The 57,228-nt window shown below is 68.1% G+C and carries 47 protein-coding genes and 1 riboswitch; of the genes, 17 read left to right on the top strand and 30 right to left on the bottom strand.

All coding sequences use genetic code 11. The features are described from left to right. Positions 1 to 56 precede the first annotated feature (56 nt). On the top strand, positions 57 to 1,142 hold the full coding sequence (gene queG / locus ACTJJX_RS00695) for a tRNA epoxyqueuosine(34) reductase QueG (protein ID WP_003110324.1): 1,086 nt from the start codon (positions 57 to 59) through the stop codon (positions 1,140 to 1,142). 33 nt (positions 1,143 to 1,175) lie between these two features. Here the strand turns inward: queG and orn are convergent, their stop codons facing one another. Further along, complete coding sequence (orn, locus tag ACTJJX_RS00690) at positions 1,176 to 1,718, bottom strand: oligoribonuclease (protein WP_003095671.1); 543 nt, start codon at positions 1,716 to 1,718, stop codon at positions 1,176 to 1,178. A gap of 111 nt (positions 1,719 to 1,829) precedes the next feature. On the opposite strand from orn, the gene rsgA reads away from it, so the two are divergent. Beyond that, the gene (rsgA, locus tag ACTJJX_RS00685; protein WP_003113927.1) at positions 1,830 to 2,849 is read left to right on the top strand and encodes a small ribosomal subunit biogenesis GTPase RsgA; all 1,020 of its coding nucleotides are present in this window, start codon (positions 1,830 to 1,832) and stop codon (positions 2,847 to 2,849) included. A 3-nt stretch (positions 2,850 to 2,852) separates the two neighbouring features. Here rsgA and motB read toward each other — a convergent pair whose 3' ends face one another. After that, positions 2,853 to 3,896: a flagellar motor protein MotB gene (gene motB / locus ACTJJX_RS00680; protein ID WP_003095673.1), complete on the bottom strand. Its 1,044-nt coding sequence runs from the start codon at positions 3,894 to 3,896 to the stop codon at positions 2,853 to 2,855. 19 nt (positions 3,897 to 3,915) lie between these two features. Further along, positions 3,916 to 4,767: a flagellar motor stator protein MotA gene (motA, locus tag ACTJJX_RS00675; protein ID WP_003102044.1), complete on the bottom strand. Its 852-nt coding sequence runs from the start codon at positions 4,765 to 4,767 to the stop codon at positions 3,916 to 3,918. Between the two features lie 140 nt (positions 4,768 to 4,907). Between motA and ACTJJX_RS00670 the strand changes: the two genes are divergently transcribed. The 5 genes from ACTJJX_RS00670 (at position 4,908) to fimX (ending at position 12,462) form a co-directional block, all read left to right on the top strand. Further along, the gene (locus ACTJJX_RS00670; RefSeq protein ID WP_016852201.1) at positions 4,908 to 6,419 is read left to right on the top strand and encodes an HDOD domain-containing protein; all 1,512 of its coding nucleotides are present in this window, start codon (positions 4,908 to 4,910) and stop codon (positions 6,417 to 6,419) included. Between the two features lie 74 nt (positions 6,420 to 6,493). Next, positions 6,494 to 7,309: a thiosulfate sulfurtransferase gene (gene rhdA, locus ACTJJX_RS00665; RefSeq protein ID WP_003113925.1), complete on the top strand. Its 816-nt coding sequence runs from the start codon at positions 6,494 to 6,496 to the stop codon at positions 7,307 to 7,309. A 3-nt stretch (positions 7,310 to 7,312) separates the two neighbouring features. Continuing rightward, positions 7,313 to 8,182, top strand: coding sequence for an archaetidylserine decarboxylase (asd, locus tag ACTJJX_RS00660; protein WP_003095677.1), 870 nt, complete (start codon positions 7,313 to 7,315; stop codon positions 8,180 to 8,182). Positions 8,183 to 8,498: 316 nt separating this feature from the next. Further along, positions 8,499 to 10,322: a cyclic-di-GMP receptor FimW gene (gene fimW, locus ACTJJX_RS00655; RefSeq protein WP_003113922.1), complete on the top strand. Its 1,824-nt coding sequence runs from the start codon at positions 8,499 to 8,501 to the stop codon at positions 10,320 to 10,322. A 64-nt stretch (positions 10,323 to 10,386) separates the two neighbouring features. Then, on the top strand, positions 10,387 to 12,462 hold the full coding sequence (gene fimX, locus ACTJJX_RS00650; protein ID WP_003123576.1) for a cyclic di-GMP-binding protein FimX: 2,076 nt from the start codon (positions 10,387 to 10,389) through the stop codon (positions 12,460 to 12,462). An 86-nt stretch (positions 12,463 to 12,548) separates the two neighbouring features. Here the strand turns inward: fimX and serB are convergent, their stop codons facing one another. Next, positions 12,549 to 13,763 carry a phosphoserine phosphatase SerB gene (serB, locus tag ACTJJX_RS00645; protein ID WP_003095681.1) on the bottom strand — a complete coding sequence of 405 codons (1,215 nt, stop codon included), beginning with the start codon at positions 13,761 to 13,763 and terminating at the stop codon, positions 12,549 to 12,551. A gap of 220 nt (positions 13,764 to 13,983) precedes the next feature. Between serB and ACTJJX_RS00640 the strand changes: the two genes are divergently transcribed. Both ACTJJX_RS00640 and ACTJJX_RS00635 read left to right on the top strand, forming a co-directional pair. Further along, positions 13,984 to 15,510, top strand: a complete 1,527-nt coding sequence (locus tag ACTJJX_RS00640; protein ID WP_014603359.1) for a YtjB family periplasmic protein — start codon at positions 13,984 to 13,986, stop codon at positions 15,508 to 15,510. Further along, entirely contained in the window at positions 15,507 to 16,043 is a 537-nt protein-coding gene (locus tag ACTJJX_RS00635; protein WP_003095684.1) for a metal-dependent hydrolase, read from the top strand. Before ACTJJX_RS00640 ends, ACTJJX_RS00635 begins: the two co-directional genes overlap by 4 nt. Before the next feature lie 57 nt (positions 16,044 to 16,100). Here ACTJJX_RS00635 and ACTJJX_RS00630 read toward each other — a convergent pair whose 3' ends face one another. The 9 genes from ACTJJX_RS00630 to ACTJJX_RS00590 form a co-directional block, all read right to left on the bottom strand. Continuing rightward, on the bottom strand, positions 16,101 to 16,811 hold the full coding sequence (locus ACTJJX_RS00630) for a PqiC family protein (protein ID WP_003102054.1): 711 nt from the start codon (positions 16,809 to 16,811) through the stop codon (positions 16,101 to 16,103). 292 nt (positions 16,812 to 17,103) lie between these two features. Further along, positions 17,104 to 19,368: a DNA topoisomerase IV subunit A gene (gene parC, locus ACTJJX_RS00625; protein WP_003095687.1), complete on the bottom strand. Its 2,265-nt coding sequence runs from the start codon at positions 19,366 to 19,368 to the stop codon at positions 17,104 to 17,106. Between the two features lie 7 nt (positions 19,369 to 19,375). Further along, positions 19,376 to 19,900, bottom strand: coding sequence for a retropepsin-like aspartic protease family protein (locus ACTJJX_RS00620; RefSeq protein WP_016852203.1), 525 nt, complete (start codon positions 19,898 to 19,900; stop codon positions 19,376 to 19,378). Beyond that, positions 19,897 to 20,910 (bottom strand): esterase-like activity of phytase family protein, encoded by a 1,014-nt coding sequence (locus ACTJJX_RS00615; RefSeq protein WP_003102060.1) that lies wholly within the window; start codon positions 20,908 to 20,910, stop codon positions 19,897 to 19,899. The genes ACTJJX_RS00620 and ACTJJX_RS00615 overlap by 4 nt, the downstream gene beginning before the upstream one ends. Next, complete coding sequence (parE, locus tag ACTJJX_RS00610; RefSeq protein WP_003102062.1) at positions 20,910 to 22,799, bottom strand: DNA topoisomerase IV subunit B; 1,890 nt, start codon at positions 22,797 to 22,799, stop codon at positions 20,910 to 20,912. The genes ACTJJX_RS00615 and parE overlap by 1 nt, the downstream gene beginning before the upstream one ends. Before the next feature lie 11 nt (positions 22,800 to 22,810). Then, positions 22,811 to 23,431, bottom strand: a complete 621-nt coding sequence (locus tag ACTJJX_RS00605; RefSeq protein WP_003102064.1) for a YqiA/YcfP family alpha/beta fold hydrolase — start codon at positions 23,429 to 23,431, stop codon at positions 22,811 to 22,813. 131 nt (positions 23,432 to 23,562) lie between these two features. Continuing rightward, complete coding sequence (gene cpdA / locus ACTJJX_RS00600; RefSeq protein WP_014603361.1) at positions 23,563 to 24,381, bottom strand: 3',5'-cyclic-AMP phosphodiesterase; 819 nt, start codon at positions 24,379 to 24,381, stop codon at positions 23,563 to 23,565. A 153-nt stretch (positions 24,382 to 24,534) separates the two neighbouring features. Next, the gene (locus ACTJJX_RS00595) at positions 24,535 to 24,993 is read right to left on the bottom strand and encodes a DUF1249 domain-containing protein (protein ID WP_003102067.1); all 459 of its coding nucleotides are present in this window, start codon (positions 24,991 to 24,993) and stop codon (positions 24,535 to 24,537) included. Then, positions 24,984 to 25,601, bottom strand: coding sequence for an NUDIX domain-containing protein (locus tag ACTJJX_RS00590; RefSeq protein WP_003095694.1), 618 nt, complete (start codon positions 25,599 to 25,601; stop codon positions 24,984 to 24,986). Before ACTJJX_RS00590 ends, ACTJJX_RS00595 begins: the two co-directional genes overlap by 10 nt. A 242-nt stretch (positions 25,602 to 25,843) precedes the next feature. On the opposite strand from ACTJJX_RS00590, the gene ACTJJX_RS00585 reads away from it, so the two are divergent. Continuing rightward, positions 25,844 to 26,590, top strand: a complete 747-nt coding sequence (locus ACTJJX_RS00585; RefSeq protein ID WP_003102069.1) for an RsiV family protein — start codon at positions 25,844 to 25,846, stop codon at positions 26,588 to 26,590. A 53-nt stretch (positions 26,591 to 26,643) separates the two neighbouring features. Here ACTJJX_RS00585 and thiC read toward each other — a convergent pair whose 3' ends face one another. After that, positions 26,644 to 28,527 carry a phosphomethylpyrimidine synthase ThiC gene (gene thiC / locus ACTJJX_RS00580; protein WP_003161275.1) on the bottom strand — a complete coding sequence of 628 codons (1,884 nt, stop codon included), beginning with the start codon at positions 28,525 to 28,527 and terminating at the stop codon, positions 26,644 to 26,646. Positions 28,528 to 28,616: 89 nt separating this feature from the next. Then, positions 28,617 to 28,753, bottom strand: a riboswitch (TPP riboswitch). Between the two features lie 229 nt (positions 28,754 to 28,982). Between thiC and opmH the strand changes: the two genes are divergently transcribed. Continuing rightward, on the top strand, positions 28,983 to 30,431 hold the full coding sequence (opmH, locus tag ACTJJX_RS00575) for an efflux transporter outer membrane subunit OpmH (RefSeq protein ID WP_003123581.1): 1,449 nt from the start codon (positions 28,983 to 28,985) through the stop codon (positions 30,429 to 30,431). A gap of 65 nt (positions 30,432 to 30,496) precedes the next feature. Here the strand turns inward: opmH and ACTJJX_RS00570 are convergent, their stop codons facing one another. The 12 genes from ACTJJX_RS00570 to ACTJJX_RS00515 form a co-directional block, all read right to left on the bottom strand. Continuing rightward, positions 30,497 to 31,201: an NAD(P)H-dependent oxidoreductase gene (locus ACTJJX_RS00570; RefSeq protein ID WP_003102071.1), complete on the bottom strand. Its 705-nt coding sequence runs from the start codon at positions 31,199 to 31,201 to the stop codon at positions 30,497 to 30,499. A gap of 50 nt (positions 31,202 to 31,251) precedes the next feature. Beyond that, a complete protein-coding gene (gene aruH, locus ACTJJX_RS00565; RefSeq protein ID WP_003146311.1) occupies positions 31,252 to 32,433 on the bottom strand; it encodes an arginine--pyruvate transaminase AruH in 1,182 nt (393 codons plus the stop codon). A 22-nt stretch (positions 32,434 to 32,455) separates the two neighbouring features. Then, positions 32,456 to 34,135: a 5-guanidino-2-oxopentanoate decarboxylase gene (locus ACTJJX_RS00560; RefSeq protein WP_320535454.1), complete on the bottom strand. Its 1,680-nt coding sequence runs from the start codon at positions 34,133 to 34,135 to the stop codon at positions 32,456 to 32,458. A 41-nt stretch (positions 34,136 to 34,176) separates the two neighbouring features. Next, positions 34,177 to 36,267 carry an acetate--CoA ligase family protein gene (locus ACTJJX_RS00555; protein WP_003114528.1) on the bottom strand — a complete coding sequence of 697 codons (2,091 nt, stop codon included), beginning with the start codon at positions 36,265 to 36,267 and terminating at the stop codon, positions 34,177 to 34,179. 66 nt (positions 36,268 to 36,333) lie between these two features. Then, a complete protein-coding gene (locus tag ACTJJX_RS00550; RefSeq protein WP_003095708.1) occupies positions 36,334 to 37,494 on the bottom strand; it encodes an acyl-CoA dehydrogenase family protein in 1,161 nt (386 codons plus the stop codon). A 20-nt stretch (positions 37,495 to 37,514) separates the two neighbouring features. After that, positions 37,515 to 38,306, bottom strand: coding sequence for an enoyl-CoA hydratase/isomerase family protein (locus tag ACTJJX_RS00545; RefSeq protein ID WP_003116159.1), 792 nt, complete (start codon positions 38,304 to 38,306; stop codon positions 37,515 to 37,517). A 258-nt stretch (positions 38,307 to 38,564) separates the two neighbouring features. Beyond that, complete coding sequence (locus ACTJJX_RS00540) at positions 38,565 to 39,977, bottom strand: amino acid permease (RefSeq protein WP_003116157.1); 1,413 nt, start codon at positions 39,975 to 39,977, stop codon at positions 38,565 to 38,567. A 183-nt stretch (positions 39,978 to 40,160) separates the two neighbouring features. Continuing rightward, on the bottom strand, positions 40,161 to 42,413 hold the full coding sequence (locus tag ACTJJX_RS00535) for an ATP-binding protein (protein WP_016253973.1): 2,253 nt from the start codon (positions 42,411 to 42,413) through the stop codon (positions 40,161 to 40,163). Next, entirely contained in the window at positions 42,410 to 43,186 is a 777-nt protein-coding gene (locus tag ACTJJX_RS00530; RefSeq protein WP_003114534.1) for a substrate-binding periplasmic protein, read from the bottom strand. The genes ACTJJX_RS00535 and ACTJJX_RS00530 overlap by 4 nt, the downstream gene beginning before the upstream one ends. Positions 43,187 to 43,189: 3 nt before the next feature. Continuing rightward, positions 43,190 to 43,924: a two-component system response regulator AruR gene (gene aruR / locus ACTJJX_RS00525; RefSeq protein WP_003095718.1), complete on the bottom strand. Its 735-nt coding sequence runs from the start codon at positions 43,922 to 43,924 to the stop codon at positions 43,190 to 43,192. Positions 43,925 to 44,041: 117 nt separating this feature from the next. Further along, positions 44,042 to 44,689: a TetR family transcriptional regulator C-terminal domain-containing protein gene (locus ACTJJX_RS00520; RefSeq protein ID WP_003114535.1), complete on the bottom strand. Its 648-nt coding sequence runs from the start codon at positions 44,687 to 44,689 to the stop codon at positions 44,042 to 44,044. Positions 44,690 to 44,765: 76 nt separating this feature from the next. Beyond that, the gene (locus tag ACTJJX_RS00515; protein WP_003095722.1) at positions 44,766 to 45,857 is read right to left on the bottom strand and encodes an ABC transporter substrate-binding protein; all 1,092 of its coding nucleotides are present in this window, start codon (positions 45,855 to 45,857) and stop codon (positions 44,766 to 44,768) included. Between the two features lie 173 nt (positions 45,858 to 46,030). Here ACTJJX_RS00515 and ACTJJX_RS00510 point away from each other — a divergent pair, with 173 nt between their 5' ends. Next, a complete protein-coding gene (locus tag ACTJJX_RS00510; protein WP_003146337.1) occupies positions 46,031 to 47,977 on the top strand; it encodes an oxidoreductase in 1,947 nt (648 codons plus the stop codon). Between the two features lie 77 nt (positions 47,978 to 48,054). Continuing rightward, positions 48,055 to 48,654 carry a helix-turn-helix domain-containing protein gene (locus ACTJJX_RS00505; protein ID WP_003095727.1) on the top strand — a complete coding sequence of 200 codons (600 nt, stop codon included), beginning with the start codon at positions 48,055 to 48,057 and terminating at the stop codon, positions 48,652 to 48,654. A gap of 48 nt (positions 48,655 to 48,702) precedes the next feature. On the opposite strand, the gene waaA is transcribed toward ACTJJX_RS00505, so the two are convergent. Beyond that, positions 48,703 to 49,980, bottom strand: a complete 1,278-nt coding sequence (gene waaA, locus ACTJJX_RS00500; protein ID WP_016852205.1) for a lipid IV(A) 3-deoxy-D-manno-octulosonic acid transferase — start codon at positions 49,978 to 49,980, stop codon at positions 48,703 to 48,705. Between the two features lie 35 nt (positions 49,981 to 50,015). Next, entirely contained in the window at positions 50,016 to 50,900 is an 885-nt protein-coding gene (locus ACTJJX_RS00495; RefSeq protein WP_003109888.1) for a LysR family transcriptional regulator, read from the bottom strand. 84 nt (positions 50,901 to 50,984) lie between these two features. On the opposite strand from ACTJJX_RS00495, the gene ACTJJX_RS00490 reads away from it, so the two are divergent. The 4 genes from ACTJJX_RS00490 (at position 50,985) to ACTJJX_RS00475 (ending at position 54,451) form a co-directional block, all read left to right on the top strand. Beyond that, a complete protein-coding gene (locus ACTJJX_RS00490) occupies positions 50,985 to 51,317 on the top strand; it encodes a DMT family transporter (protein ID WP_003095735.1) in 333 nt (110 codons plus the stop codon). A 60-nt stretch (positions 51,318 to 51,377) separates the two neighbouring features. After that, complete coding sequence (locus ACTJJX_RS00485; protein WP_003109889.1) at positions 51,378 to 52,553, top strand: NAD(P)/FAD-dependent oxidoreductase; 1,176 nt, start codon at positions 51,378 to 51,380, stop codon at positions 52,551 to 52,553. After that, on the top strand, positions 52,550 to 53,362 hold the full coding sequence (locus tag ACTJJX_RS00480; RefSeq protein WP_003457491.1) for an aldo/keto reductase: 813 nt from the start codon (positions 52,550 to 52,552) through the stop codon (positions 53,360 to 53,362). The genes ACTJJX_RS00485 and ACTJJX_RS00480 overlap by 4 nt, the downstream gene beginning before the upstream one ends. A 168-nt stretch (positions 53,363 to 53,530) precedes the next feature. Beyond that, positions 53,531 to 54,451, top strand: a complete 921-nt coding sequence (locus tag ACTJJX_RS00475; protein ID WP_003114542.1) for a hypothetical protein — start codon at positions 53,531 to 53,533, stop codon at positions 54,449 to 54,451. 24 nt (positions 54,452 to 54,475) lie between these two features. On the opposite strand, the gene ACTJJX_RS00470 is transcribed toward ACTJJX_RS00475, so the two are convergent. Together ACTJJX_RS00470 and ACTJJX_RS00465 are read right to left on the bottom strand one after the other, a co-directional pair. Beyond that, positions 54,476 to 55,684, bottom strand: a complete 1,209-nt coding sequence (locus tag ACTJJX_RS00470; RefSeq protein WP_003095742.1) for an acyl-CoA dehydrogenase family protein — start codon at positions 55,682 to 55,684, stop codon at positions 54,476 to 54,478. A 48-nt stretch (positions 55,685 to 55,732) separates the two neighbouring features. Then, positions 55,733 to 57,022 (bottom strand): acyl-CoA dehydrogenase family protein, encoded by a 1,290-nt coding sequence (locus tag ACTJJX_RS00465; protein ID WP_016852206.1) that lies wholly within the window; start codon positions 57,020 to 57,022, stop codon positions 55,733 to 55,735. Positions 57,023 to 57,228 lie beyond the last annotated feature (206 nt).

Raw genomic sequence — 57,228 nt, 5'->3', positions numbered from 1 at the left:
AGTCTGGCAGAATTATACCTATCCCATTTCGCTTTCCCTCGTCTTCGTTGCCTCCCATGACTCCCCAGCCTCTGGCCGACAACCTTTCCCCGCCGGACCCCGCCCGCCTCGCCCAGTCCATCAAGGACTGGGGCCGCGAGCTGGGGTTCCAGCAGGTCGGTATCAGCGACGTCGAGCTGGGCGAGCACGAAGCGCACCTGCAGCGCTGGCTGGAGGCCGGCTACCACGGCGAGATGGACTACATGGCGGCGCACGGCAGCAAGCGCTCGCGACCTGCCGAGCTGGTTCCCGGCACGCTGCGGGTGATCTCCCTGCGCATGGATTACCTGCCCGGCGACACGCGCATGGCGCAGGTCCTCGCGACGCCGGAAAAAGCCTACGTCTCGCGCTACGCCCTCGGCCGCGACTACCACAAGCTGATCCGCAAGCGTCTGCAACAACTGGCCGAGCGCATCCAGGCCGAAGTCGGCCCGTTCGGTTTCCGCGCCTTCGTCGACAGCGCGCCGGTGCTGGAAAAGGCCATCGCCGAACAGGCCGGCCTCGGCTGGATCGGCAAGAACACGCTGGTGCTCAACCGCAAGGCCGGCAGTTACTTCTTCCTCGGCGAGCTGTTCGTCGACATGCCGCTACCCGTCGACCCGGCGATGGACAGCGAGCATTGCGGACGCTGCTCGGCCTGCCTGGACATCTGCCCGACCGCGGCCTTCGTCGGCCCCTACCGGCTGGACGCGCGACGCTGCATCTCCTACCTGACCATCGAGTACAAGGGCGCGATTCCGCTGGAGCTGCGACCACTGATCGGCAACCGGGTATTCGGCTGCGACGACTGCCAGATCGTCTGCCCATGGAATCGCTTCGCCCGCCCCACCGGGCAGGGCGACTTCCAGCCGCGCCACAGCCTGGACAACGCCGAACTCGCCGAACTGTTCCTCTGGAGCGAGGAGGAGTTCCTCGGCCGCACCGAGGGTTCGCCGCTGCGCCGCGCCGGCTACGAGCGCTGGTTGCGCAACCTGGCGGTGGGGCTGGGCAACGCGCCCTCGACCATCCCGGTGCTGGAGGCGCTGAAGGCGCGCCGCGGGTTCCCTTCGGAGCTGGTCCGCGAGCACGTGGAATGGGCCCTGCGGCGCCACGGGGAAACCTAGCCCGGCCGGCGCCTGCCGCCCGGTCCGGACGGATCAGAGCTTGATGAAGTGGTCGCGGTAGTGGCGCAGCTCGGCGATCGACTCGCGGATATCGTCCAGCGCCAGGTGGGTGTTGCCCTTCTTGAAGCTCTCGCGGACCTGCGGCGCCCAGCGCGCGGCCAGCTCCTTGAGGGTGGAGACGTCGAGGTTGCGGTAGTGGAAGTAGCCTTCCAGCCTGGGCATGTGCCTATAGAGGAAGCGGCGGTCCTGGCAGATGCTGTTGCCGCAGATCGGCGAGCTGCGCTTGGGCACCCACTGCTCGAGGAAGGCCAGGGTCTGCGCCTCGGCCTCGGCCATGCTCACGGTACTTTCCCGAACCCTCTGGGTCAGGCCGGACTGGCCGTGCTGGCGGGTATTCCACTCGTCCATGCCGGCGAGGATTTCCTCTGGCTGGTGGATGGCGATCACCGGTCCTTCGGCCAGGGTGTTGAGGTCACTGTCGGTGACGATGGTGGCCATCTCGATGATGACGTCCCGGTCCGGATCGAGGCCGGTCATCTCCAGGTCGATCCAGATAAGGTTCTGCGGGTTCTGCATGGGGAGTCGCTCCAGTCGCTATGCCGTGCATTCTAGCGTGGAACGCCGCCGCGCGAATGATGGCGGCGCGCCCATGTTAAACTCGCCGCCGATTTTTCATGCGGACGCATCATGGCCAAACGCCACTTGACCCGCCGGCAGAGCTGGCGCATCGAAAAGATCCAGGAAGAACGCGCGGCCCGGGCGGCCCGTCGCGAGTCGCGTGCCGTGGAAGAGCTGGAGGGCGGCGACCTGGGACCGGAGCAGACCGGCCAGGTGATCGCTCATTTCGGGGTTCAGGTAGAGGTCGAGTCCGCCGACGGCCAGGTTTCCCGCTGTCACCTGCGCGCCAACCTGCCGGCACTGGTGACTGGCGACCAGGTGGTCTGGCGCGCCGGCAACCAGGGCATCGGCGTGATCGTCGCGCAATTGCCGCGCCGCTCCGAGCTGTGCCGCCCGGACATGCGCGGGCTGCTCAAGCCGGTGGCGGCCAACGTCGACCGCATCGTCATCGTCTTCGCCCCGCGTCCCGAACCGCACGCCAACCTGATCGACCGCTACCTGATCGCCGCCGAACATGCCGGCATCCAGCCGCTGCTGCTGCTGAACAAGGCCGATCTGGTCGACGAGAGCAATGCCGAAGGCATCGATGCGCTGCTGAATGTCTACCGCACCCTGGGTTACCCGCTGATCGAGGTGTCGGCCTTCAATGGCCTGGCGATGGACGAACTGCGCGGCGCGCTGGACGGTCACGTGAGCGTCTTCGTCGGGCAGTCCGGGGTGGGCAAGTCGTCGCTGGTGAATGCCTTGTTGCCAGGTGTCGACACACGTGTCGGCGACCTCTCCACGGTGACCGGCAAGGGCACCCATACCACCACCACCGCGCGACTGTTCCATTTTCCCGGCGGCGGCGACCTGATCGACTCGCCCGGCATCCGTGAGTTCGGCCTGGGGCACGTGTCGCGAGACGATGTCGAGGCCGGTTTCATCGAGTTCCGCGACCTGCTCGGGCATTGCCGCTTCCGCGACTGCAAGCACGACCGTGAACCAGGTTGCGCCCTGCTCCAGGCCCTGGAGGACGGGCGCATCATGCCGCAACGCATGGCCAGCTACCGGCACATTCTGGCAAGCATGCCGGAAACGGACTACTGAACCTCAGTCGCCCTTGATCTGCTCCAGCTTCAGGCTGCCGCCGTCGTCGAACAGGTTGAGCTTCTTCTGCACCTCGTCCGCCGGTAGCGAAGGTTGCGCGCCCGCCGCCGGTGCCTCGGCAGCCGGCTTCGGCTGCTCGCCCGGGGCAGCCGCAGGGGCGCTGGCTTCGGGAGCGCCGGTCTCGCCTTCGATGGCCTTCTGCGCCTTGCGGGTCAGGACCACGATGTCGATCCGCCGGTTCACCGGGTTCAGCGGGTCCTTGTCGTCGAACAGGCGTGCCGAGGCATAGCCGACAACCTGGGCGATCTGCCCTTCCGGATAGCCGCCGGCGACCAGCGCACGGCGCGCGGCGTTGGCGCGATTGGCCGATAGCTCCCAGTTGCCGAAGTCGCCGTTGCCGGCATAGGGCTTGGCGTCGGTGTGGCCGCTGATGCTGATCTTGTTCGGCACCTGGCGGATGGTCTCGGCCATGGCCAGCAGGATGTCCTCGAAATACGGCTGCAGGCGCGCGCTGCCGAGGTCGAACATCGGCCGGTTGGCGGCGTCGACGATCTGGATGCGCAGGCCGTCGCGGGTGATCTCGAAGTGGATCTGGTCCTTGAAGTCCTTGAGCATCGGATTTTCGTCGACCTTGTTCTGCAACTCCTGCAGCAGCAGCGCCAGACGCTCTCGCTCAACCTGCTCGGCGAGGTTCTCGGCCTGATCGGCGTTGACCTGGTGGTCCTGCTCGGGGCTGATCCGGCTTTCGTTGGAGTCCGGCTGGGCCTGGACCTGCGGATTGAGGGTCTTGTCCGGCGCCGGCGTCGGCGTGCCGCCGAGGTCGATGACGTAGGGGCTGGCGCTTTCGCTGAAACCGATGGGGTCCTGGAAGTATCCGGAAATCGCCTTCTTCTGCTCCGGGGTGGCCGAAGACAGCAGCCAGAGCACCAGGAAGAACGCCATCATCGCCGTGGCGAAGTCGGCGAAGGCGATCTTCCACGAGCCGCCGTGGTGGCCGGCGGCATAGCGCTTGACGCGCTTGACGATGATCGGCTGGTTATTGTCCATCTATCGACAGTGCCTCCACTCAGCGGCCGCGCACGGCCTGCTCGAGCTCGGCGAAGGTCGGCCGATGGGCGGGCAGCAGCACCTTGCGGCCGAACTCGACGGCCAGCGAAGGCGGCATGCCGGAAGCGGAAGCGACCAGGCAGGCCTTGATCGCCTCGAACAGGTTCAACTCTTCCTTGGCATCGTGCTCCAGGGCGCCCGCCAGCGGGCCGACGAAGCCGTAGGCGGCGAGAATCCCGAGGAAGGTGCCCACCAGGGCGGCGGCGACGTGGTGGCCGATCTCCGCCTGGCTGCCTTCGCCAAGCAACGCCATGGTGATGACGATGCCGAGTACCGCGGCGACGATACCGAAGCCCGGCAGGGCGTCGGCGACTTTGGTCACCGCGTGGGACGGATGCTCCAGGTCCTCCTTGAGACTGGACAGCTCCATGTCGAACAGGCCTTCCAGCTCGTGCGGCGCCATGTTGCCGGAGGACATGATGCGCAGGTAGTCGCAGACATAGGCGGTCATCCGCTCATCCTTCAGCACACCGGGGTACTTGCTGAAGATGGGGCTGGCCGCGGGGTCCTCGATGTCCGCCTCGATCGCCATCATCCCTTCGCGCCGGCTCTTGTTGAGGATCTCGTAGAGCATGCCCAGCACCTCGAGGTAGTAGGTCTGGGTGAAGCGGTTGCTGAACATCTTCGGCGCTTTCTTCAGCACCACCATGAACGTGCTGCCCGGGTTGGACTGGAGGAACGCCCCCAGTGCCGCGCCACCGATGATCAGGACCTCGAAGGGCTGGATGATGGCGCCGATCTTGCCGCCGGAGAGCAGGAAGCCCCCGAGGACACTGGCGAAAACGACGATGATGCCGATGATTTTTGACATGAGGACCGGACGTGCGAAATGAACAGGATAAGGAGGGGGACTGCTAGGCTCCCTCTTGTTATCGGTTGCTAGCCGCAAGACTATAGTCCGAATACTCGAAAAGCCAGTTCGCCGCCTCGCCGACACCGAGCCCGACACCCATGACAGACCGCCTCGCCGCCTGGCTCGAAGAGCTCGACCGGCAACCCCTGCCGATCCCCGCCAGCCACTATGCCGGCCTGCACGCCGCGCTGAGCGACAGCCGTCGCTCGCTGCGCGAGATCGCCGACCAGTTGCAGGGCAGCCCGACGCTGGCGTTGTCCATCCTGCGCGAGGCCAATCGCGCCGAGAGCGCCCGCGACAACCCCGCGGAAAGCCTGGAGGTGGCCCTCAGCCGCCTCGGCCTGGCGCGCGCGAGCCAACTTCTGAAGACCCTGCCGAGCATCCAGGATGCGGAGATGCCCAGGGTCCTCGGGCAGATGCTGCTGATCAGCCAGCACGCCATGCAGCAGGCCAGCGGCCTGTTCGGCGCGCGCCTGGCCAGGCTCTGGCAGGAAATCCACTGGGGCAGCCTGCTGACCATGGCTCCGGTCTGGGCGCTGGCCAACGCCCGCCCGCAGTTGCTGGAGCAATGGCAGCAACGCGTGCTGGTACAGGGCGAACCGACCCTGCGAGTGGAGCGCGAACTGCTCGGCATGCGCCTGCTGCCGATCTGCCTGGCGCTGGCCGAACGCTGGCGGCTACCGCAGTGGGTCATCCAGGGCTATCGCCTGCTCGCCTGCGACCGTCGCCTGCTGGTTCGAGCCCTGCGTATCGCCCGCGACCATCAGTCGCCCCTGCTCCAGCAACAGCAACTCGATGCCCAGCCCGATCTCGCCCGCTGGCTGACCCAGCCGGCCAACTGCACTCTCCTCGCCAATGGCCTGGCCATCGCCGCGCACCAGAGCTGGGACGGGCCGCACATGCTGCGCTGGCAGCGCCTGACCGGCCTGTACCTGGGCCAGCCGCTGACCGAAGTCCAGCAGCAGGTGCACATGCTCGCCGCGCAAAGCGCGCGCCTGCACGCCCGACCGCCGCTGTGGCATCCGGCGGTGGCCTTGATCTGGCCCTGGCAGGCCAGCCGCTGGCGTGCCGAAGCGGCGCCCCCGCCGCCGCCCTCGGCGGAAGCCCTGGCCGAGTGGCGGCAGCATTGCGCCGAGTTGCTCCGCGAGCCCAGCCCGTTCAGCAACGTGGTGCAGCTCACCGCCTGTGCCCGCGATGCGCTGCGCGCCTGCGGCCTGCAAAGGATGCTGCTGCTGGTGGCCGATCGCACCCAGGTACACGTGCTGGCGCAGCAGAGCGCCGGACTCGAACCGGGCCAGGAGAAATTGCAACTGGAGATTGCCAGCAGCCCGCTGCTGAAGAAACTGTTCCAGCAACCCGCCCTGCTGCGCATCGGCCCGAACAACCAGGACCAGTTGCTGCCGGCCCTCGGCGAACCCTTGCGCCAACTGTTCCCCGGGCCTCACCTGCTGCTGCGCTCGCTGGGCAACGGCTCGCGGGTGGTGATGCTGGTCCTGGCCGACCTCGGCGGCCAGCCGTTCAGCGACCTGCATGCCCAGGCCTTCGCCAAGACCGCCCAGTGCACCGAGCGCGCGATCCAGCAGTTCGGCAGCCAGCGCCACACGGAATGAGGGACATGCCCGGCACACTGGTCGGGCGCGCTTTCCGTTAAACTGCTGCCCTTCTTCAACCCGGGGGTACTCGCATGTCCGTTTTCTCCGACCTGCCATTGGTGATCGAGCCCAGCGACCTCGCGCCGCGCCTGGGCGCGCCCGAGCTGATCCTGGTCGACCTGACCAGTGCCGCCCGCTACGCCGAAGGGCATATCCCCGGCGCGCGTTTCGTCGACCCCAAACGCACCCAGTGGGGACAACCCCCGGCACCCGGCCTGCTACCGGCGAAGGCCGACCTGGAAGCCCTGTTCGGCGAGCTGGGCCACCGCCCGGAGGCGACCTACGTGGTCTACGACGACGAAGGCGGCGGCTGGGCGGGCCGCTTCATCTGGCTGCTGGACGTGATCGGCCACCACCACTACCACTATCTCAACGGCGGCCTGCCGGCCTGGATCGCCGACGCCCAGGCGCTCGACCGCGAGGTCCCGGCGCCTGTCGGCGGCCCGCTGCCGCTGACGTTGCACGACGAGCCCAGCGCGACCCGCGAATACCTGCAAAGCCGCCTCGGCGCCGCCGACCTGGCGGTATGGGATGCGCGCAACCCCAGCGAATACGCCGGTACCAAGGTGCTCGCCGCGAAGGCCGGGCATGTGCCCGGCGCGATCAATTTCGAATGGACCGCCGGCATGGACCCGGCTCGCGCCCTGCGCATCCGCGCGGATATCGCCGAAGTCCTGGAGGACCTCGGCATCACGCCGGACAAGGAAGTGATCACCCACTGCCAGACCCACCATCGCTCCGGCTTCACCTACCTGGTGGCCAAGGCGCTGGGCTACCCGCGGGTCAAAGGCTACGCCGGCTCCTGGTCGGAATGGGGCAACCACCCCGATACCCCTGTAGAGGTTTGAGGAATGTCGTTCAAAGATCGTCTGTTCATCTGCAGCCAGTACCTGCTGCCGCACCACCTGCTGTCCCGGCTGATCGGCTTCGCCGCCGACTGCCGGGCGACCTGGTTCAAGGACCGCCTGATCGCCTGGTTCGCCCGGCGCTACCAGGTCGATATGCGCGAAGCGCAGGTCGAGGACCTGCAGGCCTATGAACATTTCAATGCCTTCTTCACCCGCGCCCTGAAGGATGGCGCCCGCCCGCTGGCCCAGGAGCCCGGCGCGGTGCTCTGCCCGGCCGATGGCGCGATCAGCCAGCTCGGCCCGATCGAGCACGGGCGGATCTTCCAGGCCAAAGGCCACAGCTACAGCCTGGCCGAACTGCTCGGCGGCGACGCCGAACTGGCCGCGCCCTTCATGGGCGGCGACTTCGCCACCGTCTACCTGTCCCCCCGGGACTACCACCGCGTGCACATGCCGCTGGCCGGCACCCTGCGCGAGATGGTCTACGTTCCCGGCCGGCTGTTCTCGGTGAACCAGACCACCGCGGAAAACGTTCCCGAGCTGTTCGCCCGCAACGAGCGGGTGGTCTGCCTGTTCGACACCGAGCGCGGTCCGATGGCCGTGGTGCTGGTAGGCGCGATGATCGTAGCCTCCATCGAAACCGTCTGGGCCGGCCTGGTTACGCCGCCGAAGCGCGAACTGAAGACCTTCCGCTACGACGAAGCCGCCCGTGCGCCGATCCGCCTGGAAAAAGGCGCCGAGCTCGGTCGCTTCAAGCTGGGCTCCACCGCCATCGTCCTGTTCGGCCCGCAGCAGGTCGCGTTCAACGACGGCCTCGGGGCAGCGAGCCCGGTGCGCATGGGCGAATGCCTGGCCCTGCCGAAACAGTCCTGACCTCGCCGGGACGGAGCGCCCCGAGCGTCTCCGTCCCATCTCTCCCCGCCGCCGGGACCTCCCGACGGGATCGTGGCGTCCGAAGGCTGCGGGTCCATTTCGATGCTGCTAGAGTTCGGAAAGGTCCTATCGAGCCTGTGCCGACCCCTCGGTCAGGAAAGCGGACTGCCGCACAGTTCCTGTCCTGGCCACGACGATGAACCCGCCTCCCGTGTTAAGAAAGAGGAGGCGCAGCCGCGGCGATCGGAAGTCCGGCACCTCTCCGGGGCTTCATCCCCCGTAGAGCCTTTTCAGTAGCGGAGCCGTCTAACCCCCCATGGAAAACCAGAGCCCCCACCTCTCGTTGCGCGTCCCCACTCCGACGCAGCAGAACCTGAGCTTCTGCGACGCCACCCCGAAGGACATCAAGTACTGGCTGGCGCACCTGCCCAAGGCCAACCTCGGGGAAACCGCGCGCCAGCTCTACCAGGGCCTGATCGAACTCAACCAGTTGGTGCTGCCCGTCGAGGCCCGCCTGCAACTGCTCGAACTGTTCCGTCCAGAGGTGCATTTCGTCTGCGCCCACCTGGAACGGCACTTCCTCAACCAGGCCATCGTCCTCGACGAACGGCCGCGCAAGATCGCCAACCTCTGCCAGGCCCTGCAGAACCACCTGGCCATCGGCTACAAGCTGATCGTGGTCCAGGAAGCGCCGCGCAACAGCCGCGACCGCGCGCAGCTGTTCGCGGTCGGCATCCAGCGGGCGATCCGCAGCCTGTGCGGGCCGCTGATCCGCGCCAGCCAGTTGTACTGCCCGGTCCCCGAGGGGCTTTGGCTGGAACTCCACCAGCTCTACCAGTTGGCCAGCCAGCGCGGCGTGCATCGTCTCGCGGTGCGCGACGAACTGGCCAAGCACACCCCCGGCCTGAGCGTCGAGCAGGCCTACCTGATTCCGCTGCTGCTCGGCTGCGCGCGCTGCAACCAGATGCGCCAGAACAACATTGCACGGCTCGCCGAGGTGCTCGAACCCTGGAGCCAGCTGCTGTCGATACAGAGCGCGACGCTGCCCGGCTCGCTGTTCATCGCCGTGCCGCAGATCGACGGCCCGCCGCGCTACCGTTCGCTGTACCCGGAGACCCAACTGGCCAGTGCCCTGGGCATCGACACCCAGCCGCTGGTCGAGCTGATCCGCGAATACCTGCTGCAGCCCGAGGCCGAACGCGCGAAAGCACGCCTGCCGCTGATCGAAGGGGTGACCCTGGACCTGCTGCAACATCTCTCCTCGGCCTGGGGTGACATCGCCGAACGTACCTTCCAGCGCACCCAGGGCCAGGGCCAGTTGACCCTGTGCATCGGCATGAGCGCCCTGCACTACTTCCTCGCCGGGCGCCGCCCGTTCAACGAGGTCCTGCAGATCCAGGAAGCGCCCGAGGCGCCTCGCTTCAAGGCCGACGTCCAGGACGCCTGGGCCGGCGCCTTCGATGCACAGAAGGTCACCGACTGGCAGCCCGGCATGCCGCTGGAGGAAATCGAGTACCGCCCGCACCAGTCGCCCCGCAGTGTGCAACCCGGGCACCCGCAGGCCCACGCACAGGCTGACGCCACCGAGGACTACCCGACCTACGCCCTGCCCATCGTCAACCACAGCCCCGGCGGCTATTGCCTGAGCTGGCCGAAGGAGGTGCCCGCCCAACTGCAGGCGGGCGAACTGGTCGGCCTGCAGGACCTTCCAGGCCAGGCGTGGAGCATCGCGGTGGTGCGCTGGATCCGCCAGGTACGCAATGGCGGCACGCAGATGGGCATCGAGATGATCGCCCCGGCGGCACAGCCCTGCGGCCTGCAACTGCTGCGCAAGACCGAGCAGAGCAGCCACTACCTGCGCGCCCTGCTGCTGCCGGCGATCGCCGCGATCTCGCGGCCGGCGACGGTGATCACCCCGCGCCTGCCGTTCCAGGAGGGCAGCCGGGTGCAGATCAACCTGCACGGCGAGGAGCGGCGCGCGGTGCTGAATCGCCGGCAGGCCTCGACCGGCAGCTTCAGCCAGTTCGAATACCGCTCGGCGGAACCGGTGAACACCCCGAGCGATAAGCCGGTCACAGCGCCAGTGGCCCGGCCGCCTGCGGGGGAGGAAGATTTTGACTCGCTCTGGAAGTCTCTGTAGATTGCCCCGACACCTCCATTCGCCGTCTTTTCGCGCCCGCCCGGACGCGGACTGAGCCCTTTCCATGGCCATCGAAAAGAAAACCATCCGCCTGCTGATTCTGGAAGACTCGCAGAACGAAGCCGAACGCCTGGTCAGTCTGTTCCGCAATGCCGGCCACGCGACCCGCGTACATCGACTGACCTCTCCCGAGGACCTCGCCGAAACCCTCCAGCAAAGCTGGGACCTGCTGATCGCCGCGCCGACCAGCGAGTGTCTCGAGCCCGGCGAGGCGCTCGCCACCTTGCGCCGCCAGTCGCGCGACATCCCGTTCATCCAGCTGGTGGCCGACAACAACTCCGACGCCATCACCGACGCCTTGATGCTCGGCGCCCAGGACGCCCTGCCGCAAGGCGAGGACGAGCGCCTGGTGCTGGTCGCCAACCGCGAGCTGGCCGGCCTCGCCGAACGCCGCGCGCGCCGCGCCGCCGAACTCGCCCTGCGCGAGGCGGAAAAACGCTGCCAGTTGCTGCTCGACAGCTCGGTCGACGCCATCACCTACGTCCACGACGGCATGCACATCTACGCCAACCGCTCCTACATGGCGCTGTTCGGCTACGAGGACGCCGAGGAACTGGAAGGCCTGCCGGTCATCGACCTGATCGCCTCCTGCGACCAGGGCGCCTTCAAGGATTTCCTCAAGGGCTACCAGAACGACCAGCGCCAGACCGAACTGGTTTGCACCGGGGTCAAGCTCGACGGCCAGGAATTCAAGGCGCGCATCAGCCTCTCCGCCGCCACGTACGACGGCGAACCCTGCATCCAGGTGGTGATCCGCGGCGAGGTCGACAACGCCGAGCTGGAAGAAAAGCTCCGCGAAGTCAGCAGCCAGGACCCGGTCACCGGTCTCTACAACCGCAGCCACTTCCTCGACCTGATGGATGCCGCCGTGCAGCAGGCGGTGACCGCCCGCAAGCCGTCGACCCTGGCCTATATCCATCTCAACGGCTACCCCTCGCTCCAGGCCGACCACGGGCTTTCCGGGATCGACCTGCTGCTCGGCCAGTTGGCCGGACTGATGCGTGAACAGTTCGGCGAGGAAGCCGACCTGGCGCGTTTCGGCGATTCGATCTTCGCCGCCCTGTTCAAGGGCAAGACTCCCGAGCAGGCGCAAGCGGCGCTGCAACGACTGCTGAAGAAAGTCGAGAACCACCTTTTCGAGCTGAACGGCCGCAGCGCCCAGGCCACCCTCAGCATCGGCGTCGCCGGTCTCGACGAGAAGACCGCCAAGGCCCAGGACGTGATGAACCGTGCGCATCGCTGCGCCGATGACGCGGCACGCAAGGGCGGGTCGCAGATCAAGCAGTACAACCCGGCGGAAGAGCTTGCCGCCGCCGCCCAGCGCGGCGACGTCATCGCGATCCTCCAGCAGGCGCTGGAGACCAACAGCTTCCGCCTGCTGTTCCAGCCAGTCATCAGCCTGCGCGGCGACAGCCACGAGAACTACGAGGTGCTCCTGCGCCTGCTCAATCCGCAGGGCCAGGAAGTGCCGCCGGCGGAGTTCCTGCATGCCGCCAAGGAAGCCGGGCTGGCGGAGAAGATCGACCGCTGGGTGATCCTCAATTCGATCAAGCTGCTCGCCGAGCATCGCGCCAAGGGGCACCAGACCAAGCTGTTCGTCCACCTGTCCAGCGCGAGCCTGCAAGACCCCGGCCTGCTGCCCTGGCTCGGGGTGGCGCTGAAGGCCGCGCGCCTGCCGCCGGAGTCGCTGGTGTTCCAGATCAGCGAAGCCGACGCCACCAGCTATCTGAAGCAGGCCAAGCAACTGACCCAGGGCCTGGCCACCCTGCATTGCCAGGCGGCGATCAGCCAGTTCGGCTGCTCGCTGAACCCGTTCAACGCGCTGAAGCACCTGACCGTGCAATTCATCAAGATCGATGGTTCCTTCGTCCAGGACCTCAACCAGGTGGAAAACCAGGAGATCCTCAAGGGCCTGATCGCCGAACTGCACGAACAGCAGAAGCTCAGCATCGTCCCCTTCGTCGAGAGCGCCAGCGTCCTCGCCACCCTGTGGCAAGCCGGCGCCACCTACATCCAGGGCTACTACCTGCAGGGGCCGAGCCAGGCGATGGACTACGACTTCTCCTCGGGAGACGAATGAAGAACGGGCGCCCTGGGCGCCCGTTGCTTTTCCGCTCTACCGACCTGGTTCGTGGCTGCCGGGCCGGCAAGAGACGCCCGCCGGCCTCAGGCTCGTCCTTCGCGGTCGCGGTAGCCGAGCAGGTAGAGGATGCCGTCCAGGCCCAGGGTCGAGATCGCCTGCTTGGCCGACTGCTTGACCAGCGGCTTGGCGCGGAACGCCACGCCCAGGCCGGCCAGGCCGAGCATCGGCAGGTCGTTGGCGCCGTCGCCGACGGCGATGGTCTGCTCCAGGCTCAGGCCTTCCTTCGCCGCCAGTTCGCGCAGCAGGTCGGCCTTGCGCTGGGCATCGACGATCGGCTCGACCGCCACCCCGGTGACCTTGCCGTCGACGATCTGCAACTCGTTGGCGAACACGTAGTCGATCCCCAGCTTCGCCTGCAATTGACGGGCGAAATAGGTGAAGCCGCCGGACAGGATGGCGGTCTTGTAACCCAGGCGCTTGAGTTCGGCGAACAGGGTTTCCGCACCCTCGGTCAGACGCAGCGAGGCGCCGATCTCCTCCAGCACGTCTTCCGACAGCCCCTGCAGCAGCGCCAGGCGCTCCTTGAAGCTGGCGCGGAAGTCCAGTTCACCGCGCATCGCCCGCTCGGTGATCGCGGCGACCTTCTCGCCGACGCCGGCGGCCTTGGCCAGTTCGTCGATGACTTCCGCCTCGATCAGCGTCGAATCCATGTCGAACACCGCCAGCCGGCGGTTGCGGCGGAACACGCTGTCCTGCTGGAAAGCGATGTCGACGTTCAATTCCTGGGCGACGCTGAGGAATTCCGCACGCAGCGCCGCCGGATCGGCCGGTTCGCCGCGTACCGAGAACTCGATGCAGCCCTTGCCCTGGTCGGCGGGCATGTCCAGCGGCATACGCCCGGAGAGACGGTCGATGTGGTCGATGTTCAGCGCGTACTTGGCGGTGATCGAGCTGACCCTCTGCAGTTGCTCGGCAGTCACCCGGCGGGTGAGCAGGGTCACGATGTGCCGCGCCTTGCCCTGGCCGTCGACCCATTGCCGGTAGTCCTCTTCCGAGACCGGGGTGAAGCGCACCTGCTGGTCCAGCTTGTAGGCGGTGAACAGCACGTCCTTGAGGACCGAGGAACCGGCCTCGGTATCCGGGATTTCCACCAGGATGCCGAACGACAGGGTGTCGTGGATCACCGCCTGGCCGATGTCGAGGATGTTCACCCCGCCCTGGGCCAGTACGCCGGTGATGGCAGCGGTGAGACCGGGGCGGTCTTCCCCGGTGATGTTGATCAGGACAATTTCGCGCAAGGCGTAAGCTCCGCCAGGTAAAAGACGCCATTCTACCCGCTTTCCCGCACACCCGAGAGACGCAGAGCCGAGCATTTGCCATCACCACCGGTCGGAACCGACCGGGAAAACCCGCGAAACCGCCGCGCGGCGGCCTGGAAAGCGCGTCAACGGCCCTTTGCCCCTCGGGGGGCGCTGGTTATACTGCGCGATACCTCTATTTCAGAAGACCGAGCCCCCTGTGACCCGGCCCACGTCCGTCAAGCCCGACAATTTCTTCCTCCTGCTGTTTCGTGCCTTGCGCCAGCGCCGCGTCCCGATCGCCCTGCGGCTCGCCAGCCATAGCCTGATCCTGGTGGCCCTGGCCCTGCTGATCTACGCCTGGGTCATGGGCATGCAGTTTCGCCAGGCCATGCAACAGCAGGCCGATGCCCTGGGCCAGAGCCTGATCACCCAGACCGCCGCGTCCGCCACCGAGCTGCTGGTGTCCAACGACATCCTCAGCCTCAACGTGCTGCTGAACAACCTGGTGAAGAACCCGCTGGTGGCCCATGCGGCGATCTACAGCGTCGACCAGCGCATCCTCGCCGAGGCCGGCAGCCGTCCGAAGCAGAGCCTGCTCGGTGCCACCGAAGGCCTGTACTCGACGCCGATCACCTTCCAGGAAGTGATCGCCGGGCACCTGCGCATCAGCCTGGACATGCAGCAGTTCCAGCAGCCGATGATGATCAGCCTGCAGAGCATGGGCCTGATCAGCCTGATCCTGCTGATCCTCGCCCTGTATTTCAGCCTGCGCCTGGGGCGGCAGATTTCCACACCCTTGTTGCAATTGCGTGTCTGGTTGCGCGATCCGGACAATCCGGCCCCCGGCGCCGAACTGCAGAACGAGCTGGGCGACCTGGCGCGCGACCTGGAAGAGCGCCTGGTGCCGGAGAAGCCGCCGGCGCCGGAGCCGGAAGAAGCACCGCTGCCGCAGAACTTCGACGACATCCTGCTGGAAGACGACGAAGCCGACCTGCGCAGCCGCAAGGTCGAGGCCTCGGCCTTCGAGGAAGACGACATTCCGCTGGGCGACGCCCTGCTGGACGAGACCAAGCCGGTGGAATTCACCTCCATCGACGAAGACCCGCTGGACCAGGACGCCTTCGACGAGAACGGAGCCGAAGCCGGGGAACAGCCCGCTGCGCGCGAACCGCAACACAGTGCGGTGCTGGCGATCCAGCTCGGCGCCCAGGAACAGTTGCGCCGGTTGCCGCGCAGCCGCCTGGTGGATCTCCTGCAACGCTATCGCGACTGCCTGGAACAGGCCGCCCGCCAGTACAAGGGCAGCCTGCACACGCTCAGCGACGGCGGCAGCCTGATTCTCTTCCACAGCCGCGACAACCGCGCCGACTACCTGACCAACGCGCTCTGCTGCGGTGAACTGATGCGTGCGCTCGGCCATGCCCTGCAGATCGAGGTCGCCGACAGCGGCATCACCTTGCAACTGCAACTGGGCCTGAGCCTCGGCGAAGACCTCAGCGAACAGACCCAGGCCGACCTGCTGCTCAACGAAACCGTGCAGAACGCCCTCGCCCTCAACCAGCACAGCCGCAACCTGCTGCTGGTCGAACGCAGCATCGCCGACGACGCGGTGGTCCGCGAGCGCGCCCGTATCCGCGCCATCGCCAGTCCGGAAGGAGCCTGCTGCGTCGAGCGTCTGCTGGAGCCGTATCCGTCGATGCTCGAGCGCCAACTGGCGCGCATGCACGACCGCGCCCGCCCGTGACCACCCTGATCACCCACCCGCTGCCGGTCCTGGCGGTGGGACTGGCCCTTGGCAGCCGGGTGATCCCGCCACGCCTGCTGCTGGCAGGCATGCTCGCCGCCTGCCTGCCGGACTTCGACGTAGTCGCCTTCAAGCTCGGCATCGCCTATCACGATGCCTTCGGCCATCGCGGCTTCAGCCATTCGCTATTGTTCGCCGCGATCCTCGGCGCGCTCGCCGCCCTCGCCTGCCGGCCGCTGCATAGCGGACCGCTGAAAGCCGGGCTGTGGGTAGCGCTGGCCACCGCCTCGCACAGCCTGCTGGACGCGATGACCAATGGCGGGCTGGGTGTCGCCTGGTTCTGGCCCTGGAGCGACGCCCGCTACTTCATGCCGTTCCATCCGATCGCCGTGTCGCCGATCGGTCTGTCGCGCTTCCTCAGCGAACGCGGATTGCTGGTGCTGCAATCGGAGGCGCGCTGGGTCTGGCTGCCCTGCCTGCTGCTGGCGCTCGCCGGCATGGCCCTGCGCTTCCTGTTGCGCCGCTCACGCTGACGCCGAAACGAAAAAGCCCCGCTTCGGCGGGGCTTTCTCCTGGTCGGCTATCGACAATCAGAACCGATAGACCTCGGCGTCGGTGCGAATCGGCACCACCAGTGGCATTTTCGGACCTTCCTCTTCCTTGACCTTCGGCTTGGCCACCGGCTTGCGCGCGGTCGCCGGCGGCGGCGCCTCGGCCGCCACGGCGATCGGCTTGACGTCCTTGGCCAACTGCGCCGCCAGGCGCTTGAGCAGGTCGCTCTGGGCACGGATCTGGTCGCCGATGCTGCCCTGATGCTGTTCTTCCTCGTGGAACACCCGGCTGTCCTTCAGGTCGCCCTTCTGGTCCAACAGGCGCCAGCGCGCCTCGATCACTGCCGGCTGCTTGGGGCCGGAGTCGAGGCGACTGATGGTCAGCATCACCTGGACCTGGGGGGTGAAACCGGGTTTTTCCGGGAACAGCGCCAGGCGGCTGCTGCCCAGCTCGCTGGACATCTGCCGCAGCAGTTGCTGGCTGACATTGGTCTCCAGGTTGCCGGCCCAGCGCGCTTCGGTGGACAGACTGAGAATACCATCGGCCTGCCGCTGCACCATCACATCGCGCTTGAGATAGTCGGCCAGTTGTACCGGCCCGAGCAGGACGGCCGCACCGCCGTCCTTTTTCGGTACCGCAGCGGCACCGACGTCCAACTGGTAGAGCTGGGCCGGCGGATGGACCGCACAACCCGTCAGCCCGAGCAGGCTGACGAGGGAAAGACATGCGAAGACGCGCCACGCGCTCATCGAGAACCACCGTATTTCGCCGAAGATCGGCACTACTGATGCAAGACTTGAATTCTACTGGCCACCCGCCATCGGAAACGGCGGCCGAAGGGGCGTATCATCCCCTAACCAGCGCCATAGCTCCAGAGGCAGAGCGTATTCCGAAACCGGTTTCGGACCACCTGCGTCAGGGGAAAACCCGGCGGAACCCGCCAGGGAGACGACATTCCCCCGGAAAGCCGGCCTCGGAAGAGGCCGCTTTCGCCATTCCCTTGCGGATATGCGAGAGATCGGAGACCGGTAACGGCTCATTTCAATCCTGTGGCGGAATATCCACCAGCAGGCTGTCGACGCGCTGGAAACCGCGCGGCAGCTTGTTGCCTCGCCGGCCCCGCTCCCCCTTGTAGTGTTCCAGGTCGTCGCCCTTGAGCGACAGGGTACGCTTTCCGGCCTGCAGGACCAACGTCGCCCCGGCTGGCAGAACAGCCAGGTCGGTGAGGTATTCCTCGCGGCTGGCCACGCGTTCGCCGGGGATGCCGATGATCTTGTTGCCCTTGCCCTTGCCGAGCTGCGGCAGGTCGGAGACCTTGAACAATAGCAGACGGCCCTCGGTCGTCACGGCCGCCAGCCAATCCTGCTCCACATCGCGCACCGGGCGCGGCGCCACCACGGCGGAGCCGTTGGGCAGGCTGAGCAGGGCCTTGCCGGCCTTGTTCTTGGCCTGCAGGTCCTCGCCCTTGACCACGAAACCATAGCCGGCGTCGGAAGCGATCACGAACAGCGCATCGTCGTCCGGCAGCAGCACGCATTCGAAGCTGGCCCCCGGCGGCGGCGTCAGCCGGCCGCTGAGCGGCTCGCCCTGGCCCCGCGCGGACGGCAGGCTGTGGGCCGGCAGCGAGTAGCTGCGCCCGGTGGAGTCGATGAATACCGCATACTGGTTCGAGCGTCCCGGCGCGGCGGCCTTGAAGCCGTCGCCGGCCTTGTAGGAGAGACCGGCAGCGTCGATGTCGTGGCCCTTGGCGCACCGCACCCAGCCTTTTTCCGAAAGCACCACGGTCACCGGTTCGGTGGGCATCAGCTCGGTTTCCGACAGCGCGCGGGCCTCGGCGCGGGCGACGATCGGCGAACGGCGGTCGTCGCCGTAGGTCTCGGCGTCCTTGATCAGCTCCTCGCGCACCAGCTTCTTCAGCTTGGCCTCGCTGCCGAGCAGGGTCTGCAGGCGCTTCTGCTCCTTCAGCAACTCTTCCTGCTCGCCGCGGATCTTCATCTCTTCCAGGCGCGCCAACTGGCGCAGGCGGGTGTCGAGGATGTAGTCGGCCTGCACCTCGCTGAGTTCGAAGCGCTCCATCAGCACCGCCTTGGGCTGGTCCTCGGTGCGGATGATGTGGATCACCTCGTCGAGGTTGAGGAAGGCGATCAGCAAGCCATCCAGCAGATGCAGGCGGCGCTCGACCTTGTCCAGGCGGAACTGCAGGCGTCGACGCACGGTGCCGATGCGGAACTGCAACCACTCCGAGAGCAACTGGCGCAGGTCCTTGACCTGCGGCTTGCCGTCGAGGCCGATGATGTTCAGGTTGACCCGGTAGCTGGTCTCCAGGTCGGTGGTGGCGAACAGATGGGTCATCAGCTCTTCGACATCGACCCGGTTCGAACGCGGGATGATGACGATGCGGGTCGGGTTCTCGTGGTCCGACTCGTCGCGCAGGTCGGCCACCATCGGCAGCTTCTTGGCCTGCATCTGCCCGGCGATCTGTTCCAGCACCTTGGAACCGGACACCTGGTGCGGCAGGGCGTGGATGACGATGTCGCCGTCCTCGACGCGGTACACCGCGCGCATGCGCACCGAACCGCGGCCGGTCTCGTAGACCTTCTGCAGGTCGGCGCGCGGGGTGATGATCTCGGCTTCGGTGGGGAAGTCCGGGCCCGGCACGTGTTCGCACAATTCGGCGACCGTCGCGCCCGGCTGGTCGAGCAGGCGCACGCAGGCCGACGCGACTTCCCGCAGGTTGTGCGGCGGCACGTCGGTGGCCATGCCCACCGCGATGCCGGTGGTGCCGTTGAGCAGCAGGTTGGGCAGGCGGGCCGGCAGCACGGCCGGCTCGTCGAGGGTGCCGTCGAAGTTCGGTACCCAGTCCACGGTACCCTGGCCCAGTTCGCTGAGCAGCACCTCGGAATAGCGCGACAGGCGCGCCTCGGTATAACGCATGGCGGCGAAGGACTTGGGATCGTCCGGCGCCCCCCAGTTGCCCTGGCCGTCCACCAGCGGATAGCGATAGGAGAACGGCTGCGCCATCAGCACCATGGCCTCGTAGCAGGCCGAGTCGCCGTGCGGGTGGAACTTGCCGAGCACGTCGCCGACGGTGCGCGCCGACTTCTTGTGCTTGGAATCGGCATCCAGCCCCAGTTCGCTCATGGCGTAGACGATGCGTCGCTGCACCGGTTTCAGGCCGTCGCCGATATGCGGCAGGGCGCGGTCCATGATCACGTACATGGAATAATTCAGATAGGCCTGCTCGGTGAACTCGGCCAACGACCGGCGTTCGACCCCTTCCAGGCTCAGATCGAGGGATTCGCTCATGCGTACCTCACGGAGAAGTGTTTTGGCGCAGCACCAGGGTGCCGTCGCGCTGGGTGAATTCGAGTTGTTTCAGGGCGCTCATGCCGAGTAGCACCTCATCGCCGTCCATGCCCGGCGCAATCAGCGCCGCGACCCCGGACAGGCGGATATCGCCGAGTTGCAGCTGGTCCAGCCGCGTGCGCCAGCCCGTGGCGCGGCCGTTGGCCGTGCTCAGGGTGATCGGCGCGCCGCGCTCCAGCGCGAGTCTTGCCGCCAGGGCTTCCGGCACCGCCACCTGGGTTGCCCCGGTATCGAGCAGGAAGGTCACGCCCTGGCCGTTGATCTGCCCGTTCAGCAGGTAATGGCCCTGCCGGCTGCTGGCCAGGCGCAACTCGACGTAGCCGTCGCCATGGATCGATTGCGGCGCCTGGTTCGGGTTGCGCTGTCGCTCTTCCCAGACGCCGAAATAGCGCGTCGCCAGCGCCAGCCCGGCGATCCAGGCCAGCACCAGCATGATCCGTCCCAGCCGCTGACCGGGCGCCCGTTGCGTCACTTGTCCCCCAACCAGCCGCCGGCGGGCGCGGCGAAGCGCAGGACGAAGGGCCGCACATCGCCATCGGCGCGCGCATGGTCGCCATTGTCGATGCCCAGCCAGGCGCCCTTGTCGTCCAGCGACAGGGCTTCCGCGACGCCATAAGGCAGCTCGTAGCGACGCTCCGGCGCCAGGACCGCCGAGGCGAACGACCAGCAGCGCTCGACCTTGGCCTGGGCCAGGTCGCGGCGGCAGATCTGATGCGCCAGGCGCTCCAGGGTGAACAGCTTGCCGCGGTAGAAGGCGAGGTCGGAGAAATCCTTCGGCAGCTTGCGCGCGCTGCCCAGTTCCGGCGGCGGCTCGATCTTGCCGCCCTCGGCGAGCAGTACGCAGCTGCCCTCGCAGCGCCAGGCACTGTTGTCGCGGTGGGCCACCAGCAGGCCGCGGCGCTCGCGCTCGGCAGCCAGCCAGAGGCGCTTGCCCTCGGGGTCGACGGCGATCCCTTCGAACAGCGCGTTGAAATTCATCAGCATGCCGCTGGCCCGCGCTTGCGGCAGCAGGCCGGGCGGCAGGCGCAGCCAGTTCGGCGTGCCGCTCACCGGCAGTTGCAGGACCGCCGCGTGCGCCTCGCTGACCAGGTAGCGATTGCCGGCGGCATCGCAGGCGATGCCTTCGAAGTCGAGGTTGCCGCCGCGCACCAGGCCACTGAGCCAGACCCGCGTGCTCATGCCCCAGGGCAACCCGCTGTCCGGCGGGGTCGGAGCGATGAAACTCTCGGCCTCGGCCTGCCAGGGCTGGTCGGAGCCTTCGGCCGAGGGTTGCAGGCGATACAGGCGGTCGTCGTCGCGGTCGGAAACCGTCCACAGCGCGCCGCCACACCAGGCCAGCCCGGAGAGGTTGCCGCCGCGCATGCCCTCCACCGCATGTTCGGAGATGAAGCTCAAGGCTGCCGGAACCGGTGGCTCTGGCGGCGCCTCGGCCGCCTGGACCAGGCCCCCGAACAAGCCGAGGATGGCCAGCAGGCGGCGCATCAGACCAGCACCTCGGCCAGGTTGCCCTTGCTCTCCAGCCAGGACTTGCGGTCACCGGCGCGCTTCTTGGCCAGCAGCATGTCCATGATCTCCAGGGTACCGGTGGCGTCCTCCAGGGTGAGCTGGACCAGCCGCCGGGTATTCGGATCCATGGTGGTCTCGCGCAGTTGCAACGGATTCATTTCGCCAAGGCCCTTGAAGCGGGTGACCTGCGGCTTGCCGCGCTTCTTCTCTGCGGCCAGGCGCTCGAGGATGCCGTCGCGCTCGGCTTCGTCGAGGGCGTAGTAGATGTCCTTGCCGAGGTCGATGCGGTACAGCGGAGGCATCGCCACGTAGACGTGGCCGGCTTCCACCAGCGGGCGGAAATGGCGGACGAACAGCGCGCAGAGCAGCGTGGCGATGTGCAGCCCGTCGGAGTCGGCATCCGCGAGGATACAGATCTTGCCGTAGCGCAGCTGAGCCAGGTCGCTGGCGCCCGGATCGACGCCGATGGCTACCGCGATGTCGTGGACCTCCTGGCTGGCGAGCACCTCGCCGCCGTCCACTTCCCAGGTGTTCAGGATCTTTCCGCGCAGCGGCATGATCGCCTGGAATTCCTTGTCCCGCGCCTGCTTCGCCGAGCCGCCGGCGGAGTCGCCCTCGACCAGGAACAGTTCCGCGCGCATCGGTTCCTGTCCGGCGCAGTCGGCCAGTTTGCCGGGCAGCGCCGGCCCCTGGGTGATCTTCTTGCGCTCGACCTTCTTGCCCGCCTTGAGGCGACGCCCGGCGTTGCTGATCGCCAGTTCCGCCAGTTGCAGGCCGATTTCGGCGTGCTCGTTGAGCCACAGGCTGAAGGCGTCCTTCACCACGCCCGAGACGAACGCCGCCGCCTCGCGGGACGACAGGCGCTCCTTGGTCTGCCCGGAGAACTGCGGTTCCTGCATCTTCATCGAGAGGACGAAGGCGATCCGTTCCCAGACGTCCTCGGGCGCCAGCTTGACGCCGCGCGGCAACAGGTTGCGGAACTCGCAGAATTCGCGCATGGCGTCGAGCAGGCCCTGGCGCAGGCCGTTCACATGGGTGCCGCCCTGGGCCGTGGGAATCAGGTTGACGTAGCTTTCCTGCACCGACTCACCGCCCTCGGGCAGCCACAGCAGGGCCCAGCTCACCGCTTCCTTGGAACCTTCGAGGTTGCCGCAGAAGGGTTCATCGGGCAGGCGCGGCAGCTCGGCGACCGCGTCGGTCAGGTAGGAGCGCAGGCCGTCCTCGAAGTGCCACTCGACGCGCTCGCCGGTGTTCTTGTCCTCGAACACCACGCTCAGGCCCGGGCACAGCACCGCCTTGGCCTTGAGCACATGCTTGAGGCGGCTGACCGAGAACTTCGCCGAATCGAAATACTTCGGATCCGGCCAGAAATGCACGCTGGTACCGGTATTGCGCTTGCCGACCGTGCCGATGACTTCCAGATCGCTGTCCTTGAAGCCGTCGGCGAAGGTCATCCGGTACTCGTTGGCGTCACGCTTGACGCGTACCTCGACCCGGGTCGAGAGCGCGTTCACCACCGAGATGCCGACCCCGTGCAAGCCGCCGGAGAACTGGTAGTTCTTGTTCGAGAACTTGCCGCCGGCATGCAGCTTGGTAAGGATCAGCTCGACGCCCGGCACGCCCTCTTCCGGGTGGATGTCCACCGGCATGCCGCGGCCATCGTCTATGACTTCCAGCGAGTTGTCCTGGTGCAGGATCACCTGCACGCTCTTCGCGTGGCCGGCCAGGGCTTCGTCGACGCTGTTGTCGATGACTTCCTGGGCCAGGTGGTTGGGGCGGGTGGTGTCGGTGTACATCCCCGGGCGCTTGCGCACCGGGTCGAGGCCGGAAAGGACTTCGATGGCGTCTGCGTTGTAAGTAGCCATGGGGTCTCTATTCAGTCAAAAGTCGAAAAGTCGGTGTCGCGCCACAGCGCCGACGGGTAGCCGGCGAACGCCAGCAGCGCCGGCAGGTGCCGGGCGAAGCCCTGGAAACCGTGGTCGCCGCCGGCCTGGATACGTAGCGCGCAGGCTCGGTAGAAGGCCTGCGCGACGCGATAATCGAGGGTTTCGTCGGCGGTCTGCAGCCATACCTGGTAGCGTTCGGGACGTTGCAGGTGCGTGACTTCCAGTTCGGCCAACGCCGCCACGTGGTCCTCGGTGAGTTCCCAGGTCTCGCCGCTGTAGTGGTTGGTCTGCGCGCCCAGGTAGCCGTCGAAGGAGCGATGCGGGGCGACCGCCGGATTGACCAGGATCGCCGCCAGGCCATGGCGCTCCGCCAAATGGGTCGCATAGTAGCCACCCAGGGAGCTGCCGACCAGCACCGGTCGCCCGAGCTCGGCGATGGCCCGCTCCAACTGGGCGATAGCCTGCCGTGGGTGATGGTGCAGGGCCGGGACGCGCAGGCCTTCGGCCAGGCCCAAGTGGCCGAAGGCCGCCTGCAGCTGACGCGCCTTGTGCGATTCGGGCGAACTGTTGAAGCCGTGGATATACAGCAGGGATGGGCTGGTCGCGGTCATCGGGAACGGGCTAATGGGCTTCAACTCGGTAGGGAAAGCCGAACGGTACCAGCTTCCAGGCTTCATCTTCCAGCCTGCGCGCCGATCGGCAACGACGCACGTGGCCGCGGTATCCCGCGACCGGGGGCATGTCAGTATCCGGCGGTGTCGTAGTCCACTTCGAAGACGACGTCGTCGACCCGCGAGATCCCCGTTTCCAGGCGCCCGTCGTCGTGCAGGCGCAACCAGCGGTAGCCCGGCGCCAGGCGGTCGAGGGTGAAGTCGCTGCTGCCGGGGGCGAACTGTACGCAGGTGGACGGCGAAGCCAGCAGGCGCAGCGGGCCGCGCTGGCGGTCGAACTCCTGGTGAATGTGCCCCCACAGCAGGCAGCGTACCTGCGGATAGGGCGCCAGCAGGTCGAACAGCGCCTGCGGGTTGCGCAGGCCGATGGGATCCATCCAGTCGCTGCCGATCGGCACCGGGTGGTGATGGAAGGAAACCAGCAGGAAGCGTTCGCCGGCGCTGTCGATGGCGCGCCGCAGCAGCTCCAGCTGATCCTCCTCGAGATAGCCCGGCACCGCGCCGGGAATGCTCGAGTCGAGCAACACCACGCGCCAGTTGCCGACGTCGACGACCTGCTCCAGCAGGTCGCTGCCCTCGGTCGCCCTTTGCATCGGCTCGCGTTCGTCGTGGTTACCGGCGAACCAGCGCAACGGCGCGTCCAGGGGGGAGCTCAACCTGCGGAAGCGTGTGTAGGAATCGAGGCTGCCGTCCTGGGAGACGTCGCCGGTGGCGAGAATCAGGTCGATCCGCGGCTGCTCCCGGGCGACCCGCTCGACCACCTTCTCCAGGCTATGGGCGGTATCCATGCCAAGCAGGCGCGCGCCATCCTCGGCGAACAGGTGGCTGTCCGAGAGCTGCACCAGCAGTACGGAGGCGTCGGTGGCGGGAGTGTTCGAATGGCGTGACAAGGGGCCGTCTCCTGAAGGCGAGGCGTCCGCGGTGAAAGGGATGATTATGGTGACCGACGAAAGTGGCGGCAAACCCGGAAAGCGGAACAGATCACAGTTGCGAGGACTACTTTTGGCTTGATGTCATTCAACTGGCCTTTTGCCTGCAACCGCTCAGCGCTGGGCCACCGGCTCCATTTCGTGGCCGCAGGCCAGGCAATGGGCGAGCCACTCGCCGAGGAACAGGTTGAGCTGGTTCTTCTCGTCGGGCTGGTGCATCGCCTGGTTCGGGTAGGGATAGATCGCCATCAGCCGCCGCGCCTGTTCGGCGCCGATCACCTCGGCCATCCGCGCATCGTGGTAGACCCGCACTTCCAGCCGCGGCGCCGGCAACCAGGGCAGGCCCAGTTCCTGGCGCACCTGAAGGGTGGTGGTGTAGGGGCAGGCCTCGGTCACTTCCAGCGCAAGTACGCCGAGCAGCCGCTCCCCTTCGCTCAGCGCGACCCGGCGCGAGGCCTGCGCCTCGCGCATGTCCGGGAGCAGGCGCATGAGTCGCGCGTAGTTCGCTTCGCAGGTCGCCTGCAGGCTGGCCAGGTCGACCCGGTAGCGCTCGCGCAGCAGGTTCAGGCCCATAGCCCACGCACCTCGGCCCGGTTCAGGGCCAGCCACTGCAGGGCGATGATGCTCGCCGCGTTGTTGATCCGCCCGTCGCGCACGGCCTGCAGCGCATCTTCCAACGGCCAGACGTGGACGCGGATGTCCTCGCCCTCCTCCGGCAAGCCATGCACGCCGCCGACGCCTTCGCTGTCGCAACGGCCGACGAACAGGTGCACCACTTCGTCGGTGCCGCCCGGCGACGGCAGGTACTGGGTTATCGGCCAGAGCGCACCAAGAGTCAGCCCGGCCTCCTCCATCGCCTCGCGATGGGCCACTTCCTCCGGTTGCTCGTCCTTGTCGATCAGGCCGGCGACCAGCTCCAGCAGCCAGGGGTTGGCGAGCTTCTGCATCGCCCCGACGCGGAATTGCTCGATGAGCACCACGCAATCGCGCTGCGGGTCGTAGGGCAGCACGCAGACCGCGTCATGGCGGACGAACAGTTCCCGACTGATTTCCCGGCCCATGCTGCCGTCGAACTGGCGATGCCGCAGGCGCAGGCGATCGAGACGATAGAAGCCGCGGAAGCATTCCTCGCGCTGCACGAGCTCGACGTCACCGGGGGCGGGTTTGAAGGTTTCGGACATCCTCGACTCACTTCACTCGGGTATGTGGGTTTCGCGCCATCCTATCGCGGCCCGGCGCAGGGCGCAGCCACTTTCAGGACAGCTCGGGAAAACTTCGTGGCGCTCGCCGCACGGGCGTGTTTCCCGGCCACGGCTAGGCCATACTTGGGGTTTGCGCGGGCCGAACTCAAGCGCGACGCCAGGGTCGAAACGGACTGGTCGACGCTTCGAGCCCGCCCATCCACCGTCGCAAAAGGAATCCCATGCGCCTTCTGAAATTCGCCGCCCTCGGCAGCCTGGTCGTTCTGCTGAGCGCCTGCCAGAGCCTCTTCAAGCCCGGCCTCGACGACCCGCTGCCCACCGAGCGCCTCGCCAGCGAGCACCTGAAGCCCGGCTGTCAGGGCGAACAGTGTCCCTTGGTAAACATCGACACCTTGAAGTTCCCCGACGAACCGCAGTTGGACCCGATCGTCGAGCGCGCCCTGCTGGAAATGACCCGGGAAAACAACGAAACACCCCTGCCGGCATCGCTGGCGGCCTACGAGCGGCAGTTCCTGGACAGCGCCGAGCCGGGCTGGAGCAGCTACCTGCAAGCCAAGGTGCGCGAACAACATGACGGTCTGGTGATCATCGAGCTTTCCAGCTACCTGTTCACCGGCGGCGCCCACGGCATGCCCGGTCGCGGCTTCATCAACTACGACCGCAGGCAGCACAAGGTGCTGAGCCTGCAGGACATGCTGGTTCCCGGCCAGGAAGAAGCCTTCTGGAAACAGGCCGAGCTGGCGCACAAGGCCTGGCTGCTGGCCAACAAGCTCGACCAGGACGCCGATTTCCAGAAGACCTGGCCGTTCCAGCGCACCCCGCACGTGGCATTGACCTTCGGCGCGGTGACGCTGAAGTACGACGCCTACTCCATCGCGCCGTATTCCTATGCCCACCCCGAACTGAAGATCCCGTATCCGCGCCTGAACGGCATCGTCAAGCCGAACCTGTTCCCCGGCCGCGGCTGACGCTTCCGACGCTCCGCAGCCCCTCGTCACGGCGAGGGGCCCCGTGGCGCGGCCTAGACCTGCCTGTAGATCACCGATCCTTCGTCCTTGAAGCGCGCCGCCTGCTCCTGGAAGCCGGCCTCGATGGCCTTGCTCTCGTCGGACAGGCCGTTCTCCTTGGCGTAGTCGCGGACTTCCTGGGTGATCTTCATCGAGCAGAACTTCGGTCCGCACATGGAGCAGAAGTGCGCGACCTTGGCCGAGTCCTTCGGCAGGGTCTCGTCATGGAACGCCCGCGCGGTGTCCGGGTCCAGGCCAAGGTTGAACTGGTCCTCCCAACGGAACTCGAAGCGCGCCTTGGATAGCGCGTTGTCGCGGATCTGCGCGCCCGGGTGGCCCTTGGCGAGGTCGGCGGCATGGGCGGCGATCTTGTAGGTGATGATCCCGGTCTTCACATCATCCTTGTTCGGCAGACCCAGGTGCTCCTTGGGCGTGACGTAGCAGAGCATGGCGCAGCCGAACCAGCCGATCATCGCCGCGCCGATGCCGGAGGTGATGTGGTCGTAGCCGGGGGCGATGTCGGTGGTCAGCGGGCCGAGGGTGTAGAACGGCGCCTCGTCACAGCACTCCAGCTGCTTGTCCATGTTTTCCTTGATCAATTGCATCGGCACGTGGCCGGGACCTTCGATCATCACCTGCACGTCGTGCTTCCAGGCGATCTTGGTCAGCTCGCCGAGGGTTTCCAGCTCGCCGAACTGGGCGGCGTCGTTGGCGTCGGCCACCGAGCCCGGACGCAGGCCATCGCCCAGCGAGAAGCTGACGTCGTAGGCCTTCATGATTTCGCAGATCTCTTCGAAATGCGTGTAGAGGAAGTTCTCCTGGTGGTGCGCCAGGCACCACTTGGCCATGATCGAGCCGCCGCGGGAAACGATGCCGGTGACCCGCTTGGCGGTCAGCGGCACATAGCGCAGCAGCACGCCGGCGTGGATGGTGAAGTAGTCGACGCCCTGCTCGGCCTGTTCGATCAGGGTGTCGCGGAAGATTTCCCAGGTCAGGTCCTCGGCGACGCCGTTGACCTTCTCCAGCGCCTGGTAGATCGGTACGGTGCCGATCGGTACCGGGCTGTTGCGCAGGATCCACTCGCGGGTTTCATGGATGTGCTTGCCGGTGGACAGGTCCATCACCGTGTCGGCGCCCCAGCGGATGCCCCAGGTGAGCTTCTCCACCTCTTCCTCGATCGACGAGCCCAGCGCGCTGTTGCCGATGTTGCCGTTGATCTTCACCAGGAAGTTGCGGCCGATGATCATCGGCTCAAGCTCGGTGTGGTTGATGTTCGCCGGAATGATCGCGCGGCCGCGGGCGACTTCCTCGCGGACGAACTCGGGGGTGATTTCCTTCGGGATGTTGGCGCCGAAGCTGTGCCCCGGGTGCTGCTGGTCGAGCAGGCCGGCGGCCCGGGCTTCCTGCAGCTTCATGTTCTCGCGGATGGCGATGTATTCCATCTCCGGGGTGATGATGCCTTTCTTCGCGTAGTGCATCTGCGAGACGTTGGCGCCCGCCTTGGCCCGGCGCGGCGTGCGCACGTGGGCGAAGCGCAGGGCGTCGAGGCTGGCGTCGGCCAGGCGGGCCTGGCCGAACTCGGAGGTCAGGCCGGGGAGGATCTCGGTGTCGCCGCGCTCGTCGATCCAGCGCGAACGCACGTCAGGCAGGCCCTTGCGCAGGTCGATGCGGACCTCAGGGTCGGTATACGGGCCGGAGGTGTCGTAGACGAACACCGGCGGGTTTTTTTCGCCGCCGAAGGCGGTGGGGGTGTCGGCGAGGGAGATTTCCCGCACCGGGACGCGGATGTCCGGGCGCGAGCCGGTCAGGTAGACCTTGCGCGAGTTCGGGAAAGGCTGCGTCGACTGGCGGTCGAGCTGCTCAAGGCGGGTGATGTTGTTCTTCTGCGTTGCGCTCATCGATGGCTCTCCTGGGTGATTGTCGGGAGAACCTGGCACGCGGGGCCACCGGGACTGGTGGCGAGAAGGACGCGCCGGCAAGGCAGGCATGGCGCGGACATCTTGTTCCCTACGCGGGTTGCTGCGGTCCGCGCGAGGCGGAACCGGACGCTAGCCCGATCAGGTTCAACGGGATCCGGAACTATCCGATCTCAGCCCCTCGTATAGGGCACCCCGACAAGAACCCCGGCAGTCTAATCAACACCGGCGGGATACGCCAACGGGAAAACGCCCCGCCCGACCGGCAGTCATGGTCCGGTCCGGCGCCCTCTCGCCAGGGAAGACGCAGATCCCCGCACGTTCGCCGGCACATCGATCCGGACTGGCTCTTCGATCAGTTGCCGCGCAGGTGCCTTGACCGCCACCGGTAGCGACCTTAGCCTTGCCCCACCTCGCATCTTTTCCAGGACGAACGAATGCTGCGCAGACTCTCCCTGGCGGCCGCCGTGGCCGCTGCTACCGGTGTCGCCTGGGCCGCCCAGCCGACCCCGCTGCCGACCAAGACCGACCTGATCAGCGTCTACAAGGAAGCCGTCGACAACAACGCCGACCTCGCCGCCGCCCAGGCCGACTACCTGGCGCGCAAGGAAGTGGTGCCCCAGGCCCGCGCCGGCCTGCTGCCGCAACTCGGCGCCGGCGGCCGTATCGGCGACTCACGGATCGCTCTCGACGAACCGGCCGCCACGGTCAAACGCAGCAGTCATGTGGTCCAGGCCAGCCTCAGCCAGCCGCTGTTCCGCGCCGACCGCTGGTTCCAGTGGCAGGCCGCCAAGGAAACCAGCGACCAGGCCAAGCTGGAATTCTCCGCGACCCAGCAGGACCTGATCCTGCGCAGCGCCGAGACCTACTTCACGGTGCTCCGCGCCCAGGACAACCTGGCCACCAGCAAGGCCGAGGAAGCCGCCTTCAAGCGTCAATTGGACCAGGCCAACGAGCGCTTCGACGTGGGCCTTTCCGACAAGACCGACGTGCTCGAGGCCCAGGCCAGCTACGACACCGCCCGCGCCAACCGGTTGATCGCCGAACAGCGCGTGGACGATGCCTTCCAGGCCCTGGTGACCCTGACCAACCGCGACTACAGCGCCATCGAGGGCATGCGCCATACCCTGCCGGTGGTGCCGCCGGCGCCGAACGACGCCAAGGCCTGGGTCGACACCGCGGTGCAGCAGAACCTGCGCCTGCTGGCCAGTAACTACGCGGTCAACGCCGCCGAGGAAACCCTCCGCCAGCGCAAGGCCGGGCACCTGCCGACCCTCGATGCCGTGGCCCAGTACCAGAAGGGCGACAACGACGCCCTCGGCTTCGCCAACAGCGCCGCCAATCCGCTGGTGCACTACGGCAAGGATGTCGAGGAACGCACGATTGGCCTGGAACTGAACATCCCGATCTACAGCGGCGGCCTGACCTCCTCCCAGGTCCGCGAGTCCTACCAGCGCCTCAACCAGAGCGAGCAATCCCGCGAAGGCCAGCGCCGCCAGGTGGTGCAGGACACCCGCAACCTGCACCGCGCGGTGAATACCGACGTCGAGCAGGTCCAGGCGCGGCGCCAGGCGATCATCTCCAACCAGAGTTCGCTGGAAGCCACCGAGATCGGCTACCAGGTCGGCACCCGCAACATCGTCGACGTGCTCAACGCCCAGCGCCAGCTGTACGCCGCCGTGCGCGACTACAACAACAGCCGCTACGACTACATCCTCGATACCCTGCGCCTGAAGCAGGCGGCCGGCACCCTCAGCCCGGCCGACCTGGAGGCGCTCAGCGCCTACCTGAAGCAGGATTACGATCCGGACAAGGACTTCCTCCCGCCGGACCTGGCCAAGGCCGCCGCCGAGCAGTTACAGAGCAAGCCGCGCCAGCAGTACTAGCACGAGCGAAGACGCCCCCGGTCGGGGGCGTCTTCGCTTGACTGGCCTGGCGCGCGTCGCCCGGGTCAGCGCGCCAGCGGCTGGAGCAGCGCGTCGAACTGCTCCAGCCGCGGGAACCGCAGGGGTACATCCTGCTCGAGATTTTCCAGCCGCGCCCGGTAGGCGCGCAGGAAGTTGCCGCGCGCTTCCTCGCTGATGTATGGCACGTGCCAGGCGACGAAGGGCTCCAGCACCTGCATGCCGACATAGGCCAGGGTGCCGCGCAGGATCGGCCGCAGCATGTCCTCCAGCGGTCCGTGGATGGCACCCTCGCCGAACATGTGCTGGCGCCCGCCCAGGGTCAGGCTGACCAGCGCCTTCTTGCCGGCCAGGCCACCCTGGTCGTAGAAGCGCTTGCCGCCATAGCAGACCCCGGACACCAGTACCCGGTCGAACCACCCCTTGAGGATCGCCGGCACCGAGAACCAGTAGATCGGAAAGTTGAGGATCAGCAGGTCGGCCCACAGCAGCTTGTCCAGCTCGGCCTGGATGTCGGCGGCCAGGCTCTGGCGCTTGACGCTCTCGCGCTGCTCCAGGGCGTACACCAGGTAGTCGGGATCGGCGCGCTCGGCGAAGTCGGCGGCACTGGCCACCGGATTCCAGTTCATCGCGTAGAGATCCGAGACCTGCACCGCGTGGCCCTGGCCTGCCAGGGTCTCGCATGCCTGGTCACAGAGCGCGCGGGTGAAGGATTGCGGTTCGTTGTGGGCGTGGACGATCAGTACGTTCATCGTGGTTTCCGAATCGTGGTGACCGGCCGCATCGCTCGCGGCCGAGGGGTTCAGGCCTGGCCGAGCAACTCGGCGGCGCACAGCGCAATGCGCCGACAGGCTTCGCGCAGCGGTTCGGCGCCCAACACCAGGCCGAGGCGGATGTGACCGGCGGCGCTCGGGCCGAAGGCTTCGCCGGCGAGCACCGATACGCCATGGCGGTCCAGCAGGCGGTCGGCGAAGGCCTGGGCGGAAAGTCCGGTGGGACGGATGTCGACCATCACGAACATGCCGCCGTCCGGGCGTAGTGGACGCAGGCCGGGGCTGTCGGCCAGGCACTCGATTACCAGGTCGCGGCGGCGGCGGTAGGCCTCGCGCATCGCCTCCAACTCCGGCAGCGGCGCTTCCAGCGCGGTGCAGGCGGCATCCTGGATGAATTCCGGCGAGCCATAGAGCATGCACAGGGCGAGGTTCTCCAGGTGCGCGCAGAGTGCTGCGGGACCGACCACCCAGCCGACCCGCCAGCCGGTCATGGCGTGGGATTTCGACAGGCTGTTGAGGGTCGCGGTACGGTCGGCCATCCCCGGCAGGCTGGCCGGGCTGACGTGCTCGCCGTCGAACAGCAGTTCGCTGTAGACCTCGTCGGAGATCATCCACAGGTCATGGGCCATGCACAGCTCGGCCAGGGCTTCCCAGGTGGCCCGCGGCAGGCTGGCGCCGGACGGGTTGTGCGGGCTGTTCAGCGCCATCGCGCGCGTGCGCGGGGTGATCAGTGCGGCGACCTCCTCGGCCTGCACGCGGAAGCCATTCTCGGAGCGCACCGGCACCGGCACCACCCGCGCGCCACAGGCGCCGAACACCGCTTCGTAGGTGACGTACATCGGCTCGGCGACTATCACCTCGTCGCCCGGATTCAGCAGGCACTGCACCACCGCGTACAGCGCGCATTGGGCACCTGCCAGCACCACCACCTGCTCCGCGTCCACCGCCTGGCCGCTGCGCCGCCGGTGGCGCTCGGCGATGCGCTGGCGCAGGGCGCGCTTGCCGCGCACGTCGGCGTAGTGGGTGTTGCCGGCCAGCAGGCTGTCGATGGCCGCCTGGACGATGGGCGCCGGGGTCTCGAAGTCGGGGTCGCCGACCGACAGCAGGAGGATTTCCTCGCCCTGCTCGACCCGCGCCAGCGCGCGATAGTGGATGTCCCAGGCAGCGGCGCCGTCGCCGGCGATACGTTGAGTGAAGTCGGAATAGCGCATGGATGCTCTCCTTGTCCGGCGGTCAGCGCGCGCAGGCGTGCCGCAGTTCGATCAGGGTCACGCCGGGCTGCCCGAAGCCGGCGCGCAGGTCGCGCTCCAGTTCGTCCAGGTCCTGCGGCTGGCGCACCGCGCAACCGTAGGCGCGGCCCAGCAGGGCGAAGTCGGGGTTGCGCGGCAGCACGCCGACCGGCTCGATGTCCAGGCCGAGCATGTCGTCGCGGATCTGGCCGAGCGCGTCGTTGTTCCACAGTAGCACCACCAGCGGACTGTCCAGTTCCTCGCTGGCGGTGGCCAGTTCCTGCGCGGTGTAGAGGAAGCCGCCATCGCCGACCAGCACCAGGCCCGGGCGCTGCGGGGCGCCGAGCTTGGCGCCGATGCCGGCCGGCAGGCCGTAGCCGAGGGTGCCGTAGCCGGTGGGATGCAGCCAGCTGCGCGGCGCTCGGCTGGCGAACGCGTAGTTGCCGGTATAGGCCAGTTGGGTCATGTCGGTGCTGACGAACGCATCGGCCGGCAGCGCGGCGGCGATCCGGTCGAGGATCGCCTGGTGCAGCGCCTGCAGCGGCGCGTGTGCCGCGCGGATCTCCGCGCGCAGGCGCGCCACCCTCGCGGCGGCCGGCGCGGCGTCGCGGGCCTCCTGCGGCAGGCGCGCCAGCAGCGCCTCAAGGGTCTGCCGGGCATCGCCCCTGAGCGCTACGGCAGAGGGATAGAAGTCGTTGAACTTGCGCGGGTCGATATCGACGCGGATCAGTTCGCCGGACAGCGGCAGGCGTTCGCGCCAGAAGTCGGTGTCGGCCATCTCGGTGCCCACCGCCAGCACCAGGTCGGCCTCGGCGATCATCTCCCAGCCCGGCGCTACGCACAGGCTGGCCCCGGCGTTGAGCGGCGCGTCCGGCGGCAGCAGGCCCTTGCCGGCGACGCTGGTGAACAGCGGCGCGGCCAGGCGCTCGCTCAGCGCGGCAAGCGCATCGCCGGCCGCCAGCGCGCCGCCGCCGGCGATGAGCATTGGTCGCCGGGCCGCAGCCAGGCGCTCCGCCGCCGCCCGCAATGCCTCGCTGCACGGCACACCACGACCAGGGCGGCGCGCCACGGCAGCGCTCCAGTCATGGGCCACCGGCGCGGCAAGCACGTCGAGCGGGATCGAGATATGCACCGGGCGCGGACGCTCGCTGTCGAACACCGCGTAGGCCCGGGCGATCAGTTCGGGCAGCTGTTCCGGGCTCAAGGCCAGGGCGGAGAAGGCAGTGATCGGCGCGGTCATGGCACGCTGGTCCTGGGGCTCGTGCAGGCAGCCCCAGCCCTTGCCCAGGCTGGCGCTGTGGTTGACGCTGGAAATCACCAGCAGCGGCACCGAGTCGGCGTAGGCCTGGCCGATGGCGGTGGCGACGTTGGTCACGCCCGGCCCGGTGATGACGAAGCACACTCCCGGCTTGCCGCTGACCCGCGCATAACCGTCGGCCATGAAGCCGGCGCCCTGCTCGTGGCGGGTCAGCACGTGGCGGATGCCGCTGCCCGGAAGTCCGCGGTACAGCTCCAGGGTATGCACGCCGGGGATGCCGAAAACGGTATCCACGCCGTAGTTGGCCAGCAAGCGGACCAGGGCCTGGCCGGCGGTGAGGGTCTTCTGTGGTTGCATGGGCAATATCCTCGTCCAGTTCGGCGACCATCGGAGTCGCCGTTCGCGCCGCAGCGCTCTTGCTCCCATTCCCACAAGCGGGAGGGGGAGCCGTCGTGTCCCCCCGGCCTTCAGCCATTGGCCAGCCGGATCAACGCATCCACCGCCAGCGCTCCCTCGGCATCCGCCAGCAACGGATTGACGTCCAGCTCCAGCAAGCGCTCGGCATGTTCGCAGGCGAATTCGGCGACCGCGCGGATCGCCGCCACCAGGGCCTCCATGCACACTGCCGGGCGACCGCGGAAGCCGCTGAGCAACGGCGCGCTGCGCAGGCTCAGCAGGGCATCGCGGATCGCCGCGTCGGTGGTTGGCAGGAGCAGGCTGCGACTGTCGCGCAGCAGCTCCACGAGTATCCCGCCGGCACCGATCACCAATGCCAGGCCGAAGCCCTCCTCGCGCTTGACCCCGACGATCAGCTCGGCCAGCGGCGCGCCAGCCATGCGCTCCAATAAAACACGCTCGAAGACCAGTTGCGGCGCGTGCCGGGCCAGGCTTTCGCGCATGTCGAACAATGCCGCCTCCAACGCCGCCTCGTTGCGCAGGCCGAGCGCCACGCCACCGGCCTCGGTCTTGTGCGGCAGTGCGGCGCTGACCGCCTTGAGCACCAGCGGGAAGCCGAGGTCGAGGGCCGCTTCGCGGGCCTGGCCGGGGGTGCTCAGCACCCCCTGGGGCAGTGGCAGGCCGAAGGGTTTCAGCGCCTGCTTGGATTGCCACTCGTCGAGCAGGTAGCCGTCGCCCGCCAGCGGCCCTGGGCAGATCGGCACCAACGCCGCCTCACCGCGCTCCAGCAGCGCCGCGCGGCGCTGGCGGTAGCGGGCGATCCGTCCCCAGGCGGCGAGACCATCCTCGACGCCCTGCAGCGCGGCGACGCCCTCGCCGTGCAACAGCTCGCGGGCCCGGGCCGGCAGCAGTTCCGGGAACGCCGAGGCGATGAAGCCGACTTTGCCGTGGCGCTTCAGCGCGGCGCAGTAGCGTTGCAGAAGCAGGTCGCACTGCGGCCGCTCGCCGGTTTCCTCGCCCGGATAGTCGAGCACCAGCAGGGCGGCGTCGGCAGGGCTGCGCAGAGCGCTGTCGAGCATTTCCTCCAGGGCCGCGGCATCGCCCCAGATGGCGGTGGTGAAGTCCAGCGGGTTGGCGATGTTGGCGTAGTCGGGCAGCACCCCGGCCAGTTCGTCGCGCTGTCCGGCGTCGAAAGACGGCAACCCCAGGCCGTTGCGCTCGGCGTAATCGGCGATCAACCCGGCGTCGCCGCCGGAACAGGCCAGCGCGACCAGGCTCGGCCCGCCAGGCAGGTGGCCGCAGGCGGCGGCCTTGAGGGTTTCGACGAAGCTCACCGGGCCGCTCACGCGGATCACCCCGAGGCGCTCGAACAGGCTGTCGTAGAGCGCGTCGGAACCGGCCAGGGAACTGGTGTGGCTGAGCGCGAGGGCCGCGCCGATCTTCGACACCCCGGTCTTCAGGGCGATCACCGGCACGCCTTTCTGCAACGCCTTGTAGGCCGCGCGGGCGAACCCCGGGACGTTCTTCAGCCCTTCCAGATGCAGGCCGATGGCAGTCACCCGCGGCTCGTCGAGCAGCACGTCCATCAGCTCGGCGATGCCCAGCTGCGCCTGGTTGCCCACCGATGCCATATAGGCCACCGGCAGCGAACGGTCGCTCATCGACAGGTTGTAGGCGAAGTTGCCACTCTGCGTCAGCACCGCGACGCCCCGCTCCACCTGCCGACCGCCATGTGCCACCGGCCATAGCGCGGCGCCGTGCAGGTAGTCGAGCAAGCCGTAGCAGTTCGGGCCGAGCAGCGCCATTTCGCCGGCGGCGGCCAGCAGCCGGCGTTGCACGGCCAGGCCCTGTTCGCCGGTTTCGGCGAAGCCGGAGGCATAGCAGATCGCCCCGCCGGCGCCTTTGGCGGCGAGCGCGGCGACCGCGTCGAGGGTCAGTTCGCGGTTGGTGGCGACGAACGCCGCGTCCGGGCCGCACGGCAGGTCGGCGACGCTGGCCACGCAGGGTACGCCTTCGAGTTCGGCGTGCTGCGGATTGACCAGCCACAACTGGCCGGCGAAACCGCCTTCGGCACAGCGTTTCAGGGCACGCGCCATGCCACGGCCGCCAATGAAGGCGAGATGCCTGGGTGCCAGCAGGCGCTTGAGGTTTTCACGATTCATGTCGGTTCTCGATTCGGAACATGGCAGCCTTCCCCTCTCCCCTGGAGGAAGAGGGGAGCCAGGACTTCAACGCAGCAACGGCCGCAGCAGTTCGCGGGAAACGATGTGCCGCTGGATTTCCGAAGTGCCCTCCCAGATCCGTTCGATCCGCGCGTTGCGCCAGATGCGCTCGACCGGTCCTTCATCCATCAGGCCCATGCCGCCGAAGATCTGCACCGCTTCGTCGGCGACCTTGCCGAGGGTCTCGCTGGCGAACAGCTTGGCCATGCCGGCCTCGCCGTCGGTCATGGTGCCCTGGTCCATCTTCCAGGCGGTGTGCAGGGTCATCAGCTCGGCGGCACGGATCTGCGTGGCCATGTCGGCGAGCTTGAAGGAAACGCCCTGGTAGCTGCCGATCGGCTGGCCGAACTGCTTGCGATCGGCCGCCCAGCGCAGCGACAGGTCGAGGGCGCGCTGGGCCTGGCCGACGCAGTTGGCGGCGACCATCACCCGTCCGGCGGTGAGCCAGGCGTTGGCCACTTCCCAGCCCTTGCCGACCTCGCCGAGCACCTTGGAGGCCGGCACCCGGCAATCGTCGAAGAAGATCTCGTAGGTGTGGTAGCCACGGTTGCTCACGCATTTCGGCCCGCGGCGCACGGTCATCCCGGGCGTGCCCTTGTCCACCAGGAAGGCGGTCACCGCGTTGCGCTTGCGGCCGTTGTGCTCGTAGCTGTCGGTGACGGCGAAGACGATGGCGAAGTCGGCGTGCCCGGCGTGGCTGATGAAGTGCTTGCTACCGTTGATCACGAAGGCGTCGCCGTCGCGCACCGCGCGGGTCTTGATCGAATTGGCGTCGGAGCCGGCGCCCGGCTCGGTGAGGGCGAAGCAATCGGTCTTTTCGCCCTGCACGCAGGGCAACAGGTAGTCGCCGAGCTGTTCTCCGGTGCAGGCCATGAGGATCTTCGAGGGCCGCGCGACGAATACGTGGAGGGCCCAGGAGACCTTCGACAGCTCGCGTTCGACCAGCGCCTGGGACAGGTAGTCGAGGCCGCCGCCACCCACTTCCTCGGGCATGTTGAAGGCATAGAAACCGGCGGCGAGGGCCTTGCCGCGAATCTGTGCGGCCAGCTCCGGCGACACCGCGTCGGCGCGGTCGACATCGTCCTCGTGGGGCAGCAGTTCCTTCTCGACGAAGCTGCGCACCGCCTCGACCAGCATGTCCTGTTCCTGGGTCAGCCTGAAATCCATGGGAATCACCTGCTCGGCGCCTAGCGCCCGCTGAATTGAGGGGAACGTTTCTCGGCCACGGCGCGCAGCGCCTCGGCGGCATCCTCGCTGCGCCCGCAGAGCAGCCCGGCGGCCTGCTCGGCACGCAACTGCTCGGCCAGCGAGCGCCCGGCGCCGTCGCGCAGCAGGCGCTTGGTCTGGGCGAAGGCGAAGGTCGGGCCGCTGGCGAGACGCGCAGCGAAGGCGCCGACCGTCTCAACCAGGCGCTCGTCGGCGACCACCTCGCCGACCAGTCCGGCGCCCAGAGCGCGCTCCGCGCTCCAGGCTTCGTCGAGGAACAGCAGGCGCTTGGCCGCCTCGCTGCCGAGCAGCCGTGGCAGATGCCAACTGGCGCCGGCGTCCGGGCAGTAGGCCATGCCGGTGTAGCCGGCCTTGAAGCGCGCCGAGGCGGCGGCGATGCGGAAATCGCAGCACAGCGCCAGGTCCATGCCAGCGCCCACGGCGCTGCCGTTGACGGCGGCGACTGTGGGTTTGTCGAGGGCGTGCAGGCGCCCCATCAGGGCGTGGGCGGCCTCGGTCCATCCATAGCTTTCCAGCTCGCCACGGGCTTCAGCCGCCGCCCATTCGGCGAGATCGGCCCCGGCGCAGAAGCTGCGTCCGCTGCCGCCGAGGACCACGGCGCGCACTGCCGGGTCGCGCTCGCAGGCATCGAGTCGGACGTGCAGGGCCTCCAGGGTGGGGATATCCAGTGCATTGCGCTGTTGCGGACGATTCAGGACGAGCCAGGCGATCCCGGCTTCGACCCGCGTCTGCAATGGGGAAAGGTCAGTCATGCGGCCCTCGTTCTTATTGTTGGTTGATGGCGATCGCGGCTTTCAGGCAATACTAAACACTCGTTCAACAAGACCACAATCCACCCATTCGGGTGTATGTAACGGCCCTGCGGCAGGCGCAAAGCCACACGCCATGCGATCCGCCGAAAAGCGGCGAAGGCCCGCGCGAGCCGGCTGTTACAACTTCGAACAAACCAACCAGGCGAAAACGAAAACGCCCGCCGGATGCGGCGGGCGTCGGGTCCTGCGAATGGCCGTTCAGCCGGCCCGTCCCAGGGCGGGGTCGCCCAGTCCCTGCGGCTGCCGGCGACGAACCACGTAATAGGCCAGGTAGCAGGCGGCGATGAAGCCGAAGCCCCAGTACAAGGACGGCCGCTGGGTGGGATCGAGGGCGAGGAAGACGAACAGCGAGCAGCACACGGCGATGCAGGCCAACGGCACCAGCGGGAACAGCGGCGCGGCATATTTCAGCTCGGCGACCGTGCCGCCGCTGGCCATGTACTCGCGGCGGAAGCGGTATTGGGCGTAGGCGATGACGATCCAGGTGACGGTGCCGGACATCCCGCTCACCGCCATCAGCACCATGAACAGGGTGTCGGCGGCGACCACGCTGGTCAGCAACGAGAGCAGGGCGAAGCACAGGGTGATCAGCAACGCGTAGAGCGGCACGCCGCGCGCGCTGAGCTTCGACAGGCCGCGCGGGGCCATGCCGGTCCTGGACATCGCCCAGAGGATCCGCGTCGAGGCGTACAGGCCCGAGTTGCCTACCGAGAGGATGGCGGTGAGGATGACGAAGTTCATCAGGTCCGCCGCGTAGGGAATCCCGACCATGTCGAACACCTGCACGAACGGGCTTTCCATCAGCCCGGCCTGTTGCCAGGGAATGATGGCGGAAAGCACGACGATGGCCAGCACGTAGAAGATCAGTACGCGGAACACCACGTTGCGCACCGCCCGCGGGATGCTCTTCTCCGGTCGCTCGGTCTCGCCGGCGGCGACGCCCATGATCTCGCAACCCTGGAAGGCATAGACCACCGTCATCATCACCGCGAACACCGCCGACAGGCCGTTGGGGAACAGCCGCTCGCCGACCAGGTTGGAGAACATCGGCGCCGGCGCACCGCTCTTCAGTTCGATACCGCCGAAGATCACCAGCCCCCCGACCACGATGAACACCAGGATCGCCGCCACCTTGATCCCGGCGAACCAGTACTCGGCCTCGCCGAAGGCGCGGGTCGCCAGGGCATTGAGGGAGAACAGCACGACCACGAAGAAACCCGACCATAGCCACACGGGCACCTCCGGGAACCAGCGGGTCATGAGCATCCCGGCCGCGGTGAATTCCAGGCCTACCGTGGAGGCCCAGCTCATCCAGTAGACCCAGCCGATCATGAAGCCAGTCGCCGGGCCGATGAAACGCGTCGCGTGGGCCTGGAACGAACCGGAGACCGGCATCTGCACCGACAGCTCGCCGAGGCAGACCATCACCAGGTACATCAGCACCCCGGCCACCAGGTAGGCCAGCACCGCGCCGGCCGGGCCGCCCTGGTTGATGGTCACGCCGGAGCCCATGAACAGCCCGGTGCCGATCACCCCGCCGAGGGACAGCATGAAGATGTGGCGGCTCGCCAGGGCCCGGGTGAGTTGCAGCCTTTCCTTGCCGTCAGCCATGGCGCACCTCCGGATGAGGGTACGCACAGGGGTCTTCGAGATGGCTCATTATTCTTGTCTCCACTCTGTCAGAGGCCGTGTCTTGCGCACGGATGAGCGGATTATTGGCGGCGGATGTAAGACGCCGTTGAACGCGCGGATCGAAGATGTAAAAAGCTGTAAGGAAGTTGTTCGCCGCGCCGCTCAACCGGCCGCTGAGTCGGCTTCGCCGAGGAAGCCGGCGCGGCGCAGGGCTTCGGCGCCGTCGCGGCGCAGGCTACCCAGGCGTGCGCCCCAGGCTCGCGGGTCGACCCCGGCCGCGCCCAGGGCCTCGCGCTCCAGCTCGCCCAGGCCGGCGCCGAGCGCCACCAGGCCCATGGAGTGGCAGCTTCCGGACAGGCGATGGGCGATGTTCGCCGCCTCGGCCAGGTCCGCCTGGTCCAGGGCTTCGGCCAGCAGCGGCAACTGCTCGTCCAGGCTTCCCAGCAGGTTGCCCAGCAGTCCGGCGAGCTTGTGCCGCCCCAGCAGGCGGCGGTGGGTCTCGAGCATTTGCCGGTCCAGCGCGGCGTCCACCGCAAGCGCAGGCACGCTGGTGCCGACCTCGCCCAGCGCGCGGCGCAGCTCGTCCATCCGCAGGGGCTTGCCGAGCACGCCCTGCATACCCGCGGCGAAGTACCGACGCACCATGTCCGGCTGGATGCTGGCGGTGAAGGCGAAGATCGGCGTGGCGCGGTTCAGGCCGTCGAGCTGCCGGCGAATCCCGGCGCAAAGCTCGAGGCCAGCCATCCCCGGCAGGTGCATGTCCAGCAGGATCAGGTCGAAGCGCCGCTGCCGGCACAACGCCAGGGCCGGCCCCGCGTCCTCGGCCAGCATCACCCGGTGGCCGTCCCGCTCGAGCAGGCCCTGGGCCACCTCGCGGTTGAGCGCCACGTCCTCCACCAGCAGCACCTCCAGCGCAGACACCGATGCCGCCGGCGGCGTCGCGCCGGACAAGCTCGCCAGCGCCAGCTCGATCTCGAACCAGAACGTGCTGCCCTGGCCGACCCGGCTTTCCACGCCGATCCGCCCGCCCAGCGCTTCCACCAGCCGCTTGCTGATCGCCAGGCCCAGGCCGGTTCCGCCGTAACGGCGGGTCACGGCGTCGCCGCCCTGGGTGAAGCGTTCGAAGATGCGTTCGCGCATTTCCTCGGGAATGCCGATTCCATCGTCCGCGACGCTCAGCCGCAGTCGCTCGCTTCCTGCGCTGCGCACCAGCCGCTCGACGCGAACGCGCACCTCGCCGGCCTCGGTGAACTTCACCGCGTTGCCCAGCAGGTTGGTCAACACCTGGCGCAGGAACTGCTCGGCGCCGCGATGGCCGTCATGAACCTGCGGGTCCAGCCACAGGTCCAGCCGCGTGGCGTTCTCCCGCGCCCGCGGTTCGAGCAGGGTGAGGACGTCCTCGAGCAGGCTTCGCAAGGAAAAGTCCACCGCTTCCGGCACATCCGGCGCTTCCTCCAGCCGGGCGAAGTGGAGGACCTCGTTGAGGATCGCCAGCAGTCCCTCCCCCGCTGTCGCCAGTGCCCGCAGGCGCTGGCGGTCACGCTCGCCGAGCGATGCCTCGCGCAGCAGCTCGGCCATGCCCAGGATGCCGTTCAGCGGGGTACGGATCTCATGGCTCATGGTCGCGAGGAAACGGCTCTTCGCGCGGTCGGCGGCTTCCGCCTGGTCCTTCGCCCGACGCAGGCTGGCGGTGCGTCGCTCGACCTGTCGGCGCAACTCGTCGCGATCGGCATCGCGCCGGCGGCGGTCGGTGCGCAGGGCCTGGCGCATGTCTTCCAGGGCGGCGGCGACGGCGTCGATCTCATCGCGCTCGCGGTCCACCTTGTCCAGTCGCAGCGGCTGTTGCAGGTCGCCTTCGGCGATATGCCCGGCGAACTCGGACATGCGCCACAGATGGCGAGTGACCAGGCTGTGGAACAGCCAACTGAGGGCCACCGCCAGGCCGCAAAGGAAACTGCCCATCCACAAGAGGCTGGCCAGGCCGCCGGAAACCAGCCGGCGATAGACCGCCGCCAGGTCGATGGCGATCTCCAGCTCGCCCAGTTGCCGACGCTCGCCCCCCGGCGGCTGGTAGCTCAAGGGAAAGCGCTCGACCCGCAGCATGCCGCGTGGACGCTGGTCGCCCTGCAACAGGTTGAAGTCGGCGCTTTGCAGGCTGACACGGGCGATGTCGGGGAAATCCCCGAGGCCGCGCAACTGCACGTTCAACTGCTCCTGGTTGAGATCCCACAGGCTGCGCTCGAAGCTGGCCAGGTAGCCGCTGCGGATCAGTTCCAGGCGCGCCTCGATCTCGCGCATTTCGCGGCGGTATTCGAAGAACAGCTGCACGGCGCCGGCGAGGACGGTGAAACACAGGCTGAACAGCAGCACCCGCCACAGCAGGCGCCGCGCCAACACTCCACCGTGGCCGCTCACCAGGCGTCCGCGCGGTTGCCGGCGAGGCGCCGATAGTCGCGCACGCTGTCGTCCAGCCAACGCTGGATGCTGCCGTCGTCGCGATAGCCACGCAGGGCCCGGTCGATCTCGTCCATCTTCGCCGCCAGCGGCGAGTGCCGCGAGACCGCCACCCGCAGGTAGTCCACCGTCAGCGGTTCGGGCAGCGCACGGATGTTCTCGCCGCCGGCCAGGCGCTCGGCGAACAGCGTGCCGGTGCGCCGTTCGTGGGCGATGTAGTCGATGCGCTGGCGCACCAGCTTGCCGAAGTTCTGTCGGCTGTCGGAAACCCATTCGACGTTGCCGTGGCGGCCGACGAAGCGGTCGAAGTCCGCCCCGTAGCTTTCGCCGAACAACAGCCCGCCGCGATAGCCGGCGAGGTCGCCGAGGGATTGGATGCGCACCGGCCGCTGGCGGTTGTAGAAGATCGCCACCTCCTCGCGCAGCACCGGCTCGGCGGAAAACGCCAGGTCGCGATCGCGCGCGGGCGTGCGGTAGGCCAGTATCAGGTCGACCCGTCCGGCGGCGGCGTCGAGCAGGCAGCGCCGCCAGTTGCCCAGCACCACCACCTCGACCCGGTAGCCCAGCGCGCCGAACAGCCGCTTCACCAGCTCCGGCGCCAGCCCCCGGACCTGCTGGCCGTCGCTCCAGGAGATCGGCGGGTATACCGGATAGTCGCAATAGCGGATGGTCTCCGCAGCCTGTGCCAGGCCGCCCAGCAGCCATCCGCAGAGCGCCAGCCAGCAGGCCTGCATGGCTCAGGCGTCGCTGGCCGCGGCGGTGAACAGGTAGCCGGCGCCGTGGATGGTGATGATCAGTTGCGGTTCGGCCGGGTCGTCGCGCAGCTTGCGACGCAGGCGGCCGACCAGTACGTCGATGGAGCGATCGCTGGGCAGCCACTCGCGGTTGCGGATCTGGTCCATCAACTGGTCGCGGCTCAGGGTATGCCCGCTGTTGCGCAGGAAAGCGCCGAGCAATTGGAATTCGCCATGGGTGAGCAGGGTTTCGTTGCCCGCGTGGTCGATCAGGCGGCGCCGGTCGGCGTCCAGCAGCCAGTCGCCGAACTGCCTGAGGGCCTGCCGGGCGGGGCCGGCGCTGGCCTGGGCATGGCGCACCCGGCGGATCAGGTTCTTCGCCCGCGACACCAGTTCGCGCGGGTTCAGCGGCTTGATCACGTAATCGTCGGCGCCGCACTCCAGGCCGACGATGCGATCGATCTCGTCGTTGCGCCCGGTGATCAGGATGATCCCCACCTCGGAGCGCACCCGCAGCTCGCGGGTCAGGGTCAGGCCGTCCTTGCCGGGCAGGCGGATGTCCAGCAGCACCAGCTCGACCGGCTGGCCGAGATGGGCGCACTCGGCAAGGCAGGCTTCCGCCTGCTCGGCGTTGCCGGCGCAGAGGACGTCATAGCCCTCCTCGCCGAGATAGGCCTGGAGAAGCTCACGAATCACCGGGTCGTCGTCGACCACCAATACGCGCGGAACCATCGCCATCACCTTGCGCCTCCGGCGGGCCGGGGCGTTTCTTGTTCTGGGTTGTCGGACGGTGGGCGGAAGGGGCCGGGGCGCCTTCCGCTGCCAGCAGCAGCCTATCCACTACTGAACGGACGATCAACAAGCTTCCATCGCACGCCGGAAGCGGCGATGGGCGCCCGCCTCCAGGCCATCCACCCAGGCCTCGCAAATCTGCACGCCCTGCCGCGGCGTGAAGGTCGCGGGATTCAGCCCAGACTCCAGCCACAGCCCGTCGAGCAGGGCGCTGAGGCTGATGGCCGCCAGTTCCGCGTCGAAGTCCGCCCAGCCGCCCTCCTCCGCCAGTTGCCGCAGCACGCCGACCAGCAGCGCCCGGTACTCGCCATAGGAATGGTCGTGGACCCGCCCGATCGCTTCGATGCTGCCCACCGCACCCCAGAACGCCAGCCAGGCGTCGAGCAATTGCGGATCGAGCAGCTCGGCGGAGAAGGATGCCTCGAAGAACGCCGAGAGCCGCGGGCGGGCGCCGCCCGGCGCGGTGTCGATGGCACCGCGGAGCAGGCGCATGACGCGTCCGGTGACCGCCAGGTAGGCCTCGGCCACCAGCGCGTCCTTGCCATCGTAGTGGTGATTGATCAGGCCCACCGATACCCCGGCCTCGGCGCAGATCTTGCGCACCGAGGCGCCCTGGAAGCCATGCCGCTTCAGGCAGGCCAGGGTCGCCTCGATCAGCAGCGCCTTGCGCTGCTCTGGCTCCAGACGGGAAAAGCGCACTTCCTGGTTCATCCTTTCGCGGCTCCTGCTCGTCGCCCGCGACCACCGGCGGGCAGCCCCGATGATCGCAGGTTACGTGGCGCCCGTCTCACTGGCTGGCCCAGGCGTTGAAGCGCTCCTCCAGCTCCTCGCCGTGCTCGACCCAGAATTCGTCGTCCATCGCCAGGCCCTGCTCCAGGTTCGCCGGCGCGGTCGGCACCCAGCTCGCCAGTTGCGCGGGCAGGCGCTGGGCGGCCTGGCGGTTGGTCGGCCCGTAGGGAATGTTCTCGACGTAGCGCACCTGGGCATCCGGGGCATTGGCGAAGGCGATGAAGCGACGCGCCTCGGCGCCGCGCTTCGAACCCTTGACCACCGCCCAGTAGTCCATGCCGTACAGGCTGCCCGGCCATACCAGGGCCAGGTTGCGCCCCGCGCGGTGGGCGTCGGCGATGCGCCCGGTGTAGGTGGACGTCATCACCACGTCGCCGGCGGCCAGCCACTGCGCCGGCTGCGCTCCCGCCTCCCACCACTGGATGTAGGGCTTGAGCTGGCCCAGCTTGGCGAAGGCACGGTCGGCACCGGCGCGGGTCGCCAGCAGCGGATAGACCTGCTCGCGTGGCACGCCGTCGGCGAGCAGGGCGAACTCCAGGTTGTAGATCGCCCGCTTGCGCAGGCCGCGCTTGCCGGGGAAGCGCTGGACGTCCCAGAAGTCGGCCCAGGACGCCGGCGGCTGTTGCAGCCGGTCGGCGTCGTAGCCGATCGCCACGCCCCAGACCAGCGCGGCGGAACCGCATTCCTGGGCGGCATTGGCGATCAACTGCTGCTTGCCGCCGATGGCCTGCCAGTCCAGACGCTCGAACAGGCCGTCGTCGCAACCGCGCGCCAGGTCCGGCCCCTCGACCTGGACCAGGTCCCAGTCGGCGTGACCGGTGTCGGCCATCACCTTGATCCGGGCCATCTCGCCGTTGTACTCGCTCTGCACCACGGGAATCCCGGTCTGCTGCGTGAAGGGCTGGAAGAACGCCACCTCCTGGGCCTTCTGTCCGGCGCCGCCGTAGCCGACCACCACCAGGCCATCATCGGCCTGGACCGGCGCGAGGCCGCCGAACGCCAGCAGGACGGCGCCGAGCAGGACGCGGCAAGGAAAAACCGGGTGCGGACGGGCGCTGGCCGCGCGGCGCAACGGAAAGGAACGGTTCATGTGCGTCTCCTCTTGTTCTTGTTGTGGAGTGGATCGCAGCGAGCCGCCGGGAAGCGGCCACGGGACAGAAACTATCCAGTCGATTTTAAAAAAACAAGTTGATTTTTTACTGATGGTAAATTCATATCCTGTTTCTGAAGCGCGCCGCGAGAACAACAAGAAGGACGCCAACCGTGAATTTCCCGCACCTGTTCAGCCCCCTGGAAATCCGGGGCAAACGCCTGAAAAACCGCATCATGTCGAGCGGCCACGACACGTCGATGCCTACCGACAACCTGGTCAACGAGCCACTCGTCGCCTATCACCGCGCCCGGGCCCGCGGCGGCGCCGGACTGATCGTCATGCAGGTGGCGGGGGTCCACGACAGCGCGCGCTACACCTCGCACGTGCTGATGGCCACCGACGATGCCTGCATCCCCGGCTACCGGCGGGTCGCCGAGGCCTGCCACGCCGAAGGCTGCGTGGTGCTGTCGCAGATCTTCCATCCCGGGCGCGAGATCATGGAGTCCGCCGACGGCCTGCTGGCGGTGGCCTATTCCGCCTCGGCCTCGCCCAACGAACGGTTCCGGGTGATGCCGCGCGAACTCGACCAGCCGCTGATCGACGAGATCGTCGCCGGCTACGCCGCCGCCGCGCGCCGCCTGCACGAGGCAGGACTGGACGGGGTGGAGGTGGTCGCCAGCCACGGCTACCTGCCGGCGCAATTCCTCAACCCGCGGGTGAACCGCCGCAAGGATGGCTACAACGGCGACCTCGATGCCCGCCTGCGTTTCCTCCGCGAAGTGCTGGCGGCGGTGCGCGCGGCCACCTCCGAGGACTTCATCGTCGGCCTGCGCCTGTCCGCCGACGAGCGCGACCCCGAGGGTCTCAGCGAAAGCGAGTCGCTGCAGGCGGCCGAGGCGGTCCAGGGCGAGCTGGACTACCTGCACATCGTCGCCGGCACTTCGGCCTCCCTCGGCGGCGCCATCCATATCGTCCCGCCGATGGCCATCGAGCCGGCCTACCTGGCCCGCGAAGCCGGTACCTTCAAGGCGCGCCTGGCGATCCCGCTGTTCGTCACCGGGCGCATCAACCAGCCCCAGGAGGCCGAGGCCATCCTCGCCCGAGGCCAGGCCGACGTCTGCGGCATGACCCGCGCGCTGATCTGCGACCCGCAGATGCCGAACAAGGCCGAGGCCGGGCGCAGCGACGACGTGCGCGCCTGCATCGCCTGCAACCAGGCCTGCATCGGACATTTCCACCGAGGCTATCCGATCTCCTGCATCCAGCACCCGGAAACCGGCCGCGAGCTGACCTACGCAACGCCCAATCCGGCCTCGCGGCGCAAGCGCGTGCTGGTCGCCGGCGGCGGCCCGGCGGGGATGAAGGCGGCGGCGGTGGCGGCACAGCGCGGCCACGAGGTAGTGCTCTGCGAGGCCGGCGCCCAGCTCGGCGGCCAGGTCAACCTGGCGCAACTGCTGCCGCGCCGCGCGGAATTCGGCGGCGCCTCCACCAACCTGCAACGGGAGATGCAACTGGCCGGCGTCGAGGTACGCCGCAACACGCCGGTCGACCGCGCGCTGGTGGAGCGCGAACGGCCGGACCTGGTGATCGTCGCTACCGGCGCCGAACCCTATTGGCCGCCTTTCGAGCGCGGCGGCGAGCTGCAGGTGGTGGATGCCTGGCAGGTGCTGCGCGGCGAGGTGCGGGTCGGTCGTTCGGTGCTGGTCACCGACTGGCGGGGCGACTGGATCGGCCCCGGTATCGCGGAAAAGCTTGTACGCGAGGGCCACCAGGTGCGCCTGGCGGTGAACGGCACCCACTGCGGCGAGAGCCTGCCGCTGTATGTGCGCGACCAGTTGGCCGGCGAGCTGCACCGCCTGGGTATCCCGGTCACGCCCTACGCCCGCCTGTACGGCTGCGACGATACCACGGTGTACATGCAGCACAGCGCCAGCGGCGAGGCGATGCTGTTCGAGGAGGTCGATACCCTGGTGCTATGCCAGGGCCACCAGCCGGTGGACCGCCTGGCCGACAGCCTGCACGGCCTGGCGGAGGTGTTGCGGATCGGCGACTGCCTGGCCCCCCGCACCGCCGAGGAGGCGATCTACGAAGGGCTCAAGGCCGCCTGGAGCATCTGAGCGGCGCGGCCGCGGCTCCCTCGACGGGTCCCGGCCCAGCTCCTAGAATGCCGCAAACGCAGCCAGGACCCCGCCGCATGCCCCGCCCGTCACCGCCGGACGCCACCGACACGCCGCGCAGCGAAACGCACTTCCTCGGCACCCGCATCCGCGGCCTGCGCAAGCGCCGCGGCCTGACCCTGGCCGAGCTGGCCGCACAGAGCGAACTCACCGCCGGCTACATCAGCCAGTTGGAACGCAACCTGGCGTATCCGTCGATTCCGGCGCTGTTCAACATCGCCCGCAGCCTCGGCGTGACCATCCAGTGGTTCTTCGCCAGCGAGGCCGCGGTGGACCCGGCGGACGCCGGCTACGTGGTGCGGCGCAACACGCGCATGAGCGTGCATTACGAAGACGGCATCATCGACGAACTGCTCACCCCGCAGCCCAGCCGCCAGTTGGAGATCCTCCACTCGCGTTTCCCGCCGGGCACCTACAGCCAGCAGAGCTACAGCCATGAGGGCGAGGAAGCCGGCTACATCCTCAGCGGAATCTTCGAACTCTGGGTCGGCGACCGCCATTTCCAGCTCCGCGAGGGCGACAGCTTCAGCTACTCCAGCCAGGAACCGCATCGCTACGGCAACCCGGGCGACAGCGATACCCTGGTGCTCTGGGTGATCACCCCGCCGACGTTCTGAAACGCCCTGTCGCGATGCAGGGCCAGGGGAGGGCCGACGGGGCGAGCTCTACCCGCCGCGCCCGAGCAACCGCGCCAACCCCGCCAGCAGCCGCTCCAGGGCGCCCTGGTTGTTACGCAGCACCTTCTCTCCGGCAGTGGCCATGGCCGTCGCGACCTCCGGCTGCGCCCACAGGCGCGCGAGGCCGTCGCACAGCTCGCCGGCATCCGTCACCTCGAGCAGCGCCCCGGCGTCGCGCAATTGCGCGGCGATGTCGAGGAAGTTGAACAGGTGCGGACCGGCGAACACCGGCTTGCCCAGGGCCGCCGGCTCCAGCAGGTTGTGCCCGCCGTTGGGCACCAGGCTGCCGCCGACGAAAGCGATGTCGGCCAGGGCATAGAGGAACAGCAGCTCGCCCATGGTATCGCCGAGCAGCACCTGGGTCGCGCGTGCCACCGGCTCGCCGCCGGAGCGCCGGACCGTGGCGAAGCCTTCGCGGCGGCATAGCTCGTGGACGCCGGCGAAGCGTTCCGGATGGCGCGGCACCAGGATCAGCAACGCGTCGGGACGCGTTTCCAGCAGGCGCCGGTGGGCTGCCAGGACGATCTCGTCCTCGCCGGCATGGGTGCTGGCGGCGATCCACAGCGGTCGCGCCGTCGCGTCCCATTCCTCGCGCAGGGCGGCAGCGGCCAGCGGCAGCTGCGGGTCGATGCGCAGGTCGAACTTGATCGAGCCGGTCACGCTGACGCACTCAGGACGCGCGCCGAGACGACGGAAGCGCTCGGCCTCGGCCTCGGTCTGCACGGCGATCCAGGACAGCTCGGCGAGCATCGGCCGGGTCAGCCCGGCGAAGCGCGCGTAGCCACGCGCCGAGCGCTCGGACAGGCGCGCATTGGCCAGCGCCACCGGGATCCCGCGCACGGCGCAGGCATGGATATGGTTGGGCCACAGCTCGGTTTCCATGATCACCGCCAGGCGCGGCCGCACCCGGTCGAGGAAGCGCGCCGCCGCCCAGGGCAGGTCGTAGGGCAGGTAGCCGTGCCGGACCTGCTCGCCGAACAATGCGCGGATGCGCTCCGAGCCGGTCGGGGTCATGCAGGTGACGGTGACCGGCAGCTGCGGATGGCGCTCCAGCAGCGCCCGCACCATCGGCGCGGCGGCGATGCTCTCGCCCACCGAGACGGCGTGCACCCAGATGCCGCCGGGCGGCACCTCGGGCAAAGACAGGGAAAAACGCTCGCCGATGCGCTTGGCATAGGCCGGTGCCTGGCGCGCGCGCCACCACAGGCGCAACGCCACCAGCGGCAAGCCGAGGTGGAACAGCAGGGTATAGAGGGTACGGTTCATGGGCGCGCAGCTTAGCAAAACTCCCGCCGACCGGCTCAGCCGATGGCGCGCAGGTGGCGGGTGAAGGTTTCGCCGAGCCAGGCCGCCGCCGGGCCGAGCACCTCGTTGCGCCGCCAGACCAGTTCGACCACCAGCGACGGCGGCGTCCAGTCGCTGGTCAGCTCCACCATCAGCCGGTCGTAGGTGGGATACTGCACCACGTGCCGCGGTAGCCAGGCCCAGCCGAGGTTGCGCATCAGCAGCTCGGCCATGGAATAGAAGCTGTCCAGCCGCCAGACCTGCGGGCTGATCTGCTCGCCGCCCGGATAGCCGCTCTGCTGGGGCACGATCAAAAGTTGCCGGTGCTGTGCCAGCTCGCGGCGACTGACCCGTTGCAGCCCGGCCAGCGGGTGGCCGGCACCGCACACCGTGACCATCTCGACGCTGCCGAGGCGCCGCCGCTCCAGCGACTCAGGCATGCGCTCATGGTGGAACAGCAGGCCGAGGTCAGCCTGCTCCTCGAGCAAACGACGGGTGACGTCACCCTGGCCGCCGCTGGACACCTGCACCTCCAGACTGGGAAAGCGCTGCGCCAGCGCTTCCAGGCTGTCCAGCACCGGCTGGTAGGGCATCGCCTCGTCTTGGGCCAGGCGCAGCCGCGGCTCCTCGCCGCGCGCCAGCCCCAGCGCGCGCCCCTGCAGGCGCTCGCACTGGCGCAGCACCTCGCGCGCCTCCGCCAGCAGCACCCGGCCCTCGTCGGTCAGGCGCGGCTGGCGTCCGCTGCTGCGTTCGAACAGGGTGACGCCGAGGTCCGCCTCCAGCAGCGCGATGCCGTTGCTCACCGCCGATTGCACCCGCTTCAGTTCGCGGGCGGCGGCAGAGAACGACTGGCGCTCGGCGACGCTGACGAACAGGCGGATCTGCTCCAGGTTCCACTGCATAACCTATCTCCAATAAAGATAGGTAACGACTTTATCCCATCCGCCGGCTCCCTAGAATGGCCGCAGTTTCCGGAGGACCCCGCCATGACCAACTATCTCTACCTCGCCATCGCCATCGCCGCCGAAGTGGTCGCCACCACCTCGCTGAAAGCCGTCGCCGGATTCAGCAAGCCACTGCCGCTGCTGCTGGTGGTGGGCGGCTACGTGCTCGCCTTCAGCATGCTCGTGCTGGTCATGCGCACCCTGCCGGTCGGCGTGGTCTACGCCATCTGGTCCGGACTGGGCATCGTCCTGGTCAGCCTGGTGGCGATGTTCGTCTACGGCCAGCGCCTGGACCCCGCCGCCCTCCTCGGCATCGGCCTGATCATCGCCGGCGTGCTGGTGATCCAGTTGTTCTCCCGCGCTTCGGGGCACTGAACGACCGTCGCGGGCGCAGGTTGTATACTGCGCCCTTTCCGTTCCCGATAAGGCAGCCCCATGCCCCAAGCCCTTTCCACCGACATCCTCATCGTTGGCGGCGGTATCGCCGGCCTCTGGCTGAACGCCCGCTTGCGCCGGGCCGGCTACGCCACCGTGCTGGTGGAAAGCGCCAGCCTCGGCGGCGGACAGAGCGTGAAGTCGCAGGGGATCATCCACGGCGGCGCCAAGTACGCCCTGCATGGTGCCCTGACCGGCGCCTCCGAAGCCATCGCCGACATGCCGCGGCGCTGGCGCGCCTGTCTCGGCAGCGACGGCGAACTCGACCTGCGGGGCGTGCGCCTGCTTTCCGAGGCGCACTACCTGTGGTCGCCGGGCGGCCTGGCCGGCAGCCTTACCAGCTTCTTCGCCAGCAAGGCGGTGCGCAGCCGGGTCGAGCAGGCCAAGGGCGAGGATTTGCCTCCGGCGCTGCGCGACAAGGGGTTCAAGGGCAAGGCCTACCGCCTCACGGAAATCGTCTTCGACGTCCCCGACCTGATTCGCCGCCTGGCGGAACTGGCCGGCGACAGCCTGCTCGCCGGCGAACGCATCGAACCGCTGCGCGAAGGCCGGGAACTGGCCGGCCTGTGCGTCGACGGCCGGGAGATCCGTGCCCAGCGCGTGGTGCTCAGTGCCGGTGCCGGCAACGAGGCGCTGCTCCGCGAACTGGGCCTGGAACAACCGGCCATGCAGCGGCGGCCGCTGCACATGGTGATGGTCAAGGCGGCGACCCTGAAACCGCTGTACGCCCACTGCCTGGGGGCAGGACCGAAGCCACGGATCACCGTGACCACCCATCCGACCCGCGACGGCCAGTCGGTCTGGTACCTCGGCGGCGACATCGCCGAAGCCGATGGCGTGGCCCGCGACGAAGCCGCGCAGATCGCCGAAGCGCGTCGCGAACTGGCAAAGCTGCTGCCCTGGATCGACCTCGGCCAGGCGCAGTGGGCCACCTTGCGGGTGGATCGCGCCGAGCCGGCACAGTCCAACCTGTTGCGTCCGGACAACGCCTTCCTCGCCGAACAGGGACGCCTGCTGGTCGGCTGGCCGACCAAGCTGGCGCTGGCCCCTGACTTCGCCGACCGGGTCTGCGCCCGCCTGGAAGAAGACGGCATCCGCCCCAGCGAACATGCCGCGCTGCCGCAACTGCCGCGTCCGCCGCTCGCCGAACCGGCCTGGGAGGTAGCCTTCGCATGATCAGGGATACCCTCCACGACCTGCACCGCCCGCTGGGCGACACCGGCCTGGCCGTTTCGCCGCTGGGCCTGGGCACCGTCAAGTTCGGCCGCGACCAGGGAGTGAAGTACCCTTCCGGCTTCACCATCCCCGACGACCGCGAAGCCGCCGACCTGCTGGCCCTGGCCCGCGACCTCGGCATCAACCTGATCGACACCGCCCCGGCCTACGGCCGCAGCGAGGAACGCCTCGGCCCGCTGCTGCGCGGCCAGCGCGAACATTGGGTGATCGTCAGCAAGGTCGGCGAAGAGTTCGTCGACGGCCAGTCAGTCTTCGACTTCTCCGCCGCGCATACCCGGCGCTCCGTCGAACGCAGCCTGAAGCGCCTGGAGACCGAGCGGATCGAGCTGGTGCTGGTGCATTCCGATGGCAACGACCTGGATATCCTCGAGAACAGCGAGGTCTACCCGACTCTCGCCGCGCTCAAGCGCGAGGGCCTGATCGGCGCCTACGGACTCTCCGGCAAGACCGTCGAAGGTGGCCTGCGCGCCCTGCGCGAGGGCGATTGCGCGATGGTCACCTACAACCTGAACGAGCGCGCCGAGCGCCCGGTCATCGAGTACGCCGCGGCCCATGCCAAGGGCATCCTGGTGAAGAAGGCGCTGGCCAGCGGGCATGCCTGCCTGGGCGCCGGACAGGACCCGGTGCGTGCCAGCTTCGAACTGGTCTTCGACCAGCCGGGCGTCGCCGCCGCCATCGTCGGCACCATCAATCCGCTGCACCTGGCCCATAATGTCGCGATGGCCGCGCAAGCCCTGAAAAAGGCCTGAACCATACATCGGCTGCAACATCCGCGGGTTGACACCCGCGGTGCATTCCGCTGCCATGTTCCTCCCGAACGAGCCGTATCCTGCCTGCCGCCCTCGCCTCCGGTGGCCGGTGCATCGAACGTGAGCCTCCGTCCCGCCCCGGCGCGATGACCCGACAAGGAGCCCCGTATGCCCCGTATGCTCGCCCGCAAGGATCCGTCCGCCTTCAAGACCCTGCCGCTGCTGGTGGAGGCCTCCCCGGACGGGCTGGTCTACCAGGCCCTCGGCCTGCCGCTGAACTTCCAGCAGATGCTCGTACGCCGCCGCCGCATGGAGGTAGCCGACCCGCAGCGCTTCGTCGCCGAGCTGGCCAACCTGGGGGTCTCGGTGCGCTTGACCCTGAACTGGCAGGGCCGCGACTACTGGGTGCTGGTCCGTCAGCGCCGGCTGGACCGCGGCGATACCGTGCTCAAGCTGATCTCCGGCTACGTACCGGCCCACGAACTGAACCTGCCGCTGCTCACGGCGATCCAGGAAGTCGCCGAGGAATGCCTGGTGGAGACCGCCGGCGGCTGGCTCGGCGGGCGCTTCGGCGACACCTGGCTGCCGACGCCCTACCAGGGTTCGCTGCGCTACCGGGAGAACAGCCACTTCGTCCTCACCCCGCTGTCCGGCGCCGCCCGTCCGGTGCAAGCCGGCAGCCTGCGCTTGCTGGAGCGCCCACGCGCCTACGTACACCTGCCCACGGCCTCGCTGCAACTGGTCTACGACATGCGCCTGGAGCTGCCGCGCGATGCGCGCGAGCCGAGCCTCTACCATGTCGACGAGCGGCTCGAGAGCGGTCCGCTGGTGGCGCGTCTGGACCGTCGGCGCCCCGATCTCTACCTGCTGCCGCTGGACCAGGGGCGCCCCACCGGCGACCTGTTCACCCTGCGCAAGGGCCAGTTGCGCCCTGCGGCCACCCGCGGCCTGTGGTTGGCCGAGAGCTTTGCCGTACAGGACGGCTGGCTGGTGCATGAGGAACGCATCCGTTTCCGCGACTGGCTGGCACTGTGGCCATCCAGCAACGGCGACCAGGCCGGCGGTGGGCGCGACCGCGCCAGCGCCTGAACCGGGCGGGCTTTGCCGCCCTTTCTACTTCAACTGGCTGGAAGACTTGCCGAGCAGGCGGCGAGCGACGATGAGCAGCTGGATCTGCTGGGTGCCCTCGAAGATGTCGAGGATCTTCGAGTCCCGCGCCCACTTCTCCAACAGCTCATCCTCGGCGTAGCCGAGGGCGCCGGCCAGCTCCACGCACTTCAGGGTGATCTCGTTGGCCACCCGTCCAGCCTTGGCCTTGGCGATGGACGCTTCCTTCGAGTTGGGCAGCTTGTTGTCGGCCATCCATGCCGCCTTCAGGGTCAACAGGCGCGCTGCCTCCCACTCCGCCTCCAGGCGATAGAGAGTGGCCTCGGCGTGGCTGACGGTGAGCAGCGGCTTCCTGTAGTCGAACTTGCAGCCAGCCTTCTTCAGCAATTCGCGGGTCCGGTCCAGCGCCGCCTTGGCCACCCCGACAGCCATGCCGGCCACCAGCGGGCGGGTATTGTCGAAGGTCTCCATGACCCCGGCGAAACCCTTCTGCACGTCGACCTCGGCGTTGCCCAGCAGGTTCGCGGCCGGCACCCGGCAATCATTGAAACTGATCGAAGCGGTATCCGAAGCCTTGATCCCGAGCTTCTTCTCCAGGCGCGTCACGGTCATCCCCGGCGTGCCCTTCTCGACCACGAAGGACTTGATCGCCGCCCGCCCCAGGTTGCGGTTCAGGGTGGCCCAGACCACCACGGCATCGGCCCGCTCGCCGGAAGTGACGAAAATCTTCTCGCCGTTCAGTACATAGTGGTCGCCATCCTGGGTCGCGGTGGTGCGGATCGCCGCCGAGTCCGAGCCGCAGCCCGGCTCGGTGATCGCCATTGCCGCCCAGGTGCCGCCGAAGCGCTGCAACTGCTCCTCGTTGGCCACCGCGGCGATCGCCGCGTTGCCCAGCCCCTGGCGCGGCATGGCCAGGAGCAGGCCGACGTCGCCCCAGCACAGTTCCATCACGCCGAGCAACGCCGACAGGTTGCCGCCGTTCTTGATGCCCTCCTCTACCTGCTTGCCGGCGCGCTTGCTCGCCGAGGTCGCACCGACAGCCTCGGGCGAGCCGCTGTTCATGCCGTCCAGCAAGGCCGCGAGCAGGTCCAGCTCCTTCGGATAGGCGTGTTCGGCCTTGTCGTACTTGCGCGAGATCGGCCGGAAATAGTTTTCCGCGACCTGATGCGCCTGGTTGGCCAGACTGCGGAATTTCTTCGGGGTTTCCAGGTACATGTCGGTTCCTCGTTCACTCGTCGCGGCGGGCCGCGCCCTCGCTCGGGTTCACAGGTGCAGGCCGCCGGCCATCAGCGCTACCGCGCGCAGGTCGCGGTACCAGCGCTCGGCCGGATGCTCCTTGGTGAAGCCGTGGCCACCGAGCAGCTGCACCGCGTCGGTGCCGATCTTCATCGCCTTCTCGGCGCACAGCAGGCGCGCCAGGTAAGCCTCGCGCTGGAACGGCTGGCCGCGCTCGGCCAGGGCGCAGGCGCGCCAGACCATCAGGCGCATGGCGTCCAGTTCGATGGCGATGTCGGCGACCATGAAGGCGACCCCCTGGCGATGGCTGATCGGCTCGCCGAAGGCCTCACGCTCGTTGCAGTAGGCGATCACGTAGTCCAGCGCCGCCTGTCCGGTGCCCAGCGCCAGGGCACACCAGGCCAGGGACGCGTGATCGAGGAAGGCCCGGTAGTCGAAATGCTCGGCGGCCAGGCGGTTGTCCGCCGGCACCTTGACGCTCTTCAGGCGCAACCGGGCGGTGCCGCCGGCCTTCAGTCCCATCGCCGGCTCGGCACGTCGCTCGACGCCCTTGGCGGAGGCTTCCACCAGGAACAGCGCAGGCCCCTCGTCGGTCTTCGCCGCGACGATCAGGCGGCTGGCCTCCAGGCCGCGCAGGACCAGGCATTTCTCTCCGGAAAGCAGGTAGTGACTGCCCTTGCGCCGGGCGCGGGTCGCCAGTTTCTGCGGGTCGAACAGCAGACTCGGCTCGTTGACCGCGATGGCGGTGAGCGGCGCCCCCTCTTCGCTGACGAACGCCGGCAGCCACTGCGCCTGCTGCGAGGGGCTGCCCCAGCGGCGGATGCAGTTGGCCGCCGACAACGGCACCAGCAGGGCCGCCGCCAGCGTCAGGTCGCCCTTGGCCAGGGCCTCGGCGATAAGGGCAGTGGTCACCGTGGTGCGCTCACCGGCCATGCCGCCGTGCACCTCGCCGACCCCATAGTGGGTCAGGCCCAGCTCCAGCGCCTGGTTGAGCAGTTCCGCCGGCAGGCTGGCCTCGGCATCCGCGTCATGAGCCAGCGGACGCAACACCTCCAGGGCGAAGCCTTCGAGCATGTCCACCAGCATCTGCTGGTCGTCGGTGAACGACAGGTCGAACAACCCGTCCGGATCGGCCTTGCGCGGTCCCTTCGCTTGCTTCGCCGAACGCTCGCTGGCCAGGCGGAAGCCGGTACGGCTGCCGCTGTAGAGCAACTTCTCGAAGGGTTTGCGAAGATTGAAGCGATCCGGCCAGTCGGCCTGGGCGACACGGTTCAGTACAGCCAGGGCACGGCCCTGTACATCGGTGCTCATGGGCATCTTGCTCCACGCAGGATGGGATGCCCGGATCATGCGCCGCCGCATGGGCAGCGCCTATGACCGTCTCGCCGGGAAAACTTGTCAGACCAGCCAGTCACCTGCCCGGATAGGTCGGCATTCTGCCGGAACCCATCCCTCAGAACAGCGGATTCTAGCCGTGGAAACTCAGGGAAAGCAGAAAGGCGCGCGCTGACTTTACACTTCTT

The organism is Pseudomonas sp. 22490 (genome assembly GCF_052044465.1).
GTDB classification, from domain to species: domain Bacteria; phylum Pseudomonadota; class Gammaproteobacteria; order Pseudomonadales; family Pseudomonadaceae; genus Pseudomonas; species Pseudomonas aeruginosa.
This window is presented reverse-complemented; position numbering and strand designations above follow the sequence as displayed.

Coding starts and splice junctions, on each gene's coding strand:
- ACTJJX_RS00485 (WP_003109889.1), top strand. CDS start 51,378: ATGCCCCAAGCCCTTTCCACCGACATCCTCATCGTTGGCGGCGGTATC.
- rsgA (WP_003113927.1), top strand. CDS start 1,830: ATGGCCAAACGCCACTTGACCCGCCGGCAGAGCTGGCGCATCGAAAAG.
- ACTJJX_RS00615 (WP_003102060.1), bottom strand. CDS start 20,910: ATGCGCCGCCTGCTGGCCATCCTCGGCTTGTTCGGGGGCCTGGTCCAG.
- parC (WP_003095687.1), bottom strand. CDS start 19,368: ATGAGCGAATCCCTCGATCTGAGCCTGGAAGGGGTCGAACGCCGGTCG.
- aruH (WP_003146311.1), bottom strand. CDS start 32,433: ATGCGCTATTCCGACTTCACTCAACGTATCGCCGGCGACGGCGCCGCT.
- aruR (WP_003095718.1), bottom strand. CDS start 43,924: ATGGCGATGGTTCCGCGCGTATTGGTGGTCGACGACGACCCGGTGATT.
- waaA (WP_016852205.1), bottom strand. CDS start 49,980: ATGAACCGTACCCTCTATACCCTGCTGTTCCACCTCGGCTTGCCGCTG.
- rhdA (WP_003113925.1), top strand. CDS start 6,494: ATGTCCGTTTTCTCCGACCTGCCATTGGTGATCGAGCCCAGCGACCTC.
- ACTJJX_RS00470 (WP_003095742.1), bottom strand. CDS start 55,684: ATGTACCTGGAAACCCCGAAGAAATTCCGCAGTCTGGCCAACCAGGCG.
- queG (WP_003110324.1), top strand. CDS start 57: ATGACTCCCCAGCCTCTGGCCGACAACCTTTCCCCGCCGGACCCCGCC.
- ACTJJX_RS00520 (WP_003114535.1), bottom strand. CDS start 44,689: ATGAACCAGGAAGTGCGCTTTTCCCGTCTGGAGCCAGAGCAGCGCAAG.
- ACTJJX_RS00475 (WP_003114542.1), top strand. CDS start 53,531: ATGCCCCGTATGCTCGCCCGCAAGGATCCGTCCGCCTTCAAGACCCTG.
- motA (WP_003102044.1), bottom strand. CDS start 4,767: ATGTCAAAAATCATCGGCATCATCGTCGTTTTCGCCAGTGTCCTCGGG.
- fimX (WP_003123576.1), top strand. CDS start 10,387: ATGGCCATCGAAAAGAAAACCATCCGCCTGCTGATTCTGGAAGACTCG.
- ACTJJX_RS00605 (WP_003102064.1), bottom strand. CDS start 23,431: ATGACCGCGACCAGCCCATCCCTGCTGTATATCCACGGCTTCAACAGT.
- ACTJJX_RS00595 (WP_003102067.1), bottom strand. CDS start 24,993: ATGGGCCTGAACCTGCTGCGCGAGCGCTACCGGGTCGACCTGGCCAGC.
- opmH (WP_003123581.1), top strand. CDS start 28,983: ATGCTGCGCAGACTCTCCCTGGCGGCCGCCGTGGCCGCTGCTACCGGT.
- ACTJJX_RS00490 (WP_003095735.1), top strand. CDS start 50,985: ATGACCAACTATCTCTACCTCGCCATCGCCATCGCCGCCGAAGTGGTC.
- ACTJJX_RS00480 (WP_003457491.1), top strand. CDS start 52,550: ATGATCAGGGATACCCTCCACGACCTGCACCGCCCGCTGGGCGACACC.
- ACTJJX_RS00555 (WP_003114528.1), bottom strand. CDS start 36,267: ATGAATCGTGAAAACCTCAAGCGCCTGCTGGCACCCAGGCATCTCGCC.
- motB (WP_003095673.1), bottom strand. CDS start 3,896: ATGGACAATAACCAGCCGATCATCGTCAAGCGCGTCAAGCGCTATGCC.
- orn (WP_003095671.1), bottom strand. CDS start 1,718: ATGCAGAACCCGCAGAACCTTATCTGGATCGACCTGGAGATGACCGGC.
- parE (WP_003102062.1), bottom strand. CDS start 22,799: ATGGCTACTTACAACGCAGACGCCATCGAAGTCCTTTCCGGCCTCGAC.
- ACTJJX_RS00560 (WP_320535454.1), bottom strand. CDS start 34,135: ATGGGAGCAAGAGCGCTGCGGCGCGAACGGCGACTCCGATGGTCGCCG.
- asd (WP_003095677.1), top strand. CDS start 7,313: ATGTCGTTCAAAGATCGTCTGTTCATCTGCAGCCAGTACCTGCTGCCG.
- ACTJJX_RS00590 (WP_003095694.1), bottom strand. CDS start 25,601: ATGTCCGAAACCTTCAAACCCGCCCCCGGTGACGTCGAGCTCGTGCAG.
- ACTJJX_RS00515 (WP_003095722.1), bottom strand. CDS start 45,857: ATGAACCGTTCCTTTCCGTTGCGCCGCGCGGCCAGCGCCCGTCCGCAC.
- thiC (WP_003161275.1), bottom strand. CDS start 28,527: ATGAGCGCAACGCAGAAGAACAACATCACCCGCCTTGAGCAGCTCGAC.
- ACTJJX_RS00465 (WP_016852206.1), bottom strand. CDS start 57,022: ATGCCCATGAGCACCGATGTACAGGGCCGTGCCCTGGCTGTACTGAAC.
- ACTJJX_RS00540 (WP_003116157.1), bottom strand. CDS start 39,977: ATGGCTGACGGCAAGGAAAGGCTGCAACTCACCCGGGCCCTGGCGAGC.
- ACTJJX_RS00550 (WP_003095708.1), bottom strand. CDS start 37,494: ATGGATTTCAGGCTGACCCAGGAACAGGACATGCTGGTCGAGGCGGTG.
- ACTJJX_RS00505 (WP_003095727.1), top strand. CDS start 48,055: ATGCCCCGCCCGTCACCGCCGGACGCCACCGACACGCCGCGCAGCGAA.
- ACTJJX_RS00585 (WP_003102069.1), top strand. CDS start 25,844: ATGCGCCTTCTGAAATTCGCCGCCCTCGGCAGCCTGGTCGTTCTGCTG.
- ACTJJX_RS00670 (WP_016852201.1), top strand. CDS start 4,908: ATGACAGACCGCCTCGCCGCCTGGCTCGAAGAGCTCGACCGGCAACCC.
- ACTJJX_RS00630 (WP_003102054.1), bottom strand. CDS start 16,811: ATGAGCGCGTGGCGCGTCTTCGCATGTCTTTCCCTCGTCAGCCTGCTC.
- ACTJJX_RS00570 (WP_003102071.1), bottom strand. CDS start 31,201: ATGAACGTACTGATCGTCCACGCCCACAACGAACCGCAATCCTTCACC.
- ACTJJX_RS00495 (WP_003109888.1), bottom strand. CDS start 50,900: ATGCAGTGGAACCTGGAGCAGATCCGCCTGTTCGTCAGCGTCGCCGAG.
- ACTJJX_RS00530 (WP_003114534.1), bottom strand. CDS start 43,186: ATGCAGGCCTGCTGGCTGGCGCTCTGCGGATGGCTGCTGGGCGGCCTG.
- fimW (WP_003113922.1), top strand. CDS start 8,499: ATGGAAAACCAGAGCCCCCACCTCTCGTTGCGCGTCCCCACTCCGACG.
- ACTJJX_RS00545 (WP_003116159.1), bottom strand. CDS start 38,306: ATGACTGACCTTTCCCCATTGCAGACGCGGGTCGAAGCCGGGATCGCC.